Here is a 57,158-nt window from a genome sequence, read left to right as displayed (position 1 = left end):
GCCAGGTGGCGTACTGGACGGCGACGGAGCCGAGGACCAGCAGGACCGCGGCGGTCAGCAGCAGGAGCAGCCCGATGCCGCGGCGGGGGCCGTTGCCGAACCAGGCGCCGGAGGAGAGCCCCAGCAGCACGGGCAGGCAGATGCCGCCCGCGATGCCGGTGACGACGGCGCCGGTGACCAGCAGGACCCGCTTGTCGAGCTGCCGCCACTCCCCCTCGGACGAGGCCGTGGTGACCGTGGTCGGGGCCACGGGGACTTCGCCGCCCGGCTCGTCGTCCGCTTCCGCCGCCGGCGGAGGCACCGCGCTCACGTCGCGTCCCCGGGCGTCGCCTGGGTGACCCGCGTCAACTCCGCCACCAGCTCGGCCGCCACTTCGTGGTCGAGCCCGACGATCCGTACCGGCCCCTCGGACGAGGCCGTGGTGACCGTGACGGTGGCCAGCTTGAAGGACCGCTCCAGGGGGCCGCGCACGGTGTCGACGGTCTGGATGCGGGACATCGGCGCGATGCGCCACTCCTGCCAGAGGGAGCCGGTGCGGACGTACACCGCCTCGTCGGTGACCTCCCAGCGGTGCACCCGGAACCACCAGAGGGGGAAGACGGCGGCGCAGAGCAGGGAGAGTCCGCTGAGTGCGGCAGCGGACGCCCACAGCCAGGTGCGCGCCGGGGTGATCCACAGGCCGAGGAGGCCCGGCACGGTGGCGACCACGACCGCGGCGATCAGCCACTGCGTCAGCCACCAGCCGACGGCCCGGCGGTCCAGTGCGTTCCTCGGCGGTCGCAGTCGCACCGCCGTCTCCCCCGTGGCCATGACGTCAACGCCCCCGTAGTGTCCGGTACTTCGCCGCGAGCGCGGCCGTCGAGCTGTCGAGCCCCTCGCCGCCGACGCCCTCGGTCAGCACCGGCTCGATCTTCTTCGCGAGCACCTTGCCGAGCTCCACGCCCCACTGGTCGAAGGAGTCGATGTGCCAGACGGCGCCCTGGACGAAGACCTTGTGCTCGTACAGCGCGATCAACTGGCCGAGCACGGAAGGGGTGAGTTCGTCCGCCAGGATCGTGGTCGTGGGGTGGTTGCCCTGGAAGGTCTTGTGCGGGACCAGCTCCGGCGGCACGCCCTCCGCGCGCACCTCCTCCGGGGTCTTGCCGAAGGCGAGGGCCTGCGTCTGGGCGAAGAAGTTCGCCATCAGCAGGTCGTGCTGGGCGGCCAGGCCGGGCGACAGGTCGGCGGAGGGCCTGGCGAAGCCGATGAAGTCCGCGGGGATGACCTTGGTGCCCTGGTGGATCAGCTGGTAGTAGGCGTGCTGACCGTTCGTGCCGGGGGTGCCCCACACCACGGGGCCGGTCTGCCAGTCCACCGGCTGCCCGTCGCGGTCCACCGACTTGCCGTTCGACTCCATGTCGAGCTGCTGGAGGTACGCGGTGAACTTGCTCAGATAGTGCGAGTACGGCAGCACGGCGTGCGACTGGGCGTCGAAGAACGCGCCGTACCAGATGCCGAGCAGGCCGAGCAGCAGCGGCGCGTTCTCCTCGAAGGGCGCGGTGCGGAAGTGCTCGTCGACGAGGTGGAAGCCGTCGAGCATCTCCCGGAAGCGCTCCGGGCCGATCGCGATCATCAGGGAGAGGCCGATGGCGGAGTCGAACGAGTAGCGCCCGCCGACCCAGTCCCAGAACTCGAACATGTTCGCCGTGTCGATGCCGAAGTCGGCGACCTTCCCGGCGTTGGTCGACAGGGCCACGAAGTGCCGGGCGACGCCTTCCTGACCGGCGTTCAGCTCGCCGAGCAGCCAATCGCGGGCGGACGTGGCGTTGGTGATGGTCTCGATCGTGGTGAAGGTCTTGGAGGCGACGACGAACAGCGTCTCCTCCGCGTCCAGGTCGCGCACCGCCTCGTGGAGGTCGGCGCCGTCCACGTTCGACACGAAACGGAACGTCAGGTCGCGCGCGGTGTAGGGGCGCAGGACCTCGTACGCCATGGCGGGGCCGAGGTCGGAGCCGCCGATGCCGATGTTGACCACGTTCTTGACGGGCTTGCCGGTGTGTCCGGTCCAGGAGCCGGCGCGGACCTGCTCGGCGAAGGCGGCCATCCGGTCGAGCACCGCGTGCACCTCGGGGACCACGTCCTCGCCGTCGACCTCGACGACGGAGCCGCGCGGGGCGCGCAGCGCGGTGTGCAGGACGGCGCGGTCCTCGGTGACGTTGATCTTCTCGCCGCGGAACATCGCGTCCCGCAGCCCCGCGACGTCCGTGGCCACCGCCAACTCGCGCAGCAGCGCCAGGGTCTCGTCGGTCACCAGGTGCTTCGAGTAGTCGACGTGGAGGTCACCGACGCGCAGGACGTGGGAGCTGCCGCGCTCCGGATCGGCGGCGAACAGCTCCCGCAGATGGGTCTGTCCCAGCTGCTCGCGGTGCTTGCCGAGCGCGATCCACTCGGGGGTCTGGTTGAGCCGGGTACGGCCCGTTGCGTTCACTCGGACATCAGCTCGCTTCGTCTCGTGCCTGACTGGCGCCCCACCGCCCCAACCTAAATGATCAGGAGGGCCGCGAGGCGCCCACGAAGGCGCTGCGCACGCTCCGTGTTCACCTGACTCAGAACCGTAAGCGACGGCACTGACAGTCGGGCACTGTGGCCAACCGAGGAGGCCCGGCAAAAAATCCGTGGCGGCGGGACCTGCACCAGGCCGGCACATGCGTCCGGCCGGGCACCTCTCGGTGTCCCGGCCGGATGTCGTGTCTAGGGCCTGTCTTGCGGATCTTGCTGGGCTCGCGTGCCCTGGCACCGCGCCTCTCCCCCGTAGCCCTTCGAGCACGGGAGGGACCCCCAGCGTTGTCGTCGGTCGCCGACACTCCGCGTCGACTCCCTCCTCCGCCTTGCGATCCACGGCACCAGACCCCTCCCCCTACGCCCAGAGGGCGTGGGGGAACCCCCATTCACCCAGCCTGATCCATAAGACAGGCCCTAGATCTCGCCCCGCAGTTTGGCAAGGGCCTCGGCGAGGATCGCTTCGCCGTCCGCGTCGCTGCGCCGTTCCCGTACGTACGCCAGGTGCGTCTTGTACGGCTCCGTGCGCGGCGGGTCCGGTGGGTTGTCCCGGTCCTGGCCGGCCGGGAACCCGCAGCGCGGACAGTCCCACGTGTCGGGGACCTGTGCGTCACTGGCGAAGCTCGGCTGCGTCTCGTGCCCGTTCGAGCACCAGAAGGAGATGCGCAGGCGCGGCGCGGACTCGCCGCGCTCGGCCTCGCCCATCGGCCCCGCCCCGACCCGGCTTCCCCGGATCGCGTTGCCACTTGCCACGGTCGTAACTCCCTGCGTGATGGTGCTGCACAGCGTCTCACAGCGGCTGCGCCGCGGTGCCCCAGTCTACGTAAGGCCCAACGCCCGTCCAGTCGTTGGAGTTACCCCCGTCCCGCGCGGAGGCGTCGGACGGAGTCCAGCGGCGTCAGTCGTTCAGCTTCATCAGCAGGCCGAGGGCGACGATGCAGGCGAACCACAACACGCCGACGATGAGCGTGATGCGGTCGAGGTTGCGCTCGGCTACCGACGAGCCGCCGACGGAGGACTGCATGCCGCCGCCGAACATGTCGGAGAGGCCGCCGCCCTTCCCCTTGTGCATCAGCACCAGCAGCATCAGCAGCAGGCTGAAGACGATCAGGGCGATCGAGAACCCCATAACCACGGCTGGACCCTACTTCCTGGCAAATCTTGAGGTGACTGGGTGACTAGGTGACTACCGACTGCGGGGACCCCGGCCGCGAGCGGCCCCGGGTCCCCGCAAGGGTACGACGGATCGGCGCTACCGCATACTCACTGGTCGCGGAAGCGAACGATCTTGACGAACTCGTCGGAGTCCAGCGCGGCCCCGCCCACCAGGGCGCCGTCCACGTCGGGCTTCGCCATGATCGCGGCCACGTTCCCGGACTTCACGGAGCCGCCGTACTGGATGCGGACCTTGTCGGCCAGTTCCTGGGAGTACAGCTCGGCGAGCCGGCCGCGGATGGCCGCGCAGACCTCCTGCGCGTCCTCGGGGGTGGCGACCTCACCGGTGCCGATGGCCCAGACGGGCTCGTACGCGATGACGATCTGCTCGGCCTGCTCGGCGGGGACGTCCTTCAGGCCGCCGTCGAGCTGTCCGAGGGTGTGCGCCACCTGCTCGCCCGCCTTGCGGACCTCCAGCGGCTCGCCGATGCAGAGGATGGGCGTGATGCCGTGCCGGAATGCGGCCTTCACCTTGGCGTTGCAGACCTCGTCCGTCTCGGCGTGGTACTGGCGCCGCTCGGAGTGGCCGACGGCGACGTACGCGCACTTCAGCTTGGCGAGCATGGTGCCGGAGATCTCGCCGGTGTAGGCGCCGGAGTCGTGCGCCGAGATGTCCTGGGCGCCGTACTTGATCTTCAGCTTGTCGCCGTCGACCAGGGTCTGCACGGAGCGCAGGTCGGTGAAGGGCGGCAGGACCGCGACCTCCACGGCGTCGTAGTCCTTGTCGGCGAGTGCGAAGGCGAGCTTCTGGACGTGGGCGATGGCCTCCAGGTGGTTGAGGTTCATCTTCCAGTTGCCCGCCATCAGCGGGGTGCGGTTACTCATGTGCTTGATCAGTCCTCCAGTGCGGCGAGGCCGGGAAGCGTCTTGCCTTCGAGGTATTCGAGGCTGGCGCCGCCGCCGGTCGAAATGTGGCCGAATGCCTTCTCGTCGAAGCCCAGCGTCCGCACGGCGGCGGCGGAGTCCCCGCCGCCGACCACGGAGAACGCCGGGGAGTCGACGAGCGCCTGGGCGACGGCCCTGGTGCCCTCGGCGTAGTCGGGGTGTTCGAAGACGCCCATGGGGCCGTTCCAGAAGACGGTGGCCGCGTCGGCGAGCTTCGTTGCGTACAGCTTGCGGGTCTCGGGACCGATGTCCAGACCCTCCTGGTCGGCCGGGATGGCGTCCGCGGCGACGGTGGTGGGGTGGGCCGGGGCCTTGGTCTTGAGGTCCGGGAACCCGGGGGCCACCAGGACGTCGACGGGGAGCACGAACTCCACGCCCTTGTCCTTCGCCCGCGCGAGGTAGTCCTGGACGACCGGGACCTGGTCCTCCTGGAGCAGCGACGTGCCGACCTCGTGGCCCTCGGCCTTGAGGAAGGTGTACGCCATGCCGCCGCCGATCAGGATCCGGTCGGCCTTCTCCAGCAGGTTCTCGATGACTCCGAGCTTGTCGGAGACCTTGGCGCCGCCGAGGACGACGGCGTACGGGCGCCGGACCTCCTCGGTGAGCTTCTTCAGGACCCCGACCTCGGTGGCGATCAGGTACCCGGCCGCGTGGGGCAGCCGGGCGGGCAGGTCGTACACCGAGGCGTGCTTGCGGTGGACGGCGCCGAAGCCGTCGCCCACGTACAGGTCGGCGAGTTCGGCGAGCCGGTCGGCGAAGGCGCCCCGCTCCGCGTCGTCCTTGCTGGTCTCGCCGGGGTTGAAGCGCAGGTTCTCGACCACCGCGACCTGCCCGTCGGCCAGGCCGGCGACGACGGACTTCGCGGACTCGCCGACGGTGTCGGTGGCGAAGGCGACCTCCTGGCCCAGCAGTTCGCCGAGCCGGGCGGCGGCCGGGGCCAGGGAGAAGGCCGGGTCCGGGGCGCCCTTGGGACGGCCCAGGTGCGAGGCCACCACGACGCGCGCGCCCGCGTCGGCGAGCTTGGCGACCGTCGGCACGACGGCGCGGATGCGGCCGTCGTCGGTGATCGCGGTGCCGTCGAGCGGCACGTTGAGGTCGGCGCGGACGAATACCCGCTTGCCGGCTACCCCATCGGCCAGCAGCTGGTCGATCGTCTTCATGCTGAGAACTCCTCGGGAGGGCTGGACGTGCGACAGGGCCCGGGCCGCGCGACCTTGCGCTGCCCGAGCCCGTTCGCTCACATCGTGGTGCTCTGGTGGCCTTGCGGTGCTGGGCTGTGCGGGGCCGAGCCGGGCGGGGCCGTCAGAGCGTTCGGAGCTTTCAGAGCTGGTTGCCGACGAAGACCGTGAGGTCGACGAGGCGGTTGGAGTAACCCCACTCGTTGTCGTACCAGCCGAGGATCTTGACCGAGTTGCCCTCCTGGACCATGGTCAGGGAGGAGTCGAAGGTGCAGGACGCCGGGTCGCTCACGATGTCCGAGGAGACGATGGGGTCCTCGGTGTAGGCGATGATGCCCTGGAACTCGCCCTCGGCGGCCTTCTTGAACGCGGCGTTCACCTCGTCCTTGGTGACCTCGCGGGAGAGCTCGACGACCAGGTCGGTGGCGGAGCCGGTGGGGACCGGGACGCGCATCGCGATGCCGTCCAGCTTGCCCTTCAGCTGCGGCAGGACCAGGGCGGTGGCCTTGGCGGCACCGGTGGTCGTCGGGATGATGTTCTCCGCGGCGGCGCGGGCGCGGCGCAGGTCCTTGTGCGGGAAGTCCAGGATCCGCTGGTCGTTGGTGTAGGCGTGGACCGTGGTCATCAGACCGCGGACGATGCCGAAGTTCTCGTCGAGGACCTTGGCCATCGGCGCCACGCAGTTGGTGGTGCAGGACGCGTTCGAGATGACGTTGTGCTGCGCCGGGTCGTACTTGTCCTGGTTGACGCCCATGACGATGGTGATGTCCTCGCCGCTGGCCGGAGCCGAGATGAGGACCTTCTTGGCGCCGCCGGCGATGTGCTTCTCGGCGTCGGCCTTCTTGGTGAAGATGCCGGTCGACTCGATGACGATGTCGACGCCCAGGTCGCCCCAGGGGATGTCCGCCGGGTTCCGCTCGGAGAGGACCTTGATGGTGTGGCCACCGACGGTGATCGTGTCGGCGGTGTGGGACACCTCGGCCTTGAGGCGGCCGAGGATGGTGTCGTACTTCAGCAGATGCGCCGTGGTCGCGGTGTCACCCAGGTCGTTGACAGCCACGATCTCGATGTCTGCACCCTGCTCCAGCAGCGCGCGGAAGTAGTTACGACCGATGCGGCCAAAGCCGTTGATGCCTACGCGGATCGTCACGAACCGATCTCCTCGTTGGTACGCCGACTCGATGCCGGCGAGCTGTATTGGGATGTCCCCGACCGCTTACGACCCTACCTCTCGGGACGCCGCGAAGTGACATCGGAGGGTCGGTCCACGACCACGGCGGTCCATACCAATCGGTAGGGAGCACGGACCGCCGCAAGCCCTGGCGAAAGGGTCACAATCCGCTACGGTGCGTTAGCGCCCAAGTGCGCCCAGTGCCGCTCCGATGAGCTTCTTACGGTCGTCCCGACCGGCCGCGTGCTCCAGTCCGAAGCCCAGCAGCACGCTGTCCCGGGTGGTCACTGCGCTGGCCGAGGGGTACTGGTCCTGGCTGCGCTGCCAACTCCCGCGCGGCGCCGGACTGCCCGCCGGCGAGCCGCTGGACGTCCACGGTCCGAGGGTCGTCTCGAAGCCGCCGTCGCCCGCGCCGCCCGCGCCGGTGACCAGCCGGGTGTCGTCCACGAAGACGCCGCGTCCGCCGTCGCCGGGGTCGGTGACGTACGAGACGTGGACCTCGATCTGCTTGCCCGCGTAGGCGCTCAGGTCGAAGGACGCGGCCCGCCAGCCGTCGGACGCGCCGGTGAAGGCGTGCCAGGCGCCCGTGCTGCCGGTCGCCGTGCAGCCGGTGGAGCCGACCGTGAGGTAGTGGCGCAGGAAGGGGTGCTGGTTGACGTAGAAGGCCCGGTCGCACTGGGTGGGCACGGTGCTCGTGGTGCCGCCGTTGCGGTCCGGGAGGGTCGTCCAGTCCTCCTGTCCCACGGTGCGGACCTCGACGATCGCGTTGTCGAAGCCGCGTTCGGTGTTGAAGCTCAGCTGCATGTCCAGCCGCGGCTGCTGCCCCGCGGTGGTGCCGGTGAGGTCCACACTGCGACTGAGTCTCATCCAGGAGGAGTTGCGGTGGGCCGCCACCGCGTACCACTGGCCCTCGTACGGCGAGAACGGCATCCGTACGCCCGGGTAGTCGCCCGCCGCCGCGCTGCGGAACTGCGGGAACTGCGCCGGCGGCAGGGAGTCGGAGGTGACGGTGTACGCGCCGGCCGCGTCCAGCGGGTTGCCGGGGGCGTCGCCGAGCCGGGCGCCGGCGCCGGCGAGGCGGCCCGCCCCGGCGTAGGAGTTCACTCCACCGAGGGACGCTCGCCCGGAGGCACCGAGGTAGTACTGGGCGAAGTCGTCGCTGACCGCGCCGCCGAGGTCGACGTCCCCGCCGGCCCGCTCACCGGTGGTGACCACCTTCCCGCCCTCGTTGACGAAGGCGCGCACGGACCGGGTGACGTCCCAGGACGGGGCGGCTGCGCCGGTGTACCAGACGGCGGTGCCGAAGTGGCTGAGGACGCCGAGCGGGTGCGGCACGCCCTGCGTCGCGACGTCCCAGACCGCGGAGCGCTTCTTGTTGTCGGCCAGTGCGGTGGTGTACGCGTCGACGTTCCGGGCCGGGGCGGTGCCGCCCTCCTCGGCGACCACCAGCACGTCGGCGCGCGGCCGTTCGGCGACGGTGTAGGCGAAGGGCTCGCTGGAGACCCGTTCGCCCTGGCGCGTACGGCCGGTGAACCACACCTCGACGCGGTCGCCGACCCCGCCGTCCTCGACCTCGGCGCGGTACTCGTCGAAGCGGACGTTGTCGTCGCCGCCGAAGGACTCGCCGCCCTTCCAGGGCTCCAGGTCCTCGGACTGGACCCGACCGCCGTTGACGCGGTACTTCAGCTCCTTGTCGCGCAGGGACTTGCGGGCGACGACGGAGACCTCCTGGTCGCCGCCGCGGGCGTACGAGACGGTGAACGGGTCGGGCGTGAAGTCCGCGGCCTCGTTCCCCAGCGAGGAGGCGGGCCGGTCCGGGGTGAGCGAGGACTCGGCGACGGAGAGCGCGAAGGGCACGTTCTTGGCGAACTCCTGCTGGATCAGCTTCTCGTCGTCCGGGAAGGTGAAGACGGAGGCACAGTCCGCGGCGTTCCAGGCGTCGTCGGGGTCGACCCGGGACGCGGTGGCGCAGGTCGACATCTCGGGGGTGAACATCATCATTCCGTTGACGTTCGCCGCGTGGCCGTCGGCCTCGCCGTTGGTGATGTACAGCTCGGAGGAGACCTGCGGGCGGTAGCCGGGGATCGCGGGCTTCGCGGGGGTGCCGGCGAGCGCCGCGTACGCCACGTCGTCGGGGGTGCCGGTGGCCACCTGCCAGCCCACCCCGTAGAGGATCAGCTCGGCCGCGGAGTGGTAGTTAATGCCGTACTCGAAGCCGATGCGCTTCTGGAAGGCGTCAAGCGCCCGGGTCTCGGGCTCGGAGCCGGGTCCGGAGCCGCGGTAGGTCTCGTCGAAGGGGTCGGGGGACGAACCCTCGTTGTCGTAACCCCACTTGTAGGCGAAGTTCCGGTTGAGGTCGACGCCGTCGCCGGCGGATATGGTGCCGTCGCCGTTGTTGTCGCGCATGTTCTTGCGCCACTGGCGCTCGGTGGTGCCGGTGAAGGTGTAGTCGTAGCCGTCGGGGTTGGCCGAGAGCACGAACCACAGCTCGGAGGTGTCCACGAGCCGGGTGATGCGCGGGTCCTTGCCGTAGTTGTCGAGGTAGTGGTGCATCAGCCGCCGGTTCATCTCCGGGGTGATCCACTCGCGCGCGTGCTGGTTGGACAGGTAGAGCGTGGCGGGCTTGGCGCCGTCGCGGGTCGTCTTCGCGCCCTTGCTGATCTTGAGCGCGAGGATGTCCTGGCCCTTGACGGTCTTGCCGATGCTGATCGCCTTGGTGAGCGCGGGGTGGGCCCGCGCCGTGGCGAGGACCTCGCCCTTCAGACCGCCGTCGCCGTCGTACGGGCGGAAGACCCCGTCGCCCGCGGCCGCGACGCGCTTGCGGGCGGCGGCGGAGACGGTGTGCTCCTTGATGCCGACGCCCGCTTCCCGCAGCTCACCGGCCTGCCGGTCGGTGAGGTACAGCTCCACCGTGGCGGTGCCCTCGTCGGGTATCCGCTCGCTGAACTCGTGGCCGTCGGCGCCCGCGGCCAGCAGCAGGGGGACCTGCTCCTTGGTCACGGAGGCCCGCCAGACGCCCAGTGCGTCCCCGCTCTCCCCGCCCTTGGTCCCGGTCCCTGATTGCGCCTGTGCGATCGGTGCCGCCGCCAATGCGGCGGTCAGCAGTGAAAGAGCCGCGAGGATGGATCTGGTCCTGCGTCTCATGGACCCCCCCTTACTGGTACGTGATACGTGCCGGAAGGTGAACGGGAGTCAGACTGTTCACGGCCCATGCGCATGTCAATACGACCAGCGGGGGGAAGCCGGCCCGGGGGTCGGGGCGGGGTCAGCCCACCAGGCCCTCGGCCATCTCCTCGGTGAGGTTGGCCTCCGTGCCGGGGATGCCCAGGTCCTGGGCGCGCTTGTCCGCCATGGCGAGCAGGCGGCGGATGCGGCCGGCGACCGCGTCCTTGGTCAGCGGCGGGTCCGCGAGCGCGCCCAGCTCCTCCAGCGACGCCTGCTTGTGCTCCATGCGGAGCCGGCCGGCCGCGGCGAGGTGCTCGGGGACCTCGTCGCCGAGGATCTCCAGGGCGCGCTGCACCCGGGCGCCGGCGGCGACGGCCGCCCGCGCGGAACGCCGCAGGTTGGCGTCGTCGAAGTTGGCGAGGCGGTTGGCGGTGGCGCGGACCTCGCGGCGCATCCGCCGCTCCTCCCAGGCCAGCACCGACTCGTGCGCACCGAGCCGGGTGAGCAGGGCGCCGATGGCGTCGCCGTCACGGACGACGACCCGGTCCACGCCGCGTACCTCGCGCGCCTTGGCGGCGATGGAGAGCCGGCGCGCCGCACCGACGAGCGCGAGGGCCGCCTCGGGGCCGGGGCAGGTGACCTCCAGGGAGGAGGAGCGGCCCGGCTCGGTCAGGGAGCCGTGGGCCAGGAAGGCGCCGCGCCATGCCGCCTCGGCGTCGCACGTGGCGCCGGAGACCACCTGGGGCGGCAGTCCGCGGATGGGCCGGCCGCGCCCGTCCACCAGTCCGGTCTGCCGGGCGAGCTGGTCGCCGCCGGCCACCACCCGGACCACGTACCGCGAGCCGCGCCGCAGCCCGCCGGGGGCCATCACCATCAGCTCGGAGCCGTGGCCGAAGATCTCCAGGATGTCCCGCTTGAGCCGGCGCGCGGCGATGCCCGTGTCCAGCTCGGCCTCGATCACGATGCGCCCGCTCACCAGGTGCAACCCGCCCGCGAACCGCAGGATCGCCGAGACCTCCGCCTTCCTGCAGCAGGTCCGGGTGACGGGAAGCCGGGAGATCTCGTCCTTCACCGCTGCCGTCATCGCCATGGGCCGATCCTTCCATGCATCCGAAAAATACGGTCGTACGCGGCGGCCAGTAGCTCCGGGTCGTGCTTCGGAACCCCTCCCCCGGCGCCTTCGCCCACGGCGGAGGTCTTGCCGGCGACGGCCACGGGGGCCAGCTCGACCGCGGCCCCGAGGCGCTTGGCGGCGTCGACGAGCAGTTCGCGGTCGGGCACGGCGGCCTCGTCGGCCAGCACCACGTCCAGGGTGAGTTTAGGCGCGTGTCGTCCCAAAACCTCCAAATGACGCTGCGGAGAGAACCCATCTGTTTCGCCGGGTTGGGGAGCGAGGTTGAGCGAGAGGACCCGGCGGGCCTTGGTCTCCACCAGGGCGTCCAGCAGTTCCGGCACCAGGAGGTGCGGAATCACGGAGGAGAACCAGGACCCCGGGCCGAGAACCACCCAGTCGGCATCCAGGACAGCGGCGACGGCCTCGGGCACGGCGGGCGGGTCGTGCGGCACGAGGTGCACGGACTGCACCTCGCCGGGCGTGAGGGCGACCGTGGCCTGTCCCCGTACGGTCTCCAGCAGGTCCGGGCTGGCCGGGTCGTGGCCGCGCACCAGGGCCTGGAGCTCCAGCGGCACGGCTGACATCGGCAGCACCCGGCCGTGCGCGCCGAGGAGCCGGCCGACCAGGTCCAGGGCCTGGACGTGGTCGCCCAGCTGTTCCCACAGGGCGACGATGAGGACGTTGCCCACGGCGTGGTCGTGCAGGTCGCCCTGGGAGTGGAAGCGGTGCTGGATCACCCGGGACCAGGTCTGGCCCCACTCGTCGTCGCCGCACAGGGCGGCCAGGGCCTTGCGCAGGTCGCCGGGGGGCAGGACGCCCAGCTCCTCGCGCAGTCGCCCGCTGGAGCCGCCGTCGTCGGCCACGGTGACGACGGCGGTGAGGTCCCCCGTGATGCGGCGCAGGGCCGCGAGGGACGCGGACAGCCCCCGGCCGCCGCCGAGGGCGACGACCTTGGGCTGGGCCCCGCGCTTGCGCAGGGTGGGGATGCGACTGGAGCGGCGGGACCGTCGCAGGCGCGGGGGCTGTACGGTCACTCGCGCCCCATGTCCCGGTGGACGACGACGGTCTCGACCCCGGCGGAGGAGAGCCGGGCGGCCAGCTTCTCGGCGGTGGCGACGGAGCGGTGCTTGCCGCCCGTGCAGCCGACGGCGATGGTGACGTACCGCTTGCCCTCGCGGCGGTAGCCGGCGGCGATCAGCTGGAGCAGCTCCGTGTAGCGGTCCAGGAACTCCTTGGCACCGGGCTGGTTGTAGACGTAGTTCGACACCTCTTCGTTCAGTCCGGTGAAGGGGCGCAGCTCGGGGACCCAGTGCGGATTGGGCAGGAAGCGCATGTCCACGACGAGGTCGGCGTCCACCGGCAGGCCGTACTTGAAGCCGAAGGACATCACGGTGGCCCGCAGCTCGGGCTCCTCGTCGCCGGCGAACTGGGCGTCCATCTTGGCGCGCAGCTCGTGCACGTTCAGGCTGGAGGTGTCGATGACCAGGTCGGCGTCGCCGCGCAGCTCGCGCAGCAGGTCCCGCTCGGCGGCGATGCCGTCGACGATGCGGCCGTCGCCCTGGAGGGGGTGCGGCCGGCGGACCGACTCGAAGCGGCGGACCAGGGCCTCGTCGGAGGACTCCAGGAACACGATCCGCCGGGTGACCTGCTTGGCGTCCAGGTCGGCGAGGGATTCGCGCAGGTTGTCGAAGAAGCGGCGGCCCCGGACGTCGACCACGACGGCGATCCGGGCGACGTTGCCCTGGGAGCGCGCGCCGAGTTCGACCATGGTGGGGATCAGGGCCGGTGGGAGGTTGTCGACGACGAACCACCCCAGGTCCTCCAGACACTTGGCCGCGGTGCTGCGGCCAGCGCCGGACATGCCGGAGATGATGACCAGCTCTGGGATGGCTGCCTCCGCAGCCGCGTTGGGCTCGGTGCCGGTGCCCGTACTCACGTGTGCCGCTCCGTCTTCGTGGTGCTCGTTCATCTCTTACTTCCCCCGTCGTTCTCGTCCATGATCTCTCCTGTTGCCGTGTTCACGGCAGGGGCGGCGGGTGCCGCCTGGGCGAGGGCCACGACCACGGACTCGGCGGTCTTGCGGCCCATGCCCGGTACCTCGCAGATCTGCTCGATTGTGGCGCCTTTGAGGCGCTTGACCGAGCCGAAATGCTTGATGAGCGCTTGTTTCCGCGTCTCACCGAGGCCGGGGACGTCGTCGAGGGGGCTGGTGCGGATCCGCTTGGTGCGCTTGGAGCGCTGGTAGCGGATGGCGAAGTCGTGGGCGGTGTCGCGGATGCGCTGGAGCAGGTAGAGGCCCTCGCTGGAGCGCGGCAGGACCACCGGGTCGTCGTCGCCGGGCAGCCAGACCTCCTCCAGGCGCTTGGCGAGGCCGCAGACGGCGACGTCGTCGATGCCCAGCTCGTCCAGGGCGCGCTGGGCGGCGGCGACCTGGGGCGCGCCGCCGTCGACCACCACGAGCTGGGGCGGGTAGGCGAACCTCTTGGGCCGGCCGTCCTCGTCCCGGCCCGCGGCGCCGGCCGGGGCGCCGTCCGGTGCTGCGTCGTCGGCACCCTCCGCGGACGCGTCGTCGGCGCCGATCCACTCGCCCGTCTTGTCCTTCTCGGCGAGGTAGCGCCGGAAGCGGCGCCCGATGACCTCGTGCATGGAGCGGACGTCGTCCTGCCCCTCGAAGCCCTTGATCTGGAAGCGGCGGTACTCGCTCTTGCGGGGCAGGCCGTCCTCGAAGACGACCATGGAGGCGACGACGTCCTGGCCCTGGAGGTGGGAGACGTCGAAGCACTCGATCCGCAGCGGCGCCGAGTCCAGGTCCAGGGCCTCGGCGATCTCCTCCAGGGCGCGGGAGCGGGTGGTGAGGTCGCTGGCGCGCTTGGTCTTGTGCAGGGCGAGGGCCTGCTCGGCGTTGCGCGCGACCGTCTCCATCAGGGCCTTCTTGTCGCCGCGCTGCGGTACGCGCAGGGAGACCTGGGAGCCGCGCCGCTCGCCGAGCCACTGGCCGACCGCGTCCGGATTGACGGGCAGGGCGGGGACCAGGACCTCCTTGGGCACGGCGTCGCCGCGCTCCTCGCCGTACAGCTGCTGGAGGGCGTGCTCGACGAGGCCGGCGGTGTCCACGGCCTCGACCTTGTCGGTGACCCAGCCGCGCTGGCCGCGCACGCGTCCGCCGCGGACGTGGAAGATCTGGACGGCGGCCTCCAGCTCGTCCTCGGCGACGGCGATCAGGTCGGCGTCGGTCGCGTCGGCGAGCACGACGGCGTTCTTCTCCAGGGCGCGGCGCAGCGCCGTTATGTCGTCGCGCAGCCGGGCCGCGCGCTCGTACTCCATCTCCTCCGCGGCGGCCGTCATCTCCTTCTCCAGCCGGCGCAGGTACGTGCCGGTGCGGCCGGCCATGAAGTCGCAGAACTCCTCGGCCAGTTCGCGGTGCTCCTCGGGGGTGACGCGGCCGACGCAGGGCGCGGAGCACTTCCCGATGTAGCCCAGCAGGCAGGGGCGGCCCTTTTGCCGGTGGTTCTTGAACACGCCGGCGGAGCAGGTGCGGACGGGGAAGACGCGCAGCATCAGGTCGACGGTCTCGCGGATGGCCCACGCGTGGCCGTACGGGCCGAAGTAGCGCACGCCCTTCCGCTTGGCCCCGCGCATCACCTGGACGCGGGGGAACTCCTCGTTCAGCGTGACCGCGAGGTACGGATAGCTCTTGTCGTCGCGGTACTTGACGTTGAACCGGGGGTCGAACTCCTTGATCCAGGAGTACTCCAGCTGGAGCGCCTCGACCTCGGTGGACACGACGGTCCACTCCACGGACGCCGCGGTGGTGACCATGGTGGCGGTCCGAGGGTGGAGATTGGCCACGTCCTGGAAGTAGTTGGCGAGGCGGGAGCGCAGGTTCTTGGCCTTGCCGACGTAGATCACCCGGCGGTGGTCGTCGCGGAACTTGTAGACCCCCGGGGAGTCGGGGATCTCTCCCGGCTTGGGGCGGTAGCTGGAGGGGTCTGCCATACCGCCACCCTACTTGCGGGCACCGACAGAGCGGGCCTGGTGCGGGCGGCTGCCGACGGGGAGCGCGGCCACGCGCGAGGGCCCGGGGCCGGCCGCGCTCGCACGGGCCGGCCCCGGGCCGCGGAACGCCGGCCCGACGCCCTCGTGCGGGCGTCGGGCCGGGTTCCGGGCAGAGCCCCGTACCCCCCGGCCGGGGCTCTGCTTCCGCAGGGGACGCGTCACCCCCGGAAACGGGACGGGGGGTCCCGGCGGGACGCGTCCCTCTGGGAACAGGGCCGTCAGACCCGGTGCGCGCTCCGGCGGCGGCGCAGGGCCGCGAAGCCGGTGAGGGCGAGCACCGTGACCGCCCCGGCACCGGCGGCGGCGGAGGCCGCGGTCACCGCGGAGCCGCCGTTGGCCGCCGCGCGGTCGGCGCGTTCGACCGGTCCGGCCGGCGCTCCGCCGTCGGTCGCGGACGTGGCGCCGTTCGCCGCCGCGTCGTAGCCGCCCGCGAAGCCCTTCTTGGCGTAGGCGGAGCCGGGCAGCTTGTCGCCGTACGCGGCGGTGACCCGGTTCTGGTACGCGGCGAGGGTGGTGCCGCGGGCCCCGACGGCACGGGTCGCGTCCTCGTCGAGCGGCAGCACCCGGCTGCCCTTGGTGACGTACCAGGAGTCCGTCTGCGGCTCGCGGAACACGGTCCCGCCGGGCAGCTTCGCCGCGCCCGCCCGTGCGTAGCGGAACTCGTCGTCACCGGTGGCGATGTTGATCACCTCCCAGCCGGTGCCGCCGCGCGCCGTCCACACGGACGCCTTCTGGCCGTCCGCCGAGACGGCCGGCGTGGCCAGGAACTCGGTCCGGGCCACCGGGGCGCCCGGCTTCTTGGCCACGAAGTCCGGGGAGAGGGTGAGGACAGGGACCGTCGCGCCCTCCGCCCGCGGCTGGGCCGCCGAGCGGGCCACCACTCCGTCCCGCGCGAAGAAGCGGGAGAGGGTGTCCAGGGTGGCGGGGGCGGTGGCCGCCGCACGGGCCGCCGTCACCTCGGCCGCGGTGGCGGCCACGGGCGCGGGGTCGGCGGTGGTGGCGGCCCGGGCCGTACCGGTACCGGCGCCCAGGGCGCCGAGCGCGAGGCACGCGACGGCGGCGGCGGTGACGGCCGACCGGGTCGTGCCGGAGGGACGCGGGGTCGCCGGCGTCCGTGCGGAGTCAGGGGTCCGCTTCATCGCTCTCACGCTCCGATCCGGTACAGCGAGTGGGTCCAGGAGAACGAGTTGTTGTTCACGTACCAGGAGTGCGAGGCCCAGTTGTAGCGTGAACTCGTCTGCCAGGGATCGCCCCAGTAGACCCAGCTGTTGGCGGTGTCATAACCGTAGATGACGTGCATGTGCCCGCCGCCGCTGGACCACTGGATGCGGGTCTCGATCGGCCGGTTGGCGTTGATCTCGCTCTGGACTGCGGAGTAGCGCAGCCAGTCGCCTATGTACGAACCGGGGTTGACGCCCGCCCAGCGCAACCCGGTCTGCACGTTCGCCAGCGTGGCCTGCGAGTTGGGGCACTGACCGCTCTGCGGGCGGTTGAAGGCCGCGTTGCAGAACTGGTTCTGGGAGTAGGAACGCCCGTAGTACGCGGCGATGGTGTTGCCGGCCGCCGCCCAGCACCAGTTGGTCTTCAGCTGGGCCTGCATGGTGATGTCGAGCCGCTTCGAAGCCAGCGCCGCGCGGTCGGAACCGGCGGGCTGGGCCGCGGACGTACGGCCGTCGAGGGCCGCGGCCGTCGCCGTGGCGGGGGAAGCCGTCGACAGGGGCAGGGTGAGTGTTGCGGCGAGGACGGCCGCCGCCGCGGCGAGCCGTCTCGTGGTCTTGCGCATCGCGATCCTCCCAGAGGGATGGTGGGGAGTGGAGGAGCGCGTCCGGACGCTGCCCGTTGAGCATCAATCCTTGTCGCGAGCAGGTCAACACGGTTCAATGCCGGGGGAACGGCGCTGTGAACGCGCCGTCCCGGAAGTGAACGGCCCCGAGCCGCCCCACCAGGGGCGCCGCCCGGGCCGGCGCCGGCGGGCCCCTCCCGCCGTGAACGTTCACCCCCGTTGCGTGCAGGTCGTGTGCAGGCCCTGTACGGATGTGCGCGCACCCAGTACCAGTACTGATCCGGCGCCGTTGCCGCTGCCGTCACCGCCCGGGCGCCGGGCCCACAGCTCGAACGTTGCCGTTGGAGGTCCCCATGGGTCACACCGAGGCCGATCTGGCGCAGGTGTTGCACACCGGCCCGTTCCACCTGGCGCTGCGCGCGGCCCTCGCGGTCCGCGGGCTGCCGCTCCAGCGCGTCCAGCACCACCTGGCGCACCGGGGCATCAAGGTCGGGGTCACCAGCCTCAGTTACTGGCAGCAGGGCGCCCGGCGCCCGCAGCGGCCGGAGTCGCTACGGGCCGTGCGCGCCCTGGAGGACGTGCTGGAACTGCCCGGGAACTCCCTGACCCGGCTGCTCGGCGTCGGCGAGGCGGGCGAGGTCGAGCGCCCGCCCTCGCGCTCCTTCCGCTCGCTGGTCGAGGTCTCGGGCACGGTGGAGACGCTGCTCGCGGACCTGGAGACGCCCGCGGACGGCGGACTGCACACGGTGGGCCACCACGAGCGGGTGCACATCGGGGCCGCCCGCGAACTCCTCGGACGCGACTCCCAGCACGTGGTCCGCGCCCACCGGGACGGGGTCGACCGCTACCTCGCGATCCACCACGGCGACGCGGGCTGCGACCCGGCGCGGGTCCGGGTCAGCGCCCTGGAGAACTGTCGTACGGGACGGGTCCGCTGGCACCGCGAGAGCGGCGTCGTCGTCGCCGAGCTGCTCTTCGACACCCGGCTGCGCGCCGGTGACACGTACTTCTTCGGATACGGCTTCGACGACGGCACCGGCGGCCCGAGCGCCGAGTACGTGCGCGGCTTCACCTACGCGGGCGGGCAGTACGTGCTCCAGGTGCGCTTCGACGAGGGCGCGCTGCCGGTGCGGTGCCGCAGGTTCGCCCAGGCGACCACGGGGGCGCCGCGGGGTGTGCGGACGGACCTGACGCTCAGCGGCCGGCACCGCACGGTCCACCTGGTCGAGCAGGGGGTCCGGCCGGGGATACTCGGCATCGACTGGGACTGGGAGTGAACCCGGCTGCTCTTCTGCCGCTATCCGCTGCTTTCCGCGTCAGCTCTTCTTGGCGTCCGGGCCGGCGATCAGCTTGCCGTCCCGCACGGTCACCGGGACCTCGGGCAGCGGCACGGTCGCCGGGCCGTTCAGCGCCTTGCCGGTGGTGACGTCGAAGCGGCTGCCGTGACACGGGCAGTTGCCCTCGGTGCCCTCGACCTTGTCCAGCGCACAGCCGGCGTGGGTGCACTGTGCGCTGAACGCCCGGTACTGCCCCTCGGCGGGACAGCTCACCACCAGGCGCTTCTCCTTGTAGAGCCGGGCCCCGCCGACGGGCACGGCGTCCGCCGCACCGAGGTCGACCGGCTCGGTCGGGGTCGGGTTCTTCGCCCGCCCCAGCTTCGACTCGGTGGAGCAGGCGGCGACCCCCAGCCCCGCGGCCCCGGCGAGGGCCGCGCTCTTCAGCACGGTGCGGCGGGCGGCTGGGGAGGGGCCGGACATAAGTGCTCCACGGTTCAGAGGTCGTATCGGGTGCGGCGGGTCGCACGGTCCGGGCGGCGCGGCGGCGGCCCGTGCCGAAGCACGTCCGAAGGATCGGGCACGCCCTGGCGACGGACCCGACGATACCGGCGCGGATCCGGACGCCCGCGCTCGGGCTCCCTCCCGCGCGACGAGGTCCATGGACTACGTTCGGGCCATGATCGTCGTGGCCGGAGAAGCCTTGATCGACCTGGTTCCCCAGGGTGCCGGCGGGCCGCTGGCGCCGCTCGCCCCGCTGCGGGGCGGCGGCCCGTACAACACGGCCGTGGCACTGGGGCGGCTGGGCGCCGAGGCCGCGTTCTGCTCCCGGATCTCGACGGACGCCTTCGGCGCCGCGCTGCTCGCCGGGCTGCGGGCGGCCGGGGTGGACACCTCCCTGGTGACCCGCGGGCCCGAGCCGACGACGCTGGCGGTCGCCTCCCTCGGGGCGGACGGCTCGGCGGGCTACGGCTTCTACGCGCAGGGCACGGCCGACCGGCTGTTCGAGCTGCCTCCCCCGCTGCCCGCGGAGACCCTCGCGGTGGCGTTCGGCACCTGCTCGCTGGTCCTGGAACCGGGCGCCAGCGCGTACGAACGACTGCTGTTGCGGGAGGCCGGGCTCGGCCGCTGCACCCTGCTCGACCCGAACATCAGGGGCCCACTGATCCCCGACCCGGCCGCGTACCGCAGGCGCTTCGCGTCCTGGCTGCCGTACGTCCGGCTGCTGAAGCTCTCCGAGGACGACGCGCGGTGGCTGGGCGGGGTGCCCGAAGGGCCGGCGGCGGTGGTGCTGACCCGGGGCGCGGCCGGTCTGACGGTCCTCCCCCGCGGTGGTACGGAGGTCTCGGTGCCGGCGACGACGGTGGCCGTCGCGGACACCATCGGCGCGGGCGACACCGTGAACGCGGCCCTGCTGCACGGCCTGGCCGCCCGAGACGCCCTGTCGGCCGACGGAATGGCGGCGCTGGACGCGGCCGGCTGGCACGAGGTCCTGACCTTCGCCTCCCGCGCCGCCGCGGTGACCTGCTCCCGCCCGGGCGCGGAGCCGCCGTACGCCCATGAGCTGACCTAGGGCCGACGCGGACATCCTGCCGGGTGTGCGGCGACGTCGTCCGCGGCACCCGGTAGAGCGATCCACGGGGCAACGGGTGAACGACAAGGTGAGCGAAACAGGGGCGCTGGGGGTCCCCCCATGCCCTCTGGGCATAGGGGGCGGAACTGCGCGACAAGCCCCCCACCGGGTTACAGGCGCGACGACGCGGACAGCCGCACGACGCTACCGCGCCCGCCGAGGCAACAGCATGGCGCGCAGGGCACAAGAGCGCTGGGACGGCCTCCCGTGCCCGCAGGGCACAGGGGGAGGAACTACGCGGGCAGGCCCACCACGGGGCCGCCGGGACCGAGCCGGTCGCGCCACCCCGCCGGGGACGTCCCCGGCAAAACGGTCTCCGGCCTCTCGGTACGGGCGAACGGGGCCCGTACCGAGAGGCCGGCACCGCCAGGCGCGGCTACGCCTTGCGGGCGCGGGCCGCCGCCTTCTTGGCAGGGGCCGCGGCCTTCTTCGCGGCCGGCTTCTTCGTCGCCGTCCGCTTCGCCACGGACCGCGCCCGCGGCACCGCCGCGTCGCTCAGCCGCTCCGGGTCGAGGATGTCCCGCAGGAACTTGCCGGTGTGGCTGGTGGGCACCCCGGCGACCTCCTCCGGCGAGCCTTCGGCGACCACCACGCCGCCGCCGTGGCCCCCTTCGGGGCCCATGTCGACGACCCAGTCCGCGGTCTTGATCACGTCGAGGTTGTGCTCGATGACGATGACCGTGTTGCCCTTGTCGACCAGGCCGGACAGGACCGTGATCAGCTTGCTGATGTCCTCGAAGTGCAGTCCGGTGGTCGGCTCGTCGAGCACGTACACCGTCCGCCCGGTGGACCGCTTCTGGAGCTCGGAGGCCAGCTTGACGCGCTGGGCCTCACCGCCGGAGAGGGTGGGCGCCGGCTGCCCCAGCCGGACGTACCCCAGCCCGACCTCGTGCAGGGTCTTCAGGTGGCGGGCGATGGTCGGCACGGCCTCGAAGAAGCCCAGGGCCTCCTCGATCGGCATGTCCAGGACCTCGGCGATCGACTTGCCCTTGTAGTGCACGTCGAGCGTCTCGCGGTTGTAGCGCGCTCCGTGGCAGACCTCGCACGGGACGTACACGTCCGGCAGGAAGTTCATCTCGATCTTGATGGTGCCGTCGCCGGAGCAGTTCTCGCAGCGTCCGCCCTTGACGTTGAAGGAGAAGCGACCGGGCTGGTAGCCCCGGACCTTGGCCTCCATCGTCTCGGCGAAGAGCTTGCGGATGTTGTCGAAGACGCCGGTGTACGTCGCCGGGTTCGACCGCGGGGTGCGGCCGATGGGCGACTGGTCGACGTGCACGACCTTGTCCACGAGGTCGTCGCCCTCGACCCTGGTGTGCCGGCCGGGCACCGACTTCGCGCCGTTCAGCTCACGCGCCAGGTGGGTGTAGAGGATGTCGTTGACCAGGGTGGACTTGCCGGACCCCGAGACGCCGGTGACCGCGGTGAGCACGCCGAGCGGGAAGGAGACGTCGATGTCCTTCAGGTTGTTCTCCCGGGCGCCGCGCACGGTGATCCGGCGCCCCGGGTCCATCGGCCGGCGGATGTCCGGGGTGGCGATGGCCTTCTTGCCGGAGAGGTACTGGCCGGTCATCGACTGCTTGTTGCCGAGCAGTTCCTTCAAGGTGCCGGAGTGGACGACCCTGCCGCCGTGCTCGCCGGCGCCGGGGCCGATGTCCACCACCCAGTCGGCGACCTTGATCGTGTCCTCGTCGTGCTCGACGACGATCAGGGTGTTGCCCATGTCGCGCAGCCGGACCAGGGTCTCGATCAGCCGGTGGTTGTCCCGCTGGTGCAGGCCGATGGACGGCTCGTCCAGCACGTACAGCACGCCGACGAGGCCGGAGCCGATCTGGGTGGCGAGCCGGATGCGCTGGGCCTCGCCGCCGGAGAGGGTGCCGGCGGCGCGGTTCAGCGAGAGGTAGTCCAGGCCGACGTCGACGAGGAACCGCAGCCGCTCGTTGACCTCCTTGAGGACCCGCTCCGCGATCTTCTTGTCGCGGGCGTCCAGCGTGAGGCGGCCGAGGAACTCGGCGCACTCGCTGATCGACATCGCGGAGATCTCCGCGATGGAGCGGTCCATCACCGTGACGGCGAGGACGACCGGCTTGAGGCGGGTCCCTTCGCAGGTGGGGCAGGGGACCTCGCGCATGTAGCCCTCGAAGCGCTCCCGGCTGGAGTCGCTCTCGGCCTCCTGGTACCGCCGCCGGACGAACTGGACGGCGCCCTCGAAGGCGGGCGTGGTGTACGCCCGCTCCCTGCCGTACCGATTGCGGTAGCGCACCTCGATCTGCGTCTTGTGACCGTTGAGCAGCGCCTTCTTGGCGCGCTGGGGCAGTCCGGCGAAGGCGATGTCGGTGCGGAAGCCCAGCGCCTGGGAGAGCCCGCCGATCAGCCGGCCGAAGTACTCCTTGGTGTGGCCGTGCGACCAGGGGTGGATCGCGCCCTCGTCCAGGGACTTCTCCTCGTCCGGGACGAGGAGCTCCGGGTCGACCTCCATGCGGGTGCCGATGCCGGTGCAGTCGGGGCAGGCGCCGAAGGGCGAGTTGAAGGAGAAGGAGCGGGGCTCCAGCTCCTCGAAGGAGAGGTCGTCGTACGGGCAGTACAGGTGCTCCGAGTACATCCGCTCGCGCTCGGGGTCGTCCTCGGGGAGGTCGACGAAGTCGAGCACGACCATGCCGCCGGAGAGCCCGAGGGCGGTCTCCACGGAGTCCGTCAGCCGGCGCTTCGCGCTGTCCTTGACCGTGAGGCGGTCGACGACCACCTCGATGGTGTGCTTCTCCTGCTTCTTCAGCTTGGGCGGCTCGGCGAGCTGGATCGTCTGCCCGTCGACCCGGGCACGGCTGTAGCCCTTGGTCTGGAGGTCGGCGAAGAGGTCGACGAACTCGCCCTTGCGCTCGCGCACCAGCGGCGACAGCACCTGGAAGCGGCTGCCCTCGGGCAGCTCCAGGACCTTGTCCACGATGGCCTGCGGCGACTGCCGGGAGATGGGTCGGCGGCACTCGGGGCAGTGCGGCTTGCCGATGCGGGCGAAGAGCAGCCGGAGGTAGTCGTACACCTCGGTGATCGTGCCGACGGTCGAGCGGGGATTGCGGGAGGTGGACTTCTGGTCGATGGAGACCGCCGGGGACAGGCCCTCGATGAAGTCGACGTCCGGCTTGTCCATCTGCCCCAGGAACTGGCGCGCGTAGGACGACAGGGACTCCACATAGCGGCGCTGGCCCTCGGCGAAGATCGTGTCGAAGGCGAGCGAGGACTTGCCCGACCCCGAGAGGCCCGTGAAGACGATGAGCGAGTCACGGGGGAGGTCGAGCGAGACGTTCTTCAGATTGTGCTCGCGAGCGCCACGAACGATGAGACGGTCGGCCACGCCGGATCCGCACCTTTCTTGAGTGGTCTGGTCGGATGCGTCAGGCACGGCCCCCGGCCCAGACCTTTCCAGCCTACGGGGAGCGCCGATCCATGGGGCCCGGTCGCCGGGGCCGGCTGAGCCCGCCGGCGCCAGTGTCTGTTGAATGCCCGACAACCAAGGATGCCTCGCCCCAGGCTATAGCACGTGCATTCGATTTATGGCCGCCGGGCGACACCTTCACCCGATCGTGTGGCCGGACTAGGGTCGAGCCATGATCGATCCACTACGCGACCTGGCATCCGTACGGGAGGCCACCGAACGGCTGCTCTCCGCGACCGACGCCCTGGACAACGCGGCACTCGCCGGACCGTCACGGCTTCCGGGCTGGTCCAGGGGGCACGTACTGGCCCACCTCGCCCGGAACGCCGACGCCCTCGTGAACGTTTTCGAGGGCCGACCCATGTACGCGAGCGCCGAGGCGCGGGACGCCGACATCGAGCGGGACGCCCGTCGACCGCTGGACGTGCAGCTCGCGGACGTGCGCGACAGCGCGGCGCGGCTGCACGCCGTGGGCTCGCTGCCGGCGGACTGGGAGCGCACGGTCGAGCTGCGCAACGGCGTCACCGACCGCGCCGCCCGCATCCCCTTCCGGCGCCTGGTCGAGGTGCAGCTCCACCACGTCGACCTGGACGCGGGATACGAGCTGGAGGACCTGCCGCAGGACTTCCTGCTGCGGGAGGCCGCCTTCCTCAGCGACCGGTTCTCCGGCGCCGACGGCGTCCCGCCGGTGCGCGTCGTGGCGACCGGGGCGGACGCCGCCTGGTCCACGGGCGCCGCGGAGGGCGAGCCGGTGACCGTCACCGGTCCGCTGCCCGCGCTGGTGGGCTGGCTCGCCGGGCGCAGGCGCGGCGAGGGCCTGACCGCGACGACGGCCGCCGCCGCGGACGCCGGCCCGGTCCCCGTGCTGCCCCCGCTGTAGGCGCGTGGCCGGAGTACGGCCCGCTGTCAGTGGGCCGCTATAGGCTCGCCCCATGACGTACAGCGGAGTGGTGAAGGTCGGCGGGCCGGCGGACGTGCACGAGCTGACGGACCTGATGATCTCCAAGGTCGCGGTCGGGCCGATGGACAACAACAGCTATCTGCTGCGCTGCCGGGCCACCGACGAGCAACTGCTGATCGACGCGGCGAACGACGCCGCGACCCTGTTGCAGTTGATCGGCGCCGACTCGATCGCGGCCGTGGTCACCACCCACCGCCACGGCGACCACTGGCAGGCGCTCGCCGAGGTCGTGGCGGCGACCGGCGCCCGGACGTACGCGGGGCGTGACGACGCGGAGGGCGTCCCCGTCCCGACCGACGTGCCGGTCGAGGACGGGGACGTGATCCGGGTCGGCCGGGTCGGGCTGACAGCGCGGCATCTGGTGGGCCACACCCCCGGCTCGATCGCCCTCGTCTACGACGACCCGCACGGCCATCCGCACGTCTTCACCGGGGACTGCCTCTTCCCCGGCGGCGTGGGCAACACCCACCAGGACCCGGCGGCCTTCGCCAGCCTGCTGGGCGACGTGGAGGCGAAGCTGTTCGCCGTGCTGCCGGACGAGACCTGGGTGTATCCGGGGCACGGCAGGGACACCACGCTGGGCGCCGAGCGCCCGCACCTGCCGGAGTGGCGCGCCCGCGGCTGGTGACCTCGCGGAGGCTCAGGGCCTGGCCGGCGGTACGGGGTCAGGAGCGGCCGGAAGCGTCACCGTGACCACGAGCCCGCCGCCCCCGCGCGGTCGGGCGTCGACGGCGCCCCCGTGCGCCCGCGCCACGGCACGGACGATCGAGAGTCCGAGGCCGGCGCCCTTCACGCTGATCACCCGGTCCTTGCCCAGCCGTTGGAACGGTTCGAAGAGCCTCGGCACGTCGAACGGCGTCACCGCGGGCCCGGTGTTGGCGACCTCGACCTCGGCGCTCCCGTCGTCGGTGGTGCGGCTGGTGACCGTCAGCCGGCCGCCGGTACCGCTGTTGTGCCGGATGCCGTTCTCCACGAGGTTGTGGACCAGCCGTTCGAGCAGCAGCGCATTGCCCGCCGTCGGCGCCTCCTCGGCGTTCTCCTGGACGGTGACGCCGGCCTGCGCGGCCTCCGGCGCGGTCTGCGCGACCACGTGCACGACGACGTCCGCGAGGTCCACCGGCAGCCGTTCGGTGACCTCGTTCTCCGAGTCGGCGAGCAGCAGCAGCCCGCTGATCAGCCGCTCGTGCCGAATGTTGATCTCCAGCAGGTCCTCGCCGAGCCGTTTGACGTCGTCGGACGCCCGCTTGCGGTGCATGGCCATCTCGACGAGCGCCCGGCCGAGGGTGAGCGGGGTGCGCAGTTCGTGGGAGGCGTTGGCCACGAAGCGCCGTTGGCCGTCGAAGGAGCGGTCCAGCCGCTCGACCATCGTGTCGAAGGTGTCCGCCAGCACCTTGACCTCGTCCTGGGGGCCGTCGAGGGCGATGCGCTCGTGGAGTCCGCGGCCGGCCGCGGGCGCCGCCGCTATCCGCCGCGCGGTCTCGGTGACCTGGCGCAGCGGTGCGAGGACCCGGCCGGCGACGAGCCAGCCGAAGCCCGCCGCCGCACCGCCGACCACCACCAGCACCAGACCGCCCTGGCTGAGCAGGCTGGTCGCGGCGGCGTCGTTCAGCTGCTGGCGGTTGTGCTTCGACAGTTCGGCGCCGCCGGGGGCCGGGACGTCCGCGCCTTCGATCACCGCGTACGACGGGCTGGGCCGGGGGCCCGCCGTCACCGGTGGCCCCGTTGCGTCGGGCCCCAAGCGCTTCTCGATGAGCATGCCTCCGCTGTTGACCTGCTTCTGGAACAGGACGTAGGTGGCACCGAGCAGCGCCACCCCGGCGACCATGAACAGGCCCGCGTAGATCAGGGTGAGCCGAGCGCGCAGGGGCAGCTTCTCCGTCAGGTAGCCCAACGGCCGTGGCCACCGCGGGAAGCGGCGTGCGCGGGGACGGCGGCCGGACGACGGCGGGGCGCCGGTGCCGGCGGCGGGCGCGGGCGTCATGCGATCCGGTACCCCGCTCCCGTCACGGTCTCCACGATCGGCGGTTCGCCGAGCTTGCGCCGGAGCTTGAGGACCGCGAGCCGCACCGCGCCCGTGAACGGGTCCGCGTGCTCGTCCCACGCCTTCTCCAGCAGTTGCTCGGCGGAGACCGCCGCACCGTCGGCGCGCAGCAGCTCGGTCAGTACGGCGAACTCCTTGCGCGACAGCGGTACGTACCGTCCGTCCCGGAAGACCTCGCGGCGGGCCGGATCGAGGCTGATGCCGGCGCGCCGCAGCACGGGCGGCGCCGCGGGCCGCGCGCGCCGGCCCAGCGCCTGGACCCGGGCGGCGAGTTCGGCGAAGGCGAAGGGTTTGGTGAGGTAGTCGTCGGCGCCCAGGCCGAGGCCGTCGACGCGGTCGGCGACCTCGGCGGCGGCGGTGAGCATCAGGACGCGGGCGTCGGCGCCGCACTCCCCCACGTGGCGGCAGACCTCGTCCCCGTGCACGGCCGGCAGGTCCCGGTCCAGGACGACGACGTCGTAGTCGTTGACCCCGATGCGCTCGATCGCGGCGGCGCCGTCGTGGACCACGTCGACGGCGTGCGCCTCGCCGCGCAGCCACTCGGCGATCGCGTCGGCGAGCTTCGGCTCGTCCTCCACCACCAACACCCGCATCAGGAGCCTTCCTTCGTCCGTTGCCCGGAGGGGTCATGGTGCCGGGCGGCGCGTTTCCCCGGCGTTAGGTGGTGCCGTGCTCCCGCCCGTCCGGCCACCGGAAACGGCGGGGAAACGGCGGGCCGCGTTGCATCGCTCGTCGAAGCGGCCGGATCCGACCGGCCCGCAGCGCGACGCGCACTTCGAGGAGACGATCCATGCGCACATCCCCCCGTACGGGCCGGCGTTCACCACGCGTCCGGGCCGCGACGGCCTTCGCCGCCCTCCCCCTGGGCCTGGCCCTGGTCCTGACCGGGTGCGGCTCCGACGACGACGGGAAGGACGTGGCCTCGGTCGAGAGCGGATCCACCCGCGACACGAAGGACGGCCAACCGTCCGGCGGCGGCTCCGGGAAGAAGCCGGACCCGAAGGAGGGGGCGGTGAAGTTCGCCCAGTGCATGCGGGAGAACGGCATCGCCATGGAGGACCCGCAGGACGGCCGGCTGACCCTCAAGGGGAACGGGGTCCCCAAGGAGAAGATGGACAAGGCCCAGAAGGCGTGCGCCGAGCACCTGCCGCAGGGCGAAGGCCGGGGCCAGGTCGACCCCGAGGCCATGGAGAACATGCGCAAGTACGCCCGGTGCATGCGGGAGAACGGCGTGGAGGACTTCCCCGACCCGAGCCCCGGCGGCGGCATCAGGGTCGGCCCGGAGCAGGGCCAGAACCCGAACTTCAAGAAGGCCGAGGAAAAGTGCAAGAACACCATGCCGAAGCCGCCCGAGGGGGGCAGGCTCGATGGCTGAGCCGGCAGGGGTGTCGCAGGGCGGTGACTGCGAGGAGGACGGGCCGCCGGCCGCCGTCGACCTGACGGCGCCGCCGGGGCCGAGCGCCCGGCGCCGCAAGGGCCGCGGCCGGAAGACGGCCGTCGCGCTCGCCGTGCTCGCGGTGCTCGGCGCGGGCGCCGTGACCGCGCTGGACTTCGTCGCCGACGACGGTTCGTCCGAGGACGCGGCGCGCGACGAACGCCCTCCGAGCACGGGCAAGGTGACGCGGCAGGACCTGCGGGACGTGGAGACCGCGGACGGCGAACTCGGGTACGGCACCACGACCGACCTCACCAGCAGGCTCGGCGGCACGGTCACCGCGCTCCCGAAGGCCGGCGACCGCGTCGCCCGCGGCAAGCCCCTCTACGCCGTCGACGACGCGCCGGTGACGCTGTTGTACGGCTCCCTGCCCGCGTACCGGACGCTGAAGACGGGCGTCGAAGGCGCGGACGTACGCCAGTTGGAGAGCAATCTGCACGCGCTCGGGCACCGCGGCTTCACCGTCGACGACGAGTTCACCGACGCCACCGCGGACGCCGTGCGCGCCTGGCAGGAGGACCTGGGCGTGGCGGAGACCGGCGCCGTGGAGCTGGGGCGGGTGGTGTTCGCCCCTGGCGAGGTGCGGGTGGACGCGTTGGAGGCCGAGAAGGGCGGCGGGCTCCAGATGGGCGGCAAGGTCCTGTCGTACACCGGCACCGCCAAGGCCGTCACCGTCGACCTCGAAGCCGACGACCTGCGGTTGGCGAAGAAGGGTGCGACCGTCGACGTCACCCTCCCCGACAACTCCCGGGCGCAGGGCCGCATCGACGAGGTCTCCACCGTCATCGAGCCGGCGACCGGACAGGACCAGGAGGCGTCGACGAAGGTCGAGGTCGTCGTGACCCTGCAGGGCGCGAAGGCGCAGAAGGCGGCCGATGCGTACGTGATGGCGGCGGTCGACGTCGACTTCGTCGCCGAGACCCGCAAGGGCGTGCTGACGGTCCCGGTCGCGGCGCTGCTGGCGCTGGCCGAGGGCGGCTTCGGGGTGGAGGTCGTCAAGGGCGGAACCAGTTCGTACGTCCCGGTCACCGCGGGCATGTTCGCCCAGGGGCGGGTGGAGGTCTCCGGGCCGGGCATCGCCGAGGGCACGAGCGTGGGGATGCCCGAGTGATCTCACTGACGGAGGTGACCAAGGTGTACCCGGGCGGGGTGGCCGCGCTCGGCGGGGTGTCCCTGGACGTCGCCGCGGGCGAGCTGGTCGGGATCGTCGGCCCGTCCGGCTCCGGCAAGTCCACCATGCTGCACGTGCTGGGCACGCTGGACCGTCCGACGCGGGGCGAGGTGCGGATCGACGGGTACGACGTGGCCGCGCTCTCGGATTCCGGGCTCTCGGCGCTGCGGGCGAGCCGGATCGGCTTCGTCTTCCAGCAGTTCCACCTGGCGGCCGGCACCACGGCCCTGGACAACGTGGCCGACGGCCTCCTGTACTGCGGGCTTCGCCGCGGCGAGCGGCGCCGGCGGGCGGCTGCCGCGCTGGAGCGGGTCGGGCTCGGCCATCGGATGGACCACGAGCCGAACGAGCTGTCCGGGGGCGAGAAGCAGCGGGTGGCGATCGCCCGCGCGGTCGCCGGGGACCCGCCGCTGCTGCTCGCGGACGAACCGACCGGAGCGCTGGACTCCGCGTCCGGCGAGGGGGTGATGCGGCTGCTGCGGGGGCTGCACGCGGGCGGTACGACCGTACTGGTCATCACCCACGACCGGGAGATCGCGGCGTCCCTGCCGCGGCAGGTGCGGATGCGCGACGGGCGGGTGGTGGCGGACGTGTGGGCCGGCGCCGGGGCGACGGAGGCACGCCGATGACCTCCGACGTGTTGGCGCCGTCGGCGCAGGAACGCCCCGGGAAGAAGCCGAAGGGACGACGGATGAGGCAACGGCGCCGGGAACGCACGGCCGCCCGCGCGCTGCGGCCGGCCCGGATGGGGCTGCCCGACGTGCTCCGGGTCGGCGCGGTGGGGCTGCGGACGCGTCCGCTGCGCGCCTTCCTGTCCGCGCTGGGCATCGCCATCGGCATCGCCGCGATGGTGGCGGTGGTGGGCGTCTCGTCGTCCTCGCGCGCCGAGCTGGACCGTACGCTGCGCGCCCTGGGCACCAACGTGCTGACGGTCTCGCCGGGCTCCACCTTCACCGGCGAGAGCGCCCAGCTGCCGCTGGAGGCGGAGTCGATGGTGGACCGGATCGGGCCGGTGAGCGCGGTGTCGGCGATCGGCAAGGTCCCGGACACCGCGGTCTATCGCAGCGGGAAGATCCCCAAGGTGGAGACGAACGGCCTGGCCGCGTACGCCGCCCGGACCGATCTGCTGAAGACGGTCGCCGCCGAGCTGCGCAGCGGGGTGTGGCTGAACGCGTCCACGGGCCGTTACCCCGCGACCGTCCTCGGGGCGTCAGCGGCGCAGCGGCTGGGCATCGGACGGATCGAACCGGGCACCCAGGTACTGATCGGGAACCGCCTGTTCACCGTCGTCGGGGTGCTCGAACCGGCTCCGCTCGCCCCCGAGCTGGACACGGCGGCGCTGGTGGGCTGGCCGGCGGCGGCGTCGGAGCTGGGGTTCGACGGCCATGCCACGGTGCTGTACACCCGGTCCGACGAGGCGTCCGTGGAGGACGTGCGCACGGTGCTGGGCACGACGGCGAACCCGAAGGCGCCGAACGAGGTCGACGTGTCCCGGCCGTCCGACGCGCTGGCCGCACAGCAGGCGGCGGGCGAGGCGTTCACGGGCCTGCTGCTGGGCCTGGGCGCGGTCGCCCTGCTGGTCGGCGGGGTCGGGGTGGCCAACACCATGGTCATCTCGGTGCTGGAGCGTCGGGCCGAGGTCGGGCTGCGGCGCTCGCTGGGGGCCACGCGGGGGCAGGTCCGCCACCAGTTCCTCGCCGAGTCCCTGCTGCTCTCCGCACTCGGCGGGATCGGCGGGGCGGTGCTGGGTGCTGCGGTGACCAGCGGGTACGCCGTGTATCAGGGCTGGCCGTCGGTCGTCCCGGTGTGGGCGGTCGTCGGCGGGGTCGGGGCGACGCTGGCCATCGGCGCGCTGGCGGGGCTGTATCCGGCCGTACGGGCAGCGCGGCTGTCGCCGACGGAGGCGCTCACCGCGCCCTGAGCCGGCGCGTGACGGCGGAACGTGCGACAGGTGGGGGCGACGGCCGTGAAGCCGCCGCACCCACCTGTGCGGTTCGGTCGCCCGGTGGGGGCGAGCCGGTGTCGAGCGTTACGCGTCGACGCTGTCCTTCTCGGACTTGCCGGAGCCGTCCGAGCCGTCGTCGCCGGAGCCGGCGACCGCGGCGGCGGCTTCCCGCTCGGACTGCTTCTTCGAGGCGATGAGGCTGGTGATCGTGGTGATGACCAGCACGCCGCAGATGACCGAGAGCGAGAACGCGATGGAGATCTCCGGGACGCTCACTCCGCTCTCGTGGAGCGCGTGCAGCACCAGCTTGACGCCGATGAAGCCGAGAATCACCGAGAGGCCGTAGCTGAGGTGGACCAGCTTCTTCAGCAGTCCGCCGATGAGGAAGTACAGCTGGCGCAGACCCATCAGGGCGAACGCGTTGGCCGTGAAGACGATGTACGGGTCCTGGGTCAGGCCGAAGATCGCCGGGATCGAGTCCAGCGCGAACAGCACGTCGGTGGTGCCGATGGCGAGCATGACCACCATCAGCGGGGTCAGGATGCGCTTGCCGTTCTGCTGGATGAAGAGCTTGGTGCCGTGGTACTGGTCCGCGACGCCGAACTTCTTCTGGACGGACTTGAGGAGGCGGTTGTCCTCGATGTCCTCTTCCTCTTCGTCGGCGCGCGCCTCCTGGATGAGCTTCCAGGCGGTGTAGATCAGGAACGCGCCGAAGATGTAGAAGACCCAGGAGAAGCTGGAGATGATCGCGGCGCCCGCGGCGATGAAGATGGCCCGCAGGACCAGCGCGATCAGCACACCGATCAGCAGCACGCGCTGCTGGAGGTGGGAGGGCACCGAGAACTTCGCCATGATCAGGACGAAGACGAAGAGGTTGTCGACGCTGAGCGACTTCTCGGTGATGAAGCCGGCGAAGAACTCTCCGGACGCCTGGCTGGTGCCCCAGATCGCCAGGCCGATGCCGAAGAGCACCGCCAGCACGATCCAGACGATGGTCCAGATTCCGGCTTCCTTGATCGACACGTCATGGGGCTTGCGCCCGATGAAGAAGTCGACCGCGATCAGGGCGGACAGACCGAGGATGGTCAGAACCCACAAAGACAATGAAACGTCCACTGCGCCTCCGGCGTCGTACGGCTATGGTTCAGCGTCGTCGCTGCCGGAGGTCTCCTCCACCCGAGTGGCTTCGCCACCACAGGCCGGCGCCCCGGGACTTTCAGTCCGTACTGACGAGTACGCCGCAGACCGGGAGTACTCCCCTCCGCTCATTGGAGCGTACAGGAGTTCTCCACCCCAGGTAAAACAGTTGGCAAACAAATCTTAAAAACCCCTGCTCAGGTCTCCCAGGACCGTCGCGCTTCGGAGACCTGGTCCAGCACCTGGCGCAGGATCGCGCTCCCCGGCGGGACCGCCGGGGGCTGGTACGTCCACGAATGCCTCACCCACGGGTCCGCCAGATGGTCGTCCGGGACCGGGGTGACGCGCAGCAACGAGCGCCACAGGGGATCCAGGACCGGCCCGTACGCACTGGCGTCCTCCCGGTCCGCCACCATCATCAGGTGCACGCCCACCTGCGGGCCCTCGTCGGCGAGGTAGCGCAGCTGGGTGACGGCCCGGTCGTCGAAGCCGTGCGGGAAGTCGTTGACGATCAGCAGCTGCTCCGCCGTGTCCAGGTCGGGCGGGAGCGCGTCGGGCGCCCCGCCCCGTACGGCCATGGTCACCAGGTCGACCCGCTGGGTGAGCTTCGCGAGGGTCTGGCTGACGCCCTGCGCGCCGGTGGCCGGCGGGGCGGCCAGCACGCCGGACCCGACCAGCGGCGCCAGCGAGGGCGCCCCCGTGCCGGCCGGGTCGATGACGTGGACCGCGAAGTCCCCGGGGGGATGGACCGCCACCAGCCGGGCCGCGTGCGCCACGGCGCAGTCCATGGCGAGCTTCCGTAGCTGGGCGTCGTCCAGCATGATCGCCGCCTCGGACCCGGCGCGCCCGCTGTCCACCCACAGCCCGCGCTCCAGCGGCAGCCTGATCAGGAACGGGATGCGCAGCTCGGGAGACTCGGGCAGCTGGAGGTCGCCGAGGCGCAGCGCCATCGGCGTCTCCATGGGCACCCGGTAGGCGTGCCAGACGGGGTTGTCCCAGCGGGCGAAGGCGGCCGGCAGGGCGGGCTCGACGACGTCCGACTCCGCGGACAGCTGTGCGAGGTCGCGGTCGAGCGCCTGGCGGGCCTGGGCCGTGAGCTGCTCGCACTTGGTGCGGGCCGCGTCCCGGGCCGCGTCGCCGGCGCCGCCGATCCTGTTGCGCGGGTCGGACAGCGCCCGGTCCAGCTCCTGGTCCATCCGGGACTCGGCGAACTCCACGGCGCTGCGGTAGGCGGCGACGCTGCGCGCCAGGTCCTCGAACATCCCCCAGATCTGGTTGTAGAGGCGCTCCTCCATGGACCAGCCGGTCGCGTCGCCCGCGACCGGGCGGGCGGGCTCGCCAGGCTGTGGGGCGGGCGCGGTCGGCGGCGGCGGGGGTGGTACGGAGCGGCGGCGGGGGTGCGAGTAGTCGATCCGGCCCCCGGAGCCCGCAGACGCCTCCTGCTGGGCGGTGTCGGCCGACGGCTGGGGCGCGGGCTGCGCCGCAGCGGCGCCCGGGAAACCGTCCGCAACGGTCGCGTCCGGCCCTCCGGGGGTCGGCGTCTGGCCTCCCTGGCGGGCGCCGGTGTTGCTGCCGGTGCTGGCCGGGGTGCCCGGGGCGTACGTGCCCTCCGACGCGCTGCGCGTACGGAGCGGGGCCGGCTCGGCGCGGGGCGTCGGCCGGGCGACCGCGGCCTGCACCTCGGCGGCCCGCTCCAGGGCGCGGTCGAGCCCCTGGTCGGCGAGGAGGCGGCCGAGCCCGCCCGCGTACCCCTGACCGACGGCGCGCACCTTCCAGACGCCCTGGCGCCGGTACAGCTCCAGGGCTTCGACGGCCGTCTCCGCGCCCAGTTCCGTGATGGTGAAGCTGGCGACCTCCGCGCCGTCCCGGCCGGTGACGGCGAGGAACGGGGCGGCCGTGGCGCCGAAGTGGGCCGGTCCACCAGCGCTCTCGGGGAGGGCGATCACCAGGTGGATGCGGTGGACGGCCGCGTCGACCGCGTCCAGGTCGACGGTGTAGCGCGGGGCTTCGGTGGCGCCGGTGGGCACCTCCAGGCCGGGCAATCGGGGCGATCCGGGGTGCACGAGCCACTCGTCCCGGGTGGCGTCCCCCTCGTCGGTGCAGGTGGCGCAGGCCACGACCGCGTGGCCGGCGGACACCCGGACCTCCAGACGGCTGTCGGGCAGCGGATGGTTCTGCCCACGGACCAGCTCGGCCGTCATCGCCTCGTCCCCTCGATGCTGTTCGGTCTTCGGTGCTGTCGATCGTCGAAGTGGTGGGTCGGCGCGGTGCCGGCGCCGTGCACCGCGGCGGCAAGCGGTGCAGCTCCCGGCGGCCGATCTGCCTCCGGGAGCTGCGTCCTCGTCCTACGTCCTACGGTGCCTGCCGGCGACCGTTCCTCACAGGTGCGGCAGGATCGCGGGCATCAGGTCCTGGAAGGTGCGGCCGTTGGCCGGGTTGCCCAGAGCCGTCATCTTCCAGCCGGTGCCCACGCGGTGCACCTTCGCCATGATCTGCGCGGTGTAGTTGCCGCCGCCGTCGAGGGTGTAGCGGGCGAGTTCCTGGCCGTTGCTCTCGTCCACGATGCGGCAGAAGGCGTTCTTGACCTCCTGGAACGTCTGGCCGGTGAAGGAGTTCACCGTGAAGACGATCTGGTCGATGTGGACGGGCACCCGCGACAGGTCCACGAGGACGGCCTCGTCGTCGCCGCCCGAGCCGGCACCACCGACGAGGTTGTCGCCGGTGTGGCGGACGGAGCCGTCGTCGCTCACGAGGTGGCGGAAGAAGACCACGTCGACCGGCTGCTTGTCGGCGAAGAGCACCGCCGAAGCGTCGAGGTCGATCTCCTTCGTGCGCGAGCCGAACAGACCGCGGCGGGCCGCCGCCTGCCACCCGAGCCCCATCCGCACTGCGGTGAGGGCGCCCCCGTCGCTCTTCTGCAGGCTGATGGCCTGACCCTTGGTCATGTTGACCGTCACGCGCTGTCCCCTTCTTCCTTGAAGTGCTACCGCCCAGATGAGCGGCTGTCCTGCACCCTACGCACCCACGTCAAGCGTGCGGCACGACTGTCCGGGATTTGTGTCGTTCTTGCAACACAGAAAGGAGCCCCGGCGTCAGGCGAGCCCTGCCTCCTTCATCTGCCGCAACTCCTTCTTCAACTCGCCGACCTCGTCGCGCAACCGGGCGGCCACCTCGAACTGGAGGTCCGCCGCGGCGGCGCGCATCCGCTCGGTCATCTCCTCGATGATCGCGGACAGTTCGGCCGCGGGTCGGTCCGTGGCGACGACGCCACCCTTGGCGCCCGCCGCCCCCTTGCCCGCAGCGCTGCGCAGCGCGGGCACCGGGGCCTTGGCACCCTTGCCCTCCTTGGGCCTGCGGTACTCCGTGCCCAGCAGCTCCTCGGTGTCGATCTCCTCACGCGCGATGGTCGCGACGATGTCGTTGATCTTCTTGCGCAGCGGCTGGGGGTCGATGCCCCGCTCGGTGTTGTACGCGATCTGCTTCTCACGGCGGCGGTTGGTCTCGTCGATGGCCTTCTCCATCGCCGGCGTGATCTTGTCCGCGTACATGTGGACCTGGCCGGAGACGTTGCGCGCCGCGCGGCCGATCGTCTGGATGAGGGAGGTGCCGGAGCGCAGGAAGCCCTCCTTGTCGGCGTCGAGGATGGCGACCAGGGACACTTCGGGCAGGTCCAGGCCCTCCCGCAGCAGGTTGATGCCGACGAGGACGTCGTACTCACCGGCGCGCAGCTCGCGCAGCAGCTCGACCCGGCGCAGGGTGTCGACGTCGCTGTGCAGATAGCGCACCTGGATGCCGAGCTCCAGGAAGTAGTCCGTGAGGTCCTCGGCCATCTTCTTGGTGAGGGTGGTGACGAGCACCCGCTCGTCGCGCTCGGTGCGCAGCCTGATCTCGTGCACCAGGTCGTCGATCTGTCCCTCGGTGGGCTTGACCACGACCTCGGGGTCGACCAGGCCGGTGGGCCGGATGATCTGCTCCACGAAGCCGTCGCCGCGGGAGAGTTCGTAGGCGCCGGGGGTGGCCGACAGATAGACCGTCTGCCCGATCCGCTCGGTGAACTCCTCCCACTTCAGGGGGCGGTTGTCGAGCGCGGACGGCAGCCGGAAGCCGTGGTCCACCAGCGTCCGCTTGCGGGAGGCGTCGCCCTCGTACATCGCGCCGATCTGCGGCACGGTGACGTGCGACTCGTCGATGACCAGCAGGAAGTCCTCGGGGAAGTAGTCGAGGAGGGTGTTGGGCGGGGAGCCGGGCTCGCGGTCGTCGAAGTGCATCGAGTAGTTCTCGATGCCGGAGCAGGAGCCGATCTGCCGCATCATCTCGATGTCGTACGTGGTGCGCATCCGCAGCCGCTGGGCCTCCAGGAGCTTGCCCTGCTTGTCCAACTCGGCCAGCCGCTGCTCCAGCTCCGCCTCGATGCCGTTGACCGCCTTCTCCAGGCGTTCGGGGCCGGCCACGTAGTGACTGGCCGGGAAGACGTAGAGCGACTGGTCCTCGCTGAGGATCTCGCCGGTGAGCGGGTGCAACGTGGAGAGGGCCTCGATCTCGTCGCCGAACATCTCGATGCGGACCGCGAGCTCTTCGTACACCGGGAAGATCTCGATGGTGTCCCCACGGACCCGGAAGGTGCCGCGGGTGAACGCGGTGTCGTTGCGCGTGTACTGGATGTCGACGAAGCGTCGCAGCAGCTGGTCGCGGTCGACCTCCTGGCCCACCTTGAGCTGGACCATGCGGTCCACGTACTCCTGCGGGGTGCCGAGGCCGTAGATGCAGGAGACGGAGGCGACGACGACCACGTCGCGCCGGGTGAGGAGCGAGTTCGTCGCGGAGTGGCGCAGCCGCTCGACCTCCTCGTTGATCGAGGAGTCCTTCTCGATGTAGGTGTCCGACTGCGGGACGTACGCCTCGGGCTGGTAGTAGTCGTAGTACGAGACGAAGTACTCGACGGCGTTGTTCGGCAGGAGCTCGCGGAACTCGTTCGCCAGCTGGGCGGCGAGGGTCTTGTTCGGCGCCATCACCAGGGTGGGACGCTGCAGCTTCTCGATCATCCACGCCGTGGTGGCGGATTTGCCGGTGCCGGTGGCACCGAGCAGGACGACGTCCCTCTCGCCGGCACGGATGCGCCGCTCCAGGTCGGCGATGGCCGTGGGCTGGTCGCCGCTGGGCTTGAAGGGACTGACGACCTCGAAAGGCGCCACCGTACGTTCGATATCGGAAACGGGCCGCATGGGTCCCACGGTACGACCCCCCACTGACAACGAGGGTCGGACGGGGACCGGTAGCGGCGCTGAGCAGGGCGAACGGCAGTGCCGGAGGCCGGGGCGGGGGCGCCGCGGCGGGGCGCGCTACCAGCCGTCGGGGCGGGGCGGCTCGCGGCGGGTGGCGGGGTCGACCGGACCCCAGCCGGCGGCCTGCCCCCCGAACAGCGGGTCGACGGAGTCCACGGCGTCCGCCGGGCGGGCGCCGCGGGAGCCCCACTGGCCGCCGCGGGCCGGGGTGGGGACGTCCCGGCGCTTGTGCCGCTCCGGCTCGCCCATCACCAGCAGCGGATCGAACATCACGACGACCCCGGCGACCAGCAGGAAGATCAGCGGTCCGACGAGCAGCGGCAGGAGCAGGGACGCGGCCGACTCCCCGGTGGCGGATCCGGAGCCGCCGTGGAGGTGGACGCTGACCGCCGCCATGCCCGTGTAGTGCATGCCCGTCACCGCCACGCCCATCACCATGCTGGCGCCGAGGCTGGCCAGGAAGCCGTGGATGGACACCGCGGCCCACAGGGCGGCGGTGGCCGCGACCACGGCGATGACGACGGACAGCACGACCGTGACGGTGTCGTACGCGATCGTCCCCGGCAGCCGCATCCCGGCCATGCCGAGGTAGTGCATGGAGGCGACCCCGAGCCCGGTGATCATGCCGCCGGTGACCAGCGCCATCGTGGTCGCGCCGCGATACCCGACGATGAAGATCCCGATGCCGACCATGACGATGGCGATGCCGAGGCTGGCGAAGGTGATCACCGGGTCGTAGGTGATCGGGACCTCGTCGACGGTGAAGCCCATCATGGCGATGAAGTGCATGGTCCAGATGCCGGACCCGATGGAGGTCGCGCCGAGCACCAACCAGCCGGCTTTGAAGGTCTGCCTGTTGCGGACCGACCTGGTGGTGCAGCGCAGTCCTAGGGCTCCGCCGAGACAGGCCATCGCGAAGGCCACGAGAGGCGTGACGATCCCGTAGCTGAACCCGTCGATCGTTCCCTGCATGCCGTGCGTCCTCGCTCCTCAAGCTCCGATCTCCTGAGCGGTCCCGCATTCGTGCGATCTCGCCATCCCCCGATGGAACGTGTGTTCAGGGGCTGAGCGTAGGACCCCCGGAACCTCGGGAGAACACACGGGTGCGATTTATCGCCCAAGACCGTCGTAGGTGGTGCGTTCTGTGTGGATTGGATCGTTTCCTGTCCGTGTGGTGCCGTCCCGCGTTGGTTCTTGCGCTGGTCGGGCGCGGGCAGCGCTGATGGTGCTCTGACCAGCACTGGTCCGCGCGGACGTCGCGCGGGCGTCGGCGTTGTCAGTGGCCGGTCGTACGGTGGTCGCATGAGCACCTTCGAGTGGACCGTCGTCGAATCGGACATCGGGCCGCTGCTGCTGGCGGCGACGGACCGGGGCCTGGTGAGCGTGGTGTTCCACGCCGACGAGCGGGTGCGGGAGTCCGCCCTGCGCCGGTTGGCCGGCCGCCTCGGCGCCACCCCCGTCCACGTCACCGCCGAGGAGCCCGGTCGGCTCGCCGAGGCGATACGTCAGCTGGAGGAGTACTTCGCCGGTGGGCTCACCCGGTTCACACTGCCGCTGGACTGGTCGCTCTCGGGCGGTTTCCACCGCGAGGTGCTGCAAAAGCTGGACGCGGAGGTCCCGTACGGGGCGGTCGTGGGGTACGGGGACCTCGCGGCCCGGGTCGGCCAGCCCGGCGCCGCCCAGGCCGTGGGCGCGGCGATGGGCTCGAATCCGCTGCCGGTGGTCGTGGCCTGTCACCGCGTGGTGGAGACCGATGGGAAGCTGGGCGGCTTCGGCGGCGGCCTGGAGACGAAGCGGAAGCTGCTGGCCCTGGAAGGCGTCCTCCCGCAGCCCTTGTTCTGAACAGGCGCTCGCCGGATGAGGAGCCGGTCGGGAGCGCCCAGGAAAGAAGCCCTCGCGGAGATGAGAGGGTCACTGAGACGGGATGAGAACCCCAGGTGAGAGCCCTGGGTGCCATTTCGCGTCGCAGCGCGAGCTGGCAGACTGCGGCAGTGAGCCTCCATCCCGACGTACCTGAGATATCCACGGCCGAGTCCGCGGATCCGCGACGTGCCGACGGTCCGCAGGACGCCCTTCCGCCCCCGGCGCCCGACGGAGCAGCGAAGGGCCGGCCCGCCCCCGTCTCCGAGGCCGCCCCGACGTCAGCGCCCGTGGCGGTGTCCGAGGAGGAACTGCCCGCGCTGCGCCGGCGGGTCACCATCGCCCTGGTCATCAGCCAGGTCCTCGGCGGGCTCGGCATCGCAACTGGTGTCGCGCTGGGCGCGGTACTGGCCCGGGACATCAGCGGTACGGACGCGCTCTCCGGCCTGGCCTCCACCGCGTCGGTCGTCGGGCCGGCGCTGCTGTCGGTGCCGCTGGCCTCTCTGATGTCGGCCCGCGGGCGGCGGGCCGGGCTGGTCCTCGCGTACCTCATCGGGGCGGTGGGCGCCGGCGTGGTCGTGCTCGGTGCCGTGCTCGACAGCTTCCCGGTGCTCCTGCTCGGTCTGACCGCGTTCGGCGGCGCGACCTCGGCGAACCTCCAGGCCCGGTTCGCCGCGGCCGACCTCGCCCTGCCCGAACGCCGCGGCCAGGCGATTTCCCTGGTGGTGTGGGCGACCACGATCGGCGCGGTTCTCGGGCCGAACATCGCGGCCCCCGTGGGACGGACCGCCTCCGGCCTCGGCATGCCGGTCGCCGCCGGCCCCTTCGTCTGGGCGGCCGGGGTGTTCCTCCTCGCCGCCGTGGCGCTACATCTGCTGCTGCGCCCCGACCCGCTGTTGACGGCCCGCGCGCTCGCCCACGAGGCGCCGTCACCCGAGGCCGGTTCGGTGCGCTCCGCGATCCGCGTCGTCCGGGAGTCGCCGATGGCGCAACTAGCCCTCGTCACGATCGCCGTGTCGCACACCGCGATGGTGGCGATCATGTCGATGACCCCGATCGCCCTCAAGCACGACGGTGCTTCCATCGAGTTGATCGGCCTGGTCATCAGCGGCCACATCGCGGGCATGTACGCGTTGTCCCCGGTGATGGGCTGGCTGGCGGATCGTTTCGGCAGGCTCTCGGTGATCGGCCTCACGGTCGGGCTGCTCGGCACGGCGGCGCTGCTGGCGGGAACCGCGGGAGGCAGCCACGGCCAGATCGCGGCCGGCCTCGTCTTCCTGGGGCTGGGGTGGTCGGCGGGCGTGGTGTCGGGCTCCGCCCTGCTCACGGACTCCGTGCCGCCGTCCGCCGGGGCCGCGGTCCAGGGGCTGTCGGACCTGGCGATGAACGCGTCCGCCGGCGTCTTCGGCGCCCTCGCCGGCGTCGTCCTGGCCCAGGCCGGCTACGGCTGGCTGAACGTGATCGGTGCACTCCTCCTGCTGCCCCTGGGCGCGCTCGCCGTGCGCAGGGCGCTCAGCTGACGGCGGGTTTGCCGGGCCCGTCCCCGTGCCAGGGATGGGACATGCTGCTGACCGAGGTTTCCGAGGAAGTACGCGAAGCACTGTCCGCCGGCCGCCCCGTGGTGGCCCTGGAGTCCACGATCATCGCGCACGGGTTGCCCCGCCCGCGCAATCTCGTCGTCGCGGCGGAGTTGGAGGGGCTGGTGCGCTCGGCGGGGGCGGTTCCCGCCACCGTCGCCCTGCTCGACGGCCGGGTGCACATCGGCCTGGCCGAGGACGAGTTGGAACGGATCGCCCTGGAGATCGGCGTGCGCAAGCTCGGCCAGCGCGATCTGGCGCCGGCCGTCGCCACCGGTGCGAGCGGCGCGACCACGGTCTCGGCCACGGCCTTCCTCGCCGCCCGCGCCGGGATCCGGGTCTTCGCCACGGGCGGGCTGGGCGGCGTGCACCGCGAGTGGACGCACTCCCAGGACGAGTCGGCGGACCTGCGGGTCCTGGCGCAGACCGGGATCGCGGTGGTCTGCGCGGGGGTGAAGTCCGTCCTGGACGTCCCCGCGACGCTGCAACGGCTGGAGACCCTGGGAGTGGGCGTCGTCGGCTACGGCACGGACCGCTTCCCCGGCTTCTATCTGTCCTCCTCCGGCGAGCCCGTGGACTGGACGGTCCACTCTCCCGAAGAGGCCGCCGCCGTGATCCGCGCGCGGGACGCCCTGGGTGACCCGCGGTCGGCCCTGGTGATCGCCAACCCTGTACCGGAGTCGGACCAGTTGGACCCCGACCTGCACGACCGGGTGCTCCGTGAAGCACTGGACGAGTGCACGGAGCGCGGCATCGTGGGACAAGCCGTCACCCCCTTCCTCCTGGACTTCCTCACCCGCCGCACCCGTGGCGCGTCCCTGGAGGCGAACGTGGCCGCGGTCCGGGGCAACGTACGACTCGCAGCCCTCATCGCGGCGGCACTATGACCCACGGCCACGAGCACGACGCAGGGCACGAGGGCGAGCACAAGCGCGCGGGCGATGGCAGGACCAAAGCCAAGCCCCAGACCAGGCACGAGAACCAGCACGAGAACAGCTCCGAGTCCGGCCACGAGGGCCCGCCTCCGCCCAGCGAGCCAGCCGCTCTCCTCGTCATCGGGGAGGTCGCCACCGACGTCATCGCCCGGCACTCCGCGCCGCTGGAGCACGGCACCGACACCGCGGCCCGGATCCGAATCATCCCCGGCGGAGCTGCGGCGAACGTCGCCTGTTGGGCGGCCCGCAAAAGCCCCGTGCACGAGGTCCGGTTGTTCGGCCGGGTAGGGCAGGCCGAGGAGCAGTGGCACTGTGCCCACCTGCGGGCCACTGGTGTACGTCCCGTGCTCGTCGTGGACGACAACGCATCGACCACCACTGTCGTCTCCTTGGTCGACGCCACCGCCGAGCGGACGTTCCTCACGGACAGCGGGGCGCTCCAGCGCTTCGGCCCGACCGACTGGTCACCGACCCTGCTGGACGGCGTCGGCCACGTCCATCTCTCCGGCTACCTCCTGTTCTCCGACTCCAGTCGACAACTGGCCCGACTCGCCCGGGAGTCGGCCCGGGCGCGCGGGATCACGGTGAGCATGGATCCGGCCTCCGCCGGCTTCATCCGACAGCGTGGAGTGGCCGAAGTCCTGGCGGAACTCGACTCGGTGCACCTCCTCGTCCCCAACGCCGACGAGGCTCGACTCCTGGCCGGGCTGCCCGATGTGGCCGCGTCCGCCGCCGCACTGAGCCGCAGGGTCCCCCTGGTCGTGGTCACCCTCGGCGAGGGTGGGGCGCTGGTCGCCACTGCGGGAGCCGTCACCGCCCGAGTCCCGGCCCGCGCGGTCGAGGCCCTGGACTCGACGGGCGCCGGCGACGCCTTCACCGGTGGCTTCCTGGCCGCATGGCTGTCCGGAGCGGACACGGTGACCGCGGCCTCGGCTGGCTGCCGGGCCGGCACGGAGGCGGTGACCCTGCCCGGCGGACGGCCCCCACTGTCGCCCGACACCAGGCCCACCGACACCGTGTCCTCCGGCATCGGACCCACCAGCGCCGCATCGTCCGAGACCGGCCCCACCAGTACCGTCCCGTCCGGCACCACGCCCTCCGACGCCGTCTGTCCCATCACCGCGTGCTCCGATACCGCTCAGTCCATGCCGCCCCACGCCGGATGACGCGGATCGTCCGCCTTCACCACCACGTCTGCGCTCTCTTCAGGGCTCACCTCCTCCTCGTACCGCTGGAACGCCGGCAGCGTCCAGCGCTCGTCTTCATGTGTGCGTCGGCGCAGTGCGGCCCGTGACAACCCGAGGTGCACCGTCAGGTCGAACGGGAACCAGTGCCCGAGCAGGAAGGGACCGTGCAGCAACAGCACTCCGCCGCGCGGCAGCTCCACCCGGGGGCTACGGGTCGCCCGGTCGGTCTCGGGATCCCAGAGGTCGGGCAGCACCCACCCTGTGCCGCCCGCCTCCAGGGGCCCGAAGACCTCCCGCCACAGCGCGCCCGTGTCGAACCAGCCGCTGTAGTACGCGTCAGGGTCGTCACGCCCGAACTCGTACCGCAGCGAGGCGGGGCGCAGAAAGCCGCCGGTCCCGACGACGAGAGGACGCCGCCCGCGCAGCGGCAGCACCTCCGCGATCCGACCGGCGAAGTCCCCGCCCTGCGCGGCGGGGGCCCCGTCGATCCCGATGCGCAACCAGGGACTGCCGTCCTCGGCCACCAAAGCCGTGACCCTGTCGGCGATGGTCTCGGTCAGCCGTTCCCAGGTGATCGCTTCGAGTCTCACTAGTCCATCATCGTCGAGGACTTGGTGTCGATGGCTTGGCGACTACTCGCCAGGCGAGGCTTCCGGCGGCGTTCAGGTCGGCACCGAACGCTTGCCGAACGCCCTGGTCACGGGCGACGATCCAGACCGGCAGCCCGTCCGCACCAACGCCCCCACCGCCGGCGCCCCGGCGAACGTGGCCGCTTCCCACGGCGATGCGCACCTCAGCGACGGGTGCCCGTCGATGGCGTTCCGCGGCCCGTCCGGGTCACGGACCGGGTGATGGGAGAGTGCGTTCACATGACAGATCGTCCGCTGCTGCTGCTCGACGTGGACGGCCCCCTCAATCCCTTCGCGGCGCGCCTGCCCCGGCTGCGTGGCTACACCACCCACCGGCTGCGCCCACAGGTGTGGTTGTCGCGTCAGGTGCCCGGGACCCGGCGGCACCGGCGCGGGCTGCGCGTGCACCTGAACGCCTCGCACGGCAGCCGGCTCACCGGACTGCCCTTCGAACTGGCCTGGGCGACGGCGTGGATGCACGAGGCCAACTCCATGATCGCTCCGGAGGTCGGGCTGCCGATCGACCTGCCGGTGATCGAGTGGCCCGAACTGCTCGCCGTGCCCGGTCCCGACCAGGCCGACTCCTCCGGGCTGTGCTGGAAGACGAGACCCGTCCTGGAGTGGGCGGCCGGACGCCCCTTCGCATGGGTGGACGACATGGTGACGGACCGCGACGCGGCCCACGTCGCGGAACACCACGACGCGCCCGCGCTCCTGCTCCGCATCCACCCGGGAAAGGGGCTGCGGGAGCAGGACTTCACCCGGCTGCGGGCGTGGGCGACATCGCTGTGACGACGCCCACCGGATCGGCGTCCGGCGTGCCGCGCGGCCACCAGTCCTCCTGGTCGGGCTCGGACTCGTACCCGTACCAGAGGCCGTCCCGACCGAAGCGGATCTGAAGCGTCCGGGTCGACAGCCAGTTGCGTCGGGGCCGGAAGCCGGTGAAGTCCGCCGCGACGAGGGCGGGGCCGGCGCGGTCGAAGGGGCCGGCGGGCGGGTCCCACGGCTCCTCCAGCACGCCGAGGGCGACCAGCCCGCCCTGCCGCCAAGCTGCCACGGCACGGGCCAACGCGATGGGCGTACGCCCAGTGGCGGCGGCCAGGTCTCGGTACAGCGCCCGGGTGGACGCGGTGAGCCCGGAACCTGGGTGGGCGGCGGCCAGCCGCACCGCGTCCTGCCAGACGGTGAGCGGCGCCGTCGGGTCGGCCCCGGTGGTCAGCAGCGCGTGGGCACGGGCCGCCGCCTCGGTGGCGAGCAGATCGAGCGCGAGAGGGTCCGGTGCGCCCGCCGCCTCGGGGTACGCCGGTGGCCGCCCGGGATGGTCCGGCACGGGGAACGGCGGCGGAAGCGGCGCCAGCCGCCGCGGCGCCAGGGCCTCCCGGGCGGTCAGCGTCGGCATCCGCACTCCACCGACCGGCGAGGCCCGCTCGGCCGCCGACCGCACCGCGTTGCGCTGCGACAGGGCGGCCAACATCTCGCGCTCCCCCATGCCGCGGGCCAGGAAGAGGACGAAGGGGTCGTCGTCCAGCAGCCGTGCGACCTGATAGCAGAGCGCGGCGGCGTGCTTGCACGGCAGGCCGTCGTCCGGGCAGGAGCAGTCCGGAATCAGGTCCCCCGCCGCGGGCAGCAGATCGGCCGCGGTGGCCAGCGCCCGGGGCACGTCCTTGTCGAGCAGCGCGGCAATGTGGTCGGGGCGGTCCACGGCCACGGACAGAAGCGTGTCCCACTCGTCGTCCGTGAGGGTCCGCAACCGGATCTGCGTACGGTACGGACGGGGTCTGCTGCCGTGGACGTAGGCGGTGATGCGGCCCGGCGTGACGGTGATCGCGTCGACCAGCCCCCGGCCCGCGTACGCCCGTCCCCTGGCCAGTCTGGCGGGGTCCAGTGCACCCTCTTCCAGCGCCTCGATCCAGGCATCGCCCCACCAACTCGTCGTGGACTGCGCCCCCGACCGGGGCTCGGGCGCGGAGAACGTGCGCCGACGGTCGTCATGGCGCACGGCGGGGGCGCCCGCGCGGCGGTTGCGCGCCGGCGGGCTGTGGCGCCGGGTGGTCGACGGCGTCATGCCGACCTCCTCAAGGACACGAGATCAGCCAGCTCACGGTCGGTCAGCTCGGTGAGCGCGGCCTCTCCGGATCCCAGGACCGCGTCCGCAAGGGCGCGCTTGCCCGCCAGCATCTCGGCGATCTTGTCCTCCACGGTGCCCTCCGCGATCAGCCGGTGCACCTGCACCGGCTGGGTCTGTCCGATGCGGTACGCACGGTCCGTGGCCTGTTCTTCGACGGCCGGGTTCCACCAGCGGTCGAAGTGGATGACGTGGCCGGCGCGGGTGAGGTTCAGGCCGGTGCCCGCGGCCTTGAGGGAGAGCACGAAGACGGGCGTCTCCCCGGACTGGAACCGGTCCACCATGCGCTCGCGCTCGGCGACCGGGGTGCCTCCGTGGAGCAGTTGGGAGGGGATCCCCCGGGAGGTGAGGTGGTCGGTCAACAGCCGGGCCATGGTGACGTACTGGGTGAAGACCAGGACGGAGCCGTCCTCGGCGAGGATGGTCTCCAACAGTTCGTCGAAGAGGGCGAGCTTCCCGGAGCGGCCCGTCAACCGCACGGGCGTGCCCGCGGGACGGGACGCGCCAGCACCGCGTCCGGCGCCGCGCTCTTTGAGGAACTGCGCCGGGTGGTTGCAGATCTGCTTGAGGTCGGTCAGCAGCTTCATCACCAGCCCCCGGCGGGCGATGCCCTGGGCGGAGCCGATCACCGCCATGGACTCCCGCACGACGGCTTCGTACAGTGACGCCTGTTCCCGGGTGAGGGCGACGGGGTGGTCGGACTCCGTCTTGGGGGGCAGCTCGGGCACGATGCCGGGGTCGGACTTCTTGCGCCGCAGCAGGAACGGCCGGACAAGACGGGCCAGCCGCTCCACCGCCTCCGCGTCCTCCCCGAGCTCCACCGGGCGGGCGTGCCGTGAACGGAACGCCTTCAGCGGGCCGAGGAGCCCCGGGGTCGTCCAGTCCAGCAGGGCCCACAGCTCCGAGAGGTTGTTCTCCACGGGGGTGCCGGTCAGGGCCACGCGCGCGGGCGTCGGGATCGTCCGCAGGGCCCTCGCGGTCGCGGAGTACGGGTTCTTGACGTGCTGCGCCTCGTCCGCGACGACCATGCCCCAGGTGTGCGCCGCGAGCTTCTCCGCGCTGGAGCGCATCGTGCCGTACGTCGTGAGGACGAAGCCGCCGCCCGTCACGGGCAGCGTCCTGTCCGCGCCGTGGAAGCGGGTGACGGGCACTCCGGGCGCGAAGCGGGCGATCTCGCGCTGCCAGTTCCCGAGGAGGGAGGCGGGGCAGACCACCAGGGTGGGTGCGGTGCGGTCGCGGTGCAGATGGAGGGCGATCACGGTGACGGTCTTGCCGAGGCCCATGTCGTCGGCGAGGCAGCCACCGAGCCCGAGGGAGGTCATCAGGTCCAGCCAGGCCAGGCCGCGGAGTTGGTAGTCGCGCAGGGTGGCGATGAGCCCCGGGGGCTGTGGCGGGGGCTCCGCCTGGTGCACCAGGCGGTCCCGCAGCGCGGCGAGGGTGCCCGTCGGCACCACGTCCACCGTCTCGCCGTCGACCTCGGCCGTGCCGGTCAGCGCCGCGGCGAGCGCGTCGACGGGCTGGAGCAGGCCCAACTCGCGCTTGCGGGCCTTGCGCACGAGGTCGGGGTCGACGACCACCCAGCGGTCCCGCAGGCGCACGATCGCCCGGTGCGACTCCGCCAGGGCGTCCATCTCCTGGTCGGTCAGGGGGTCGCCGTCGAGCGCGAGTCGCCAGGAGAAGGCGAGCAGCTCGGCGCTGTCGAAGAACGGTGTCCCGTCGGTCGCGGACCCCGGGGCCGGTCGGATGACGGTGGTGGCGGTGAGGCTGCGCGCCAGCTCCCTGGGCCAGTGCACGGCCACGCCGGCGGCGGCGAGGCGAGCGGCCCCGGGGCCCAACAGGTCGTACAAATCGTCCTCGGCGAGCGGCAGTACGTCCGGCACGTCCCGCTCCAGCAGGACGGCCAGCGGTGGCCAGACGCGTGCCGCACGGCGCAGCGCGAGGACCGCGTCGACCTTGGCACGGGGGCCGAACTCCGCGTCCCCGTCCCCCGCCCACAAGCGGGCCGCGTCAATGACCAGGGTGGGATCCGCGAGGCTGTGCACCTGGACGAGCGCGGCTCCCGCGGTGCGCACGGTCGCGCCCCGCCCACCGGTGCCGTCACCACCGGTGTCTTCCACGGACCCGTCTTCGGTCGCGCCGTCGGTGCTGTCGAAGAGCTCGAACGCGGACAGGTCGAGCCGCAGGGACACCCGCACCCCGGCGTCCATGCCCGCTGCGGCCTCCGCCGTCCACTCCCGCGCCCCGGGCAGGTGCTGGGGCGCGGTGGCCGCGAAGGGGGCGCCGGCAGCGGGGGCGGCAGCGGGCGTACGCGGCAGGGTGTCGGCGACGGCGTCGAAGAAGGCTCGGACCAGGGCCTCGGGCTCGGGCACGCGGAGGTCCTCCTCGCCCGCCACGGGGACGGCGTACGCCTCGGGGGGCATGGCCGCGGCAATGGCCCGCAACTGGGCGATGTCGGAGGCGTCCAGCGGGCCCGCGCGCCAGGCGTCGTGATCGGTGGGGGTCAGTCCGGGCAGCAGTCGGCCGCGGGCCACCAGATGCAGGGCGTGCAGGGCTGCGGCGCCCCAGCAGGCCGCGGCCGGGTGCGCGCCGGGACGGCTCCTGGCCCTTACCAGCAGCGGGACGGCATCGGTGATGGAGAGCAGCACGGCGGGCACCGTACGGCGGTCGGGCTCCGCTTCTCCGCACCGGACGACGGTGATCAGCTCGGTGTCACCCTGTGGGAGCTCTCCGTCGGGCGACCAGAAGGCGACCCTGCCTTCGCGCGGCAGGGCCGCCGGGAGGAAGACGGCGGCGCAGCCGTGCAGCGGGGGCCATGGAGACGTCGACGTCATGCGTCACCTCCCGTCCTCGTCGGACTGTCGTGTCGTGCACCGAAGTGCTGGGATCTACGACCATACGGGCGGGGTGTGACAACGGGCCGTGACCCGACGCCCGGGCTCAGCCGACGGGCGGTGTCGACCGGAGCCGCCGTAGGATTTCGAGCTCGGCCCTCGCGGCGTCCGCGAGCCCCGAAGTGTCCACCAGGGGTGGCACGCTGCCCTGAGGAAGGTCCGCCTGGGGCAGGTCTTCCCGAGGCGGCACGGCCGGCTTGCTTGACGGCGGAGCGTCCTGGGCAGTGCCCGGGGTTCGCTCCGTTCCCACGGGCGGTGCGGAGGGTGCGTCGGCGTGCGGAGGCTCGACCGCCGCCGGGGGTTCGGCCACGGGTTCCTCGGCACGGTGCGGCGGGGGCGGGGGCAGCGGCCCCTGCTGGGCCCGTTCGAGGAAGCGCAACAGCTCCACGGGGAAGGGCAACACCAAGGTCGAGTTCTTCTCGGCGGCAACCGCGACGACGGTCTGGAGCAGCCGCAACTGCAACGCCGCAGGCTCCTTCGACATCGCGCTGGCCGCCTCGGCCAGCTTCTTGGACGCCTGGAGCTCAGCATCAGCATTGATCACCCGGGCTCGCCGCTCCCGGTCGGCCTCCGCCTGCCGCGCCATCGAACGCTTCATGGCTTCGGGCAGCGACACGTCCTTGATCTCCACCCGGTCGATCTGAACGCCCCAGCCCATGGCGGGGCTGTCGATCATCAGCTCCAGCCCCTGGTTCAGCTTCTCCCGGTTCGAGAGCAGATCGTCGAGATCGCTCTTGCCGATGATGGACCGCAGCGAGGTCTGGGCCATCTGGGAGACCGCGAAGCGATAGTCCTCCACCTCGATGATGGCGTTCACCGCCTCGACGACCCGGAAGTAGACGACCGCGTCGACACGCACCGTGACGTTGTCCCGGGTGATGCCCTCCTGAGCGGGCACGGGCATGGTCACGACCTGCATGTTGACCTTGTGGAGTCGGTCGGCCCCCGGAAGGATCATGGTGAATCCCGGGCCGCGGACGCCTCCGTGGAGTCGGCCGAGCCGAAGGACCACGCCTCGCTCGAACTGCTTGACCACCTTGCCCGCGGCCGCCATGTACACCGCGATGCCGGACGCGGCGGCCAGACCGGCCACCACCAGCTCTTCGACCATGGGGACACCCCCTTCTGTCCGAGCTGGACGCTCCCTACCACCGTATGCCCGGTCACGAGCGCAGGGCGAGGCCCACCCCAGCCGGCGAGGCCGCGCACGCTGCGGGTACATACAGCTACACCGCGGCGCTACGCAGCATCGCTACGGAGTGGCGCGACCGGCCGCCCCGGAGTGACGACGTCCACGGCCCAAGGACGGGTGCCGGCGAGCGGGTCAGGCTGCCGAGGTCGCCTTGGGACGCGCCCTGACCCACGTACCGTCCTCCGTGAGCACGGCGTCCAGTTCCAGGCCCGCGTCCGCCAGAGCCTCCCGGAAGGCGTCTTCGGGCAGGGGCCGTGACAGGAAGGTCTGCGTCCAGGTGGCGTCGGGGAACAGGTACTCGGCGTACACGGAATGGACTCCCCCTCCGACCGGCTCCGAGGAGACGATCCGCACCGTGTACCCCGCGGGATCGACCCGTTCCCTCGGTACGTTGACGTGCCAGTCTGCGCCCTCGCGTTGGATGAGCACACAGCCGTCGTCCTTGACGTGCGAACGACAGGCCCGCAGCAGCGCCTGGCGGTTCTCCGGATCGCTGGTGTGCACGAGGAACGACGCCAGCATCACGACGTCGAACTCCTCCTCCAGCTCCAGTCCCTCGATGGACGAGTGGACCGTGCGCCGGGCGCCGTGGATCCGCTCCAGCATCTCGGGCGACTCGTCCACGGCCGTCACCGCGAAGCCCCGCTCGATCAAAGGATGGGTCACCCGGCCGGCGCCGGAGCCCAGTTCCAAAATGGAGGCGCGCTCGGGCACGGCCGAGGCGATGATGTCCGGCTCGGCTCCGGCCTTCATCCGCTCGTACAGCTCGACCGAGCAACCATCGGGCGTCCTGGCGCCCGGCCCTGTCCCCTGGTGTCCCGTGTGAATTCGTTTCGTCATGCCTAGGAAACGGTCACCACCCAACGTCCGTTCCCTCATGGCGAGTTCTCGCCAAACCGCCCATCGCCCCGCACCCCCAGGACGACTCCAGCTCGAACCAGCCGTGACCGCTGTGCCAGTGCCTTCCCGCCCGTAGATGGTCACCGATCGCCCGCTCCAGACTTGTTCGGCGGGGCAGTTCGGCGGGAACGAGGTCCATGTGGCCGAAGACGAAGCCGACCGGGACCTCGTCGCTGGGCTCGTCGTCCGTGTGGACGACGTGGAAGCGCTCTTGGAAGCGGCGGACGTTCGACTCCTGCGGCAGGTACTCGACGAGCTGCGGGTCGAGCAGCCAGGAGTGGCACTCGGCGACTCGGTACGTCGTCTCGGGGAAGGAGCAGGCGAAGAACTGCCGCGCCCTGGCCAGGGACCGGTCGCACGCACCGGGGGCCAGCGGCCCCAGGTAGTCGGGGATGTGCAGCCCCAACACGTCGTCGCCGGGCCCGAGGGGCAATCCCGCCGCCGCGACGGCGCTCCCCAACGGCTTCCCCAGCTTGCCCCGCTCGAACTGGAGCCGGCCCAACTCGTACAACAGCCCCGTGAAGTGCAGCCGCAGCCACTGCGGGGCCACCAGCCCGCCCGTGCCCTGCGCTCGGCGGTGGACCGCCATCTGACGGCCGAGGTCCGCGAGGGTGCGCCGCGACACCTCCTCGGGCACCGAACGCGCCCGGTGATGGTCGCGGACGTACGGCAGTACGGCCACGAAGACGTAGACGGGGAAGCAGCGGGCGACGGCATCGGACGACACCGGACCGTGCCCCCGACCCACGGTGGTGCCGGACGCAGAGCCCTGCTCCGGCAGCTCGGGGCGGGGCAGACCATCGGCCGAATCGATTCTTCCGATGCTCTCCACCAGGCTGCGCGCACCCTCCTCCAGCATGCGTCGCAGTCCGGGATCCGCAGTCACACGTCGGCGCAGTGCCAGCAGTTCCCCGATGTCCTCGTGCGGCACCGCCAGGTCCAGCAGCGCCTCCGCCAAGTCCTCGCCTTCCGGCAGGTGCACGTTCGCCACGGTCACGTCGCTTCCCTCCCTCGCCTGTCTGGTGAACGATCCGCGCTTTGCTTCGGTGCCCACCGGGGCCGCGTCTCCGGTCCGTCGTGCGCCCGGAACGTGCGGCATGCTGGAGGGGGAGATGGATGCCCATGCGCACCGGCAGTGAACCGACGACCGCACGCAGTCCCCTGCGGATGCGGTTCTGGCTGGGAATCTGGGGGCTCGTCTGGGCCGCCGGCGGCACGGCGATCTTCAGCCTGACCTCACACCCCGGCTGGGCCGCCTTCTGCGGCGCACTCCTGCTGATCGTCGTCGTGGACCTGGTCGTGGTCATTCGCCACATCCGTCAGGGCCCGCACTACCAACCCGGCCCCGACGTCCCGCCGTACGAACCGGTCGACGAGCACCGGCCGGCTCGCGGACCCGACGACCGGCCGCCACCGCGCCCTTAGGACCCGCCTCCATGAAAGACGTACAGGCCCAGCGGGATCAGCGACCGTCGTCGAAACGCGCGGCCTTCACGTACTCGGGCTTGGGGTCGAGCGCCGCAGCCAGACGGAAGTGCCGCTTCGCCTGCTCCGGCTTGCCGGCGCGCTCGAAGGTGCGGGCGAGGGCGAAGTGTGCGAAGGCGTTGTCCGGCTCGCGCTCCAGTACCAGCTCGAACTCCAGCTCGGCGGGGCGCAATTGTGCCGCGGCGAAGAACGCCCGGGCTCTCAACAGGCGTGCGGCGGTGTTCTCAGGGTGGGCCGCGATGACGGAGTCCAACAGCTTCACGGCGCCACGCGGGTCCCGCGCGGCGAGCAGTTGCTCCGCCGCCCGGTAGTCGATGACATGCGTGTGCGGATCACTTGTGGGCACGCTCGCATCCTTCCCCTTGGCGCACGGTTCCAACACCGGCCCCGGCAGCTCTATTCCAGCGGGCCCGGAACGGCGGCCTCAGCAGCGCGGTGGCATCAACCGTCAGACGCTCCGGCGAGTACGGCGAGAGCCGCCCCGACGACCGTGAGCGCCAGCCCCACGGCCACGAACCCCCAGTCCAGCCAGGTCCTCTCGTGTCCGTCGACGACGACGTCACGGGGGTCAGCGGGGTCGTACCAGAGCCGTACGCTGCCGCCTGGCCGGAGGGGTGCGGGCGAGGGGATCTCCATCACGCGCCCGTCCCGCGTCTCGTACTCCAGGAGCGCGCGCTCCGCGCCGGGCGGCGGGGGCTTCACCAACGCCATGGCACCGTGGCCGGCCCTGTGGATGCGACGGGCCTGGTGCAGCCCGTATCCGCCGGCGAGGGCGGCGACCAGCCCGGCGAGGACCGTGAAGACGGCGAAGACGATCTGCACCACGTCGATGCTAGTGCTCGCCCGAGCCCGACCGCGCTGCTTGACGCATTACTGACGCCGCGCTGCCGGATGTCGCCCTTGGGATGGACGGCAGGCGGCCGGTCACACGGTGCGTGCCGCCGCCCGCCGCGCCAGCTCCGCCCACAGCGAACGGACTTGGGGCTCCAGGCCCGCCAGGGGACCGTCGTTGTCGATGACCAGGTCGGCGATGGCCCGCCGCTGTTCCCGAGTGGCCTGGGCGGCCATCCGAGCGCGGGCCTCGGACTCGGCCATGCCGCGGAGGTTCACCAGGCGGTCGAGCTGGGTCTGCGGCGCCGCGTCCACGACGACGACCAGGTCGTAGAGGGATGCGAGGCCGTTCTCGGTGAGCAGCGGTACGTCATGGACGACGACGTCGCTCTCACCGGCTGCTTCCGACAGCTCCCGGGACCGCGCCCCCACCAGGGGGTGGACGATCGCATTGAGCGCCGCCAGCCGCTCGGGATCGGCGAAGACGATGGATCCCAGCTTCGGGCGGTCCAAGGCGCCGTCCGAAGTCAGGATGTCGGCGCCGAACTCTTCGACCACGGCCGCGAGCCCCGGCGTACCGGGCTCGACGACCTCGCGGGCGATCTTGTCGGCGTCGACGAGCACCGCCCCGTACGACTCCAGGAGTCGGGAGACCTCGCTCTTGCCGGCGCCGATTCCACCGGTCAGCCCTACGGACAGCATGAGCGGCAGCTTAGCTCCCGCCGCCAGGCCCCCGCAGCGGAGGTCCCGTCAGGAGTCGCCCTCCCGTTCCGCCAGGAAGCGCTCGAACTCGCGCCCGATCTCGTCGGCGGACGGCAGGTCCACCGGCTCGGCGACCAGATTGCCCCGCGTTTCGGAGCCCGCCATGGCGTCGTACTGGTGCTCAAGGCCCTGGACCAGCGCCACCAGTTCGTCGTCGCCCTCGCCGATCTGGCGCTCGATCTCGTTCTGCGTGCGGTGGGCTTCGGTGCGCAGGGCGTGCGCCACGCCTGGCAGGACCAGTCCGGTGGCGGCAGTGATCGCCTCCAGGGCCGTCAGGGCGGCGTCCGGATACGCCGAGCGGGCGACGTAGTGCGGAACGTGGGCGGCGACCCCGAGGACGTCGTGCCCGGCCTTCATCAGGCGGTACTCGATCAACGATTCGGCACTGCCCGGGACCTGGGCCTCGTCGAAGGGGCTGCGGTGCCCCGGCATCAGGTCCGTGCGGTTCCCGTGCGGGGTCAGGCCGACGGGGCGGGTGTGCGGCACGCCCATGGGGATGCCGTGGAAGTTGACCGCGAGACGGACGCCGAGGCGCTTGACGATCTGCGCGACGGCAGCGGAGAAGCGGTCCCACTCGACGTCCGGCTCGGGGCCGGAAAGCAACAGGAAGGGCGCACCCGTAGCGTCCTGGACGAGCCGGACCTCGATGGCGGGCGTCTCGTAGGAAGTCCAGCGGTCGCGCCGGAAGGTCAGCAGGGGGCGGCGGGCCCGGTAGTCCACCAACCGGTCGTGGTCGAAGCGGGCCACCACCTGGTGCGGCAGGGTGGCCAGCAGGTGGTCGACGATCTGCTCGCCGGTCTCACCCGCGTCGATGTATCCGCCGAAGTGGTACAGCATCACCAGGCCGGCCGACTCCTGCGCCAGCGCCACATCGACGACGGCGAGGCCCTTCGGCTCCCATTCGTACAAATCCTGTGGATCAAGCACGGCTACCGCTCCTCCTCGGGTTCCTAGGAGAGAACGTGTGGTGACGCACCGGCATTCCCTTCCCACGCAACGAACACGAATGAGGCCCGCTCCCCCAGAGGGGAACGGGCCTCATCACTCAGCCGTGGTACGGCCGGTCAGAGCATCAGCTCTGGCCGCCGGCCAGCTTCTCGCGCAGGGCGGCCAGCGCCTCGTCCGACGCCAGGGCGCCGGAGTTGTCGTCCGACTCCGAGGAGTAGGAACCACCGGTCGGCGCGGCGGCCGGAGCGGCGGCGCCACCCTCGGCAGCAGCGGCCTCGTCCGCCTCGCGGGACTTGATGACCTGGGCCTGGTGCTGCTCGAAGCGCTGCTGCGCCTCGGCGTACTGGGTCTCCCACGCCTCGCGCTGGGTCTCGAAGCCCGGCAGCCAGTCGTTGGTCTCCGGGTCGAAGCCCTCGGGGTAGATGTAGTTGCCCTGGTCGTCGTAGGACGCGGCCATGCCGTACAGGGTCGGGTCGAACTCGACCGAGGCCGGGTCGGCGCCGAAGGACTCGTTCGCCTGCTTCAGCGACAGCGAGATCCGGCGACGCTCCAGGTCGATGTCGATGACCTTGACGAAGATCTCGTCGTTGACCTGGACGACCTGCTCCGGGATCTCCACGTGGCGCTCGGCCAGCTCGGAGATGTGGACCAGACCCTCGATGCCCTCGTCGACGCGGACGAACGCACCGAACGGAACCAGCTTGGTGACCTTGCCCGGAACGACCTGGCCGATCTGGTGGGTGCGGGCGAACTGCTGCCACGGGTCTTCCTGGGTCGCCTTCAGCGACAGGGAGACGCGCTCGCGGTCCATGTCGACGTCCAGGACCTCGACCGTGACCTCCTGGCCGACCTCGACGACCTCGGACGGGTGGTCGATGTGCTTCCAGGACAGCTCCGAGACGTGGACCAGACCGTCGACGCCACCCAGGTCCACGAAGGCACCGAAGTTGACGATCGAGGACACCACACCGGACCGCACCTGGCCCTTCTGGAGGGTGGTGAGGAAGGTCTGGCGGACCTCGGACTGGGTCTGCTCCAGCCAGGCACGGCGGGACAGGACCACGTTGTTGCGGTTCTTGTCCAGCTCGATGATCTTGGCCTCGAGCTCCTTGCCAACGTACGGCTGGAGGTCGCGGACCCGGCGCATCTCGACCAGGGAGGCCGGGAGGAAGCCACGGAGGCCGATGTCGAGGATGAGACCACCCTTGACGACCTCGATGACGGTACCGGTGACGATGCCGTCCTCTTCCTTGATCTTCTCGATGGTGCCCCAGGCACGCTCGTACTGGGCGCGCTTCTTCGAGAGGATCAGGCGGCCTTCCTTGTCCTCCTTCTGGAGAACCAGGGCCTCGATCTCGTCGCCGACCTTGACGACCTCGTTCGGGTCGACGTCGTGCTTGATCGAGAGCTCGCGGCTCGGGATGACACCTTCGGTCTTGTAACCGATGTCGAGCAGGACCTCGTCCCGGTCGACCTTCACGATGACGCCGTCGACGATGTCGCCGTCGTTGAAGTACTTGATCGTCTCGTCGATCGCGGCGAGGAAAGCTTCCTCGTTACCGATGTCGTTGACCGCAACCTGCGGGGTGGTGGCGGTGGTCTCGGTGCTGCTCGTCATGTGGGAAAGGGCTCCGGTACGGACATTGAAGTCGTAGGTACTGCTACGCCGAGAGCCCGTATCGCAGCTGCAAGAAGCCGGACAGCCGTGGAAGCACCGACCCAGTCGAACGCCCCGGAGCCTTGCGAGCTCCGAAGACGACTCCGTCTGGAGGCGCCTCGTGAACCGAGGGGACATACATCACAGATGCGAGCGCGGCCTGCTCTGTCTGAGGCACGCAGGCCCGCAGCGCAACTTGTAGCATACGGGGGCAGCCGGAGGCGGTCAATGCGCGAAGGCGCACACCGAGGGCGGATCGCCTCATACCCGGCACAACTAAGGTTTGCGGAGGCCACAATGGGCGCCATTGGTCACGCTGAACGCAAACTACAACGACGGTGAACATGAGCCAAGACGCCAAACGTCCCACGGACTCCCCCGCGGCAACGCACCTCCAGAGCCCCCGCGCCCCCGAACCCGAGGCCACCCGGCGTGACACCTCCGACACGGAGAGCAGTCGCGCGAGTCGGGTCTGGTGGGACGGGAACGCCGACGAGTACCAGAGCGAGCACGGCGCCTTCCTCGGGGACGACCGCTTCCTCTGGGGCCCCGAAGGGCTCGACGAGGCCGACGCGGAGCTGCTCGGCCCGCGGGAGTCGCTGAAGGACCTGGACGTCCTGGAGATCGGCGCCGGCGCCGCCCAGTGCTCCCGGTGGCTGGCTGCCCAGGGCGCGCGCCCCGTGGCACTCGACATCTCGCACCGTCAGCTCCAGCACGCGTTGCGGATCGGCGGCGGACTGCCCCTGGTGGAGGCGGACGCGGGGGCGC

At 71.7% G+C, this 57,158-nt stretch carries 50 protein-coding genes (2 of these 50 cut by a window edge); 15 read left to right on the top strand and 35 right to left on the bottom strand.

What is annotated here, in order from left to right; translation table 11 throughout:
• The 15 genes from AB0E05_RS07530 to AB0E05_RS07460 form a co-directional block, all read right to left on the bottom strand.
• A protein-coding gene (locus AB0E05_RS07530; protein WP_361960572.1) for a PH domain-containing protein crosses the window boundary here: on the bottom strand, positions 1-250 show its 5' portion. Its footprint begins 1,316 nt before the window's first position; only the first 250 of its 1,566 coding nucleotides appear in the window; the start codon lies at positions 248-250; the stop codon falls past the left edge of the window.
• Between the two features lie 56 nt (positions 251-306).
• Positions 307-810, bottom strand: coding sequence for a PH domain-containing protein (locus AB0E05_RS07525; RefSeq protein ID WP_361960308.1), 504 nt, complete (start codon positions 808-810; stop codon positions 307-309).
• Between the two features lie 4 nt (positions 811-814).
• Entirely contained in the window at positions 815-2,467 is a 1,653-nt protein-coding gene (gene pgi, locus AB0E05_RS07520; protein WP_361960306.1) for a glucose-6-phosphate isomerase, read from the bottom strand.
• Between the two features lie 488 nt (positions 2,468-2,955).
• The gene (locus AB0E05_RS07515; protein ID WP_003957010.1) at positions 2,956-3,291 is read right to left on the bottom strand and encodes an RNA polymerase-binding protein RbpA; all 336 of its coding nucleotides are present in this window, start codon (positions 3,289-3,291) and stop codon (positions 2,956-2,958) included.
• A 145-nt stretch (positions 3,292-3,436) separates the two neighbouring features.
• The gene (secG, locus tag AB0E05_RS07510) at positions 3,437-3,667 is read right to left on the bottom strand and encodes a preprotein translocase subunit SecG (protein ID WP_361960570.1); all 231 of its coding nucleotides are present in this window, start codon (positions 3,665-3,667) and stop codon (positions 3,437-3,439) included.
• Between the two features lie 134 nt (positions 3,668-3,801).
• Entirely contained in the window at positions 3,802-4,578 is a 777-nt protein-coding gene (tpiA, locus tag AB0E05_RS07505; protein ID WP_361960304.1) for a triose-phosphate isomerase, read from the bottom strand.
• 8 nt (positions 4,579-4,586) lie between these two features.
• The gene (locus tag AB0E05_RS07500) at positions 4,587-5,798 is read right to left on the bottom strand and encodes a phosphoglycerate kinase (RefSeq protein WP_361960302.1); all 1,212 of its coding nucleotides are present in this window, start codon (positions 5,796-5,798) and stop codon (positions 4,587-4,589) included.
• 160 nt (positions 5,799-5,958) lie between these two features.
• A complete protein-coding gene (gene gap / locus AB0E05_RS07495; RefSeq protein WP_361960300.1) occupies positions 5,959-6,966 on the bottom strand; it encodes a type I glyceraldehyde-3-phosphate dehydrogenase in 1,008 nt (335 codons plus the stop codon).
• A gap of 201 nt (positions 6,967-7,167) precedes the next feature.
• The gene (locus AB0E05_RS07490) at positions 7,168-10,131 is read right to left on the bottom strand and encodes a M14 family zinc carboxypeptidase (protein WP_361960298.1); all 2,964 of its coding nucleotides are present in this window, start codon (positions 10,129-10,131) and stop codon (positions 7,168-7,170) included.
• A gap of 121 nt (positions 10,132-10,252) precedes the next feature.
• Positions 10,253-11,242, bottom strand: coding sequence for a DNA-binding protein WhiA (whiA, locus tag AB0E05_RS07485; RefSeq protein ID WP_361537784.1), 990 nt, complete (start codon positions 11,240-11,242; stop codon positions 10,253-10,255).
• Positions 11,233-12,300, bottom strand: coding sequence for a uridine diphosphate-N-acetylglucosamine-binding protein YvcK (gene yvcK / locus AB0E05_RS07480; protein ID WP_361960295.1), 1,068 nt, complete (start codon positions 12,298-12,300; stop codon positions 11,233-11,235). Before yvcK ends, whiA begins: the two co-directional genes overlap by 10 nt.
• Complete coding sequence (rapZ, locus tag AB0E05_RS07475; protein WP_361960293.1) at positions 12,297-13,235, bottom strand: RNase adapter RapZ; 939 nt, start codon at positions 13,233-13,235, stop codon at positions 12,297-12,299. The genes yvcK and rapZ overlap by 4 nt, the downstream gene beginning before the upstream one ends.
• Positions 13,232-15,262 (bottom strand): excinuclease ABC subunit UvrC, encoded by a 2,031-nt coding sequence (gene uvrC, locus AB0E05_RS07470; protein ID WP_361960291.1) that lies wholly within the window; start codon positions 15,260-15,262, stop codon positions 13,232-13,234. The genes rapZ and uvrC overlap by 4 nt, the downstream gene beginning before the upstream one ends.
• Before the next feature lie 278 nt (positions 15,263-15,540).
• Positions 15,541-16,461, bottom strand: a complete 921-nt coding sequence (locus AB0E05_RS07465) for a hypothetical protein (RefSeq protein ID WP_361960289.1) — start codon at positions 16,459-16,461, stop codon at positions 15,541-15,543.
• A 5-nt stretch (positions 16,462-16,466) separates the two neighbouring features.
• Positions 16,467-17,105 (bottom strand): papain-like cysteine protease family protein, encoded by a 639-nt coding sequence (locus AB0E05_RS07460; RefSeq protein WP_361960287.1) that lies wholly within the window; start codon positions 17,103-17,105, stop codon positions 16,467-16,469.
• Positions 17,106-17,458: 353 nt separating this feature from the next.
• Between AB0E05_RS07460 and AB0E05_RS07455 the strand changes: the two genes are divergently transcribed.
• On the top strand, positions 17,459-18,382 hold the full coding sequence (locus AB0E05_RS07455; RefSeq protein WP_361960285.1) for a hypothetical protein: 924 nt from the start codon (positions 17,459-17,461) through the stop codon (positions 18,380-18,382).
• Between the two features lie 39 nt (positions 18,383-18,421).
• On the opposite strand, the gene AB0E05_RS07450 is transcribed toward AB0E05_RS07455, so the two are convergent.
• Positions 18,422-18,862: a Rieske (2Fe-2S) protein gene (locus AB0E05_RS07450; protein ID WP_361960283.1), complete on the bottom strand. Its 441-nt coding sequence runs from the start codon at positions 18,860-18,862 to the stop codon at positions 18,422-18,424.
• A 196-nt stretch (positions 18,863-19,058) separates the two neighbouring features.
• On the opposite strand from AB0E05_RS07450, the gene AB0E05_RS07445 reads away from it, so the two are divergent.
• Positions 19,059-19,952: a carbohydrate kinase gene (locus AB0E05_RS07445; RefSeq protein WP_361960281.1), complete on the top strand. Its 894-nt coding sequence runs from the start codon at positions 19,059-19,061 to the stop codon at positions 19,950-19,952.
• A 436-nt stretch (positions 19,953-20,388) separates the two neighbouring features.
• Here the strand turns inward: AB0E05_RS07445 and uvrA are convergent, their stop codons facing one another.
• Complete coding sequence (gene uvrA, locus AB0E05_RS07440) at positions 20,389-23,358, bottom strand: excinuclease ABC subunit UvrA (RefSeq protein WP_361960280.1); 2,970 nt, start codon at positions 23,356-23,358, stop codon at positions 20,389-20,391.
• A gap of 253 nt (positions 23,359-23,611) precedes the next feature.
• On the opposite strand from uvrA, the gene AB0E05_RS07435 reads away from it, so the two are divergent.
• Both AB0E05_RS07435 and AB0E05_RS07430 read left to right on the top strand, forming a co-directional pair.
• A complete protein-coding gene (locus tag AB0E05_RS07435; RefSeq protein ID WP_361960278.1) occupies positions 23,612-24,319 on the top strand; it encodes a maleylpyruvate isomerase family mycothiol-dependent enzyme in 708 nt (235 codons plus the stop codon).
• 52 nt (positions 24,320-24,371) lie between these two features.
• Positions 24,372-25,028, top strand: a complete 657-nt coding sequence (locus AB0E05_RS07430; protein WP_361960276.1) for an MBL fold metallo-hydrolase — start codon at positions 24,372-24,374, stop codon at positions 25,026-25,028.
• A gap of 12 nt (positions 25,029-25,040) precedes the next feature.
• Here the strand turns inward: AB0E05_RS07430 and AB0E05_RS07425 are convergent, their stop codons facing one another.
• Positions 25,041-26,381: a HAMP domain-containing sensor histidine kinase gene (locus tag AB0E05_RS07425; RefSeq protein ID WP_361960274.1), complete on the bottom strand. Its 1,341-nt coding sequence runs from the start codon at positions 26,379-26,381 to the stop codon at positions 25,041-25,043.
• On the bottom strand, positions 26,378-27,034 hold the full coding sequence (locus AB0E05_RS07420; RefSeq protein ID WP_361960272.1) for a response regulator transcription factor: 657 nt from the start codon (positions 27,032-27,034) through the stop codon (positions 26,378-26,380). The genes AB0E05_RS07425 and AB0E05_RS07420 overlap by 4 nt, the downstream gene beginning before the upstream one ends.
• Positions 27,035-27,231: 197 nt before the next feature.
• Here AB0E05_RS07420 and AB0E05_RS07415 point away from each other — a divergent pair, with 197 nt between their 5' ends.
• From AB0E05_RS07415 to AB0E05_RS07400, 4 genes are all read left to right on the top strand, one after another.
• The gene (locus AB0E05_RS07415; RefSeq protein ID WP_361960270.1) at positions 27,232-27,816 is read left to right on the top strand and encodes a hypothetical protein; all 585 of its coding nucleotides are present in this window, start codon (positions 27,232-27,234) and stop codon (positions 27,814-27,816) included.
• Entirely contained in the window at positions 27,809-28,987 is a 1,179-nt protein-coding gene (locus tag AB0E05_RS07410) for a peptidoglycan-binding domain-containing protein (protein WP_361960268.1), read from the top strand. Before AB0E05_RS07415 ends, AB0E05_RS07410 begins: the two co-directional genes overlap by 8 nt.
• On the top strand, positions 28,984-29,676 hold the full coding sequence (locus tag AB0E05_RS07405; protein WP_361960266.1) for an ABC transporter ATP-binding protein: 693 nt from the start codon (positions 28,984-28,986) through the stop codon (positions 29,674-29,676). Before AB0E05_RS07410 ends, AB0E05_RS07405 begins: the two co-directional genes overlap by 4 nt.
• 116 nt (positions 29,677-29,792) lie before the next feature.
• Positions 29,793-30,968, top strand: a complete 1,176-nt coding sequence (locus AB0E05_RS07400) for an ABC transporter permease (RefSeq protein ID WP_361960568.1) — start codon at positions 29,793-29,795, stop codon at positions 30,966-30,968.
• 108 nt (positions 30,969-31,076) lie between these two features.
• Here AB0E05_RS07400 and AB0E05_RS07395 read toward each other — a convergent pair whose 3' ends face one another.
• The 5 genes from AB0E05_RS07395 to AB0E05_RS07375 form a co-directional block, all read right to left on the bottom strand.
• Complete coding sequence (locus AB0E05_RS07395; RefSeq protein WP_361960264.1) at positions 31,077-32,108, bottom strand: TerC family protein; 1,032 nt, start codon at positions 32,106-32,108, stop codon at positions 31,077-31,079.
• 218 nt (positions 32,109-32,326) lie between these two features.
• Positions 32,327-34,330, bottom strand: a complete 2,004-nt coding sequence (locus AB0E05_RS07390) for a TerD family protein (protein WP_361960262.1) — start codon at positions 34,328-34,330, stop codon at positions 32,327-32,329.
• Positions 34,331-34,507: 177 nt separating this feature from the next.
• Positions 34,508-35,086: a TerD family protein gene (locus AB0E05_RS07385; RefSeq protein ID WP_361960260.1), complete on the bottom strand. Its 579-nt coding sequence runs from the start codon at positions 35,084-35,086 to the stop codon at positions 34,508-34,510.
• A 135-nt stretch (positions 35,087-35,221) separates the two neighbouring features.
• Complete coding sequence (uvrB, locus tag AB0E05_RS07380) at positions 35,222-37,351, bottom strand: excinuclease ABC subunit UvrB (protein WP_361960257.1); 2,130 nt, start codon at positions 37,349-37,351, stop codon at positions 35,222-35,224.
• Between the two features lie 117 nt (positions 37,352-37,468).
• Positions 37,469-38,383 carry an MHYT domain-containing protein gene (locus tag AB0E05_RS07375; protein ID WP_361960255.1) on the bottom strand — a complete coding sequence of 305 codons (915 nt, stop codon included), beginning with the start codon at positions 38,381-38,383 and terminating at the stop codon, positions 37,469-37,471.
• A 330-nt stretch (positions 38,384-38,713) separates the two neighbouring features.
• Between AB0E05_RS07375 and AB0E05_RS07370 the strand changes: the two genes are divergently transcribed.
• The 4 genes from AB0E05_RS07370 to AB0E05_RS07355 all read left to right on the top strand — a co-directional run bounded on the left by AB0E05_RS07370 (position 38,714) and on the right by AB0E05_RS07355 (position 42,949).
• A complete protein-coding gene (locus AB0E05_RS07370; protein WP_361960253.1) occupies positions 38,714-39,253 on the top strand; it encodes a methylated-DNA--[protein]-cysteine S-methyltransferase in 540 nt (179 codons plus the stop codon).
• Between the two features lie 308 nt (positions 39,254-39,561).
• Positions 39,562-40,791, top strand: a complete 1,230-nt coding sequence (locus tag AB0E05_RS07365) for an MFS transporter (RefSeq protein WP_361960566.1) — start codon at positions 39,562-39,564, stop codon at positions 40,789-40,791.
• Between the two features lie 41 nt (positions 40,792-40,832).
• The gene (locus tag AB0E05_RS07360; protein WP_361960251.1) at positions 40,833-41,735 is read left to right on the top strand and encodes a pseudouridine-5'-phosphate glycosidase; all 903 of its coding nucleotides are present in this window, start codon (positions 40,833-40,835) and stop codon (positions 41,733-41,735) included.
• Complete coding sequence (locus AB0E05_RS07355; RefSeq protein ID WP_361960249.1) at positions 41,732-42,949, top strand: PfkB family carbohydrate kinase; 1,218 nt, start codon at positions 41,732-41,734, stop codon at positions 42,947-42,949. Before AB0E05_RS07360 ends, AB0E05_RS07355 begins: the two co-directional genes overlap by 4 nt.
• On the opposite strand, the gene AB0E05_RS07350 is transcribed toward AB0E05_RS07355, so the two are convergent.
• A complete protein-coding gene (locus AB0E05_RS07350) occupies positions 42,922-43,560 on the bottom strand; it encodes a uridine kinase (RefSeq protein ID WP_361960247.1) in 639 nt (212 codons plus the stop codon). The two genes, AB0E05_RS07355 and AB0E05_RS07350, sit on opposite strands and share 28 nt — an antisense overlap.
• Positions 43,561-43,839: 279 nt before the next feature.
• Here AB0E05_RS07350 and AB0E05_RS07345 point away from each other — a divergent pair, with 279 nt between their 5' ends.
• The gene (locus tag AB0E05_RS07345) at positions 43,840-44,391 is read left to right on the top strand and encodes a hypothetical protein (protein ID WP_361960244.1); all 552 of its coding nucleotides are present in this window, start codon (positions 43,840-43,842) and stop codon (positions 44,389-44,391) included.
• On the opposite strand, the gene AB0E05_RS07340 is transcribed toward AB0E05_RS07345, so the two are convergent.
• The 5 genes from AB0E05_RS07340 to AB0E05_RS07320 all read right to left on the bottom strand — a co-directional run bounded on the left by AB0E05_RS07340 (position 44,357) and on the right by AB0E05_RS07320 (position 51,704).
• Positions 44,357-45,664: an SWIM zinc finger family protein gene (locus tag AB0E05_RS07340; protein ID WP_361960241.1), complete on the bottom strand. Its 1,308-nt coding sequence runs from the start codon at positions 45,662-45,664 to the stop codon at positions 44,357-44,359. The genes AB0E05_RS07345 and AB0E05_RS07340 overlap by 35 nt on opposite strands.
• Positions 45,661-48,555 (bottom strand): DEAD/DEAH box helicase, encoded by a 2,895-nt coding sequence (locus AB0E05_RS07335; protein WP_361960238.1) that lies wholly within the window; start codon positions 48,553-48,555, stop codon positions 45,661-45,663. The genes AB0E05_RS07340 and AB0E05_RS07335 overlap by 4 nt, the downstream gene beginning before the upstream one ends.
• A 106-nt stretch (positions 48,556-48,661) precedes the next feature.
• Positions 48,662-49,726: an SPFH domain-containing protein gene (locus tag AB0E05_RS07330; RefSeq protein ID WP_361960235.1), complete on the bottom strand. Its 1,065-nt coding sequence runs from the start codon at positions 49,724-49,726 to the stop codon at positions 48,662-48,664.
• A gap of 213 nt (positions 49,727-49,939) precedes the next feature.
• Complete coding sequence (locus AB0E05_RS07325; RefSeq protein WP_361960233.1) at positions 49,940-50,647, bottom strand: class I SAM-dependent methyltransferase; 708 nt, start codon at positions 50,645-50,647, stop codon at positions 49,940-49,942.
• 13 nt (positions 50,648-50,660) lie between these two features.
• Positions 50,661-51,704 (bottom strand): acyltransferase domain-containing protein, encoded by a 1,044-nt coding sequence (locus tag AB0E05_RS07320; protein ID WP_361960230.1) that lies wholly within the window; start codon positions 51,702-51,704, stop codon positions 50,661-50,663.
• 125 nt (positions 51,705-51,829) lie between these two features.
• Between AB0E05_RS07320 and AB0E05_RS07315 the strand changes: the two genes are divergently transcribed.
• Positions 51,830-52,132 carry a DUF6343 family protein gene (locus tag AB0E05_RS07315; RefSeq protein WP_361960564.1) on the top strand — a complete coding sequence of 101 codons (303 nt, stop codon included), beginning with the start codon at positions 51,830-51,832 and terminating at the stop codon, positions 52,130-52,132.
• A 37-nt stretch (positions 52,133-52,169) separates the two neighbouring features.
• Here the strand turns inward: AB0E05_RS07315 and AB0E05_RS07310 are convergent, their stop codons facing one another.
• The 5 genes from AB0E05_RS07310 to rpsA form a co-directional block, all read right to left on the bottom strand.
• Entirely contained in the window at positions 52,170-52,538 is a 369-nt protein-coding gene (locus tag AB0E05_RS07310; protein ID WP_361543687.1) for a tetratricopeptide repeat protein, read from the bottom strand.
• Positions 52,539-52,633: 95 nt separating this feature from the next.
• Positions 52,634-53,014 (bottom strand): DUF3592 domain-containing protein, encoded by a 381-nt coding sequence (locus AB0E05_RS07305; protein ID WP_361960226.1) that lies wholly within the window; start codon positions 53,012-53,014, stop codon positions 52,634-52,636.
• A 102-nt stretch (positions 53,015-53,116) separates the two neighbouring features.
• Positions 53,117-53,725 carry a dephospho-CoA kinase gene (coaE, locus tag AB0E05_RS07300; protein WP_361960223.1) on the bottom strand — a complete coding sequence of 203 codons (609 nt, stop codon included), beginning with the start codon at positions 53,723-53,725 and terminating at the stop codon, positions 53,117-53,119.
• A gap of 48 nt (positions 53,726-53,773) precedes the next feature.
• Positions 53,774-54,712, bottom strand: coding sequence for a PAC2 family protein (locus AB0E05_RS07295; RefSeq protein ID WP_361960220.1), 939 nt, complete (start codon positions 54,710-54,712; stop codon positions 53,774-53,776).
• A 145-nt stretch (positions 54,713-54,857) separates the two neighbouring features.
• Entirely contained in the window at positions 54,858-56,351 is a 1,494-nt protein-coding gene (rpsA, locus tag AB0E05_RS07290; protein ID WP_361960218.1) for a 30S ribosomal protein S1, read from the bottom strand.
• Between the two features lie 383 nt (positions 56,352-56,734).
• Here rpsA and AB0E05_RS07285 point away from each other — a divergent pair, with 383 nt between their 5' ends.
• A protein-coding gene (locus AB0E05_RS07285; protein ID WP_361960215.1) for a class I SAM-dependent methyltransferase crosses the window boundary here: on the top strand, positions 56,735-57,158 show its start. It continues 434 nt past the right edge of the window; the window shows 424 of its 858 coding nt (coding positions 1-424); it begins with the start codon at positions 56,735-56,737; its stop codon lies off the right edge, out of view.

The sequence above is a fragment of the Streptomyces sp. NPDC048057 genome (assembly GCF_040653095.1).
Lineage (GTDB): Bacteria > Actinomycetota > Actinomycetes > Streptomycetales > Streptomycetaceae > Streptomyces.
This window is presented reverse-complemented; position numbering and strand designations above follow the sequence as displayed.

Bases quoted from the DNA above. Each gene is read 5' to 3' on its own strand.
- AB0E05_RS07525 (WP_361960308.1), bottom strand. From the start codon at position 810: ATGGCCACGGGGGAGACGGCGGTGCGACTGCGACCGCCGAGGAACGCA.
- secG (WP_361960570.1), bottom strand. From the start codon at position 3,667: ATGGGGTTCTCGATCGCCCTGATCGTCTTCAGCCTGCTGCTGATGCTG.
- tpiA (WP_361960304.1), bottom strand. From the start codon at position 4,578: ATGAGTAACCGCACCCCGCTGATGGCGGGCAACTGGAAGATGAACCTC.
- AB0E05_RS07500 (WP_361960302.1), bottom strand. From the start codon at position 5,798: ATGAAGACGATCGACCAGCTGCTGGCCGATGGGGTAGCCGGCAAGCGG.
- AB0E05_RS07490 (WP_361960298.1), bottom strand. From the start codon at position 10,131: ATGAGACGCAGGACCAGATCCATCCTCGCGGCTCTTTCACTGCTGACC.
- whiA (WP_361537784.1), bottom strand. From the start codon at position 11,242: ATGGCGATGACGGCAGCGGTGAAGGACGAGATCTCCCGGCTTCCCGTC.
- rapZ (WP_361960293.1), bottom strand. From the start codon at position 13,235: ATGAACGAGCACCACGAAGACGGAGCGGCACACGTGAGTACGGGCACC.
- uvrC (WP_361960291.1), bottom strand. From the start codon at position 15,262: ATGGCAGACCCCTCCAGCTACCGCCCCAAGCCGGGAGAGATCCCCGAC.
- AB0E05_RS07465 (WP_361960289.1), bottom strand. From the start codon at position 16,461: ATGAAGCGGACCCCTGACTCCGCACGGACGCCGGCGACCCCGCGTCCC.
- AB0E05_RS07460 (WP_361960287.1), bottom strand. From the start codon at position 17,105: ATGCGCAAGACCACGAGACGGCTCGCCGCGGCGGCGGCCGTCCTCGCC.
- AB0E05_RS07455 (WP_361960285.1), top strand. From the start codon at position 17,459: ATGGGTCACACCGAGGCCGATCTGGCGCAGGTGTTGCACACCGGCCCG.
- AB0E05_RS07450 (WP_361960283.1), bottom strand. From the start codon at position 18,862: ATGTCCGGCCCCTCCCCAGCCGCCCGCCGCACCGTGCTGAAGAGCGCG.
- AB0E05_RS07445 (WP_361960281.1), top strand. From the start codon at position 19,059: ATGATCGTCGTGGCCGGAGAAGCCTTGATCGACCTGGTTCCCCAGGGT.
- AB0E05_RS07435 (WP_361960278.1), top strand. From the start codon at position 23,612: ATGATCGATCCACTACGCGACCTGGCATCCGTACGGGAGGCCACCGAA.
- AB0E05_RS07430 (WP_361960276.1), top strand. From the start codon at position 24,372: ATGACGTACAGCGGAGTGGTGAAGGTCGGCGGGCCGGCGGACGTGCAC.
- AB0E05_RS07425 (WP_361960274.1), bottom strand. From the start codon at position 26,381: ATGACGCCCGCGCCCGCCGCCGGCACCGGCGCCCCGCCGTCGTCCGGC.
- AB0E05_RS07420 (WP_361960272.1), bottom strand. From the start codon at position 27,034: ATGCGGGTGTTGGTGGTGGAGGACGAGCCGAAGCTCGCCGACGCGATC.
- AB0E05_RS07415 (WP_361960270.1), top strand. From the start codon at position 27,232: ATGCGCACATCCCCCCGTACGGGCCGGCGTTCACCACGCGTCCGGGCC.
- AB0E05_RS07410 (WP_361960268.1), top strand. From the start codon at position 27,809: ATGGCTGAGCCGGCAGGGGTGTCGCAGGGCGGTGACTGCGAGGAGGAC.
- AB0E05_RS07400 (WP_361960568.1), top strand. From the start codon at position 29,793: ATGGGGCTGCCCGACGTGCTCCGGGTCGGCGCGGTGGGGCTGCGGACG.
- AB0E05_RS07390 (WP_361960262.1), bottom strand. From the start codon at position 34,330: ATGACGGCCGAGCTGGTCCGTGGGCAGAACCATCCGCTGCCCGACAGC.
- uvrB (WP_361960257.1), bottom strand. From the start codon at position 37,351: ATGCGGCCCGTTTCCGATATCGAACGTACGGTGGCGCCTTTCGAGGTC.
- AB0E05_RS07375 (WP_361960255.1), bottom strand. From the start codon at position 38,383: ATGCAGGGAACGATCGACGGGTTCAGCTACGGGATCGTCACGCCTCTC.
- AB0E05_RS07370 (WP_361960253.1), top strand. From the start codon at position 38,714: ATGAGCACCTTCGAGTGGACCGTCGTCGAATCGGACATCGGGCCGCTG.
- AB0E05_RS07360 (WP_361960251.1), top strand. From the start codon at position 40,833: ATGCTGCTGACCGAGGTTTCCGAGGAAGTACGCGAAGCACTGTCCGCC.
- AB0E05_RS07355 (WP_361960249.1), top strand. From the start codon at position 41,732: ATGACCCACGGCCACGAGCACGACGCAGGGCACGAGGGCGAGCACAAG.
- AB0E05_RS07345 (WP_361960244.1), top strand. From the start codon at position 43,840: ATGACAGATCGTCCGCTGCTGCTGCTCGACGTGGACGGCCCCCTCAAT.
- AB0E05_RS07340 (WP_361960241.1), bottom strand. From the start codon at position 45,664: ATGACGCCGTCGACCACCCGGCGCCACAGCCCGCCGGCGCGCAACCGC.
- AB0E05_RS07335 (WP_361960238.1), bottom strand. From the start codon at position 48,555: ATGACGTCGACGTCTCCATGGCCCCCGCTGCACGGCTGCGCCGCCGTC.
- AB0E05_RS07330 (WP_361960235.1), bottom strand. From the start codon at position 49,726: ATGGTCGAAGAGCTGGTGGTGGCCGGTCTGGCCGCCGCGTCCGGCATC.
- AB0E05_RS07325 (WP_361960233.1), bottom strand. From the start codon at position 50,647: ATGACGAAACGAATTCACACGGGACACCAGGGGACAGGGCCGGGCGCC.
- AB0E05_RS07315 (WP_361960564.1), top strand. From the start codon at position 51,830: ATGCGCACCGGCAGTGAACCGACGACCGCACGCAGTCCCCTGCGGATG.
- coaE (WP_361960223.1), bottom strand. From the start codon at position 53,725: ATGCTGTCCGTAGGGCTGACCGGTGGAATCGGCGCCGGCAAGAGCGAG.
- rpsA (WP_361960218.1), bottom strand. From the start codon at position 56,351: ATGACGAGCAGCACCGAGACCACCGCCACCACCCCGCAGGTTGCGGTC.